The organism is Achromobacter sp. ISS7 (assembly GCF_056523125.1).
In genome coordinates this window covers 1-57,671 of record NZ_JAWRZD010000001.1, presented here as the reverse complement: position 1 = coordinate 57,671, position 57,671 = coordinate 1, and the positions used below count along the sequence as shown (strand labels likewise).

The 57,671-nt window shown below is 67.5% G+C and carries 45 protein-coding genes (1 of these 45 running past the window's edge); 12 read left to right on the top strand and 33 right to left on the bottom strand.

Going from position 1 to position 57,671, the window contains the following annotated elements:
• Together AC1HFW_RS00225 and AC1HFW_RS00220 are read right to left on the bottom strand one after the other, a co-directional pair.
• Positions 1 to 2,144, bottom strand: the start of a protein-coding gene (locus AC1HFW_RS00225; protein WP_479281501.1) for a two-partner secretion domain-containing protein. Its footprint begins 2,158 nt before the window's first position; only the first 2,144 of its 4,302 coding nucleotides appear in the window; the start codon lies at positions 2,142 to 2,144; its stop codon lies beyond the left edge, outside the window.
• A gap of 113 nt (positions 2,145 to 2,257) precedes the next feature.
• Positions 2,258 to 3,979 (bottom strand): ShlB/FhaC/HecB family hemolysin secretion/activation protein, encoded by a 1,722-nt coding sequence (locus AC1HFW_RS00220; protein ID WP_479281500.1) that lies wholly within the window; start codon positions 3,977 to 3,979, stop codon positions 2,258 to 2,260.
• Between the two features lie 72 nt (positions 3,980 to 4,051).
• Between AC1HFW_RS00220 and AC1HFW_RS00215 the strand changes: the two genes are divergently transcribed.
• Complete coding sequence (locus AC1HFW_RS00215) at positions 4,052 to 4,219, top strand: hypothetical protein (RefSeq protein ID WP_181952936.1); 168 nt, start codon at positions 4,052 to 4,054, stop codon at positions 4,217 to 4,219.
• Positions 4,220 to 4,654: 435 nt separating this feature from the next.
• Here the strand turns inward: AC1HFW_RS00215 and AC1HFW_RS00210 are convergent, their stop codons facing one another.
• From AC1HFW_RS00210 to AC1HFW_RS00130, 17 genes are all read right to left on the bottom strand, one after another.
• Complete coding sequence (locus tag AC1HFW_RS00210) at positions 4,655 to 6,904, bottom strand: TonB-dependent receptor (RefSeq protein WP_479281499.1); 2,250 nt, start codon at positions 6,902 to 6,904, stop codon at positions 4,655 to 4,657.
• Between the two features lie 197 nt (positions 6,905 to 7,101).
• On the bottom strand, positions 7,102 to 7,431 hold the full coding sequence (locus AC1HFW_RS00205) for a DUF2818 family protein (protein WP_006393413.1): 330 nt from the start codon (positions 7,429 to 7,431) through the stop codon (positions 7,102 to 7,104).
• Positions 7,432 to 7,443: 12 nt separating this feature from the next.
• Positions 7,444 to 8,928, bottom strand: a complete 1,485-nt coding sequence (gene nuoN, locus AC1HFW_RS00200) for an NADH-quinone oxidoreductase subunit NuoN (RefSeq protein ID WP_054429647.1) — start codon at positions 8,926 to 8,928, stop codon at positions 7,444 to 7,446.
• Positions 8,929 to 8,937: 9 nt separating this feature from the next.
• Positions 8,938 to 10,440, bottom strand: a complete 1,503-nt coding sequence (locus AC1HFW_RS00195; RefSeq protein ID WP_479281498.1) for an NADH-quinone oxidoreductase subunit M — start codon at positions 10,438 to 10,440, stop codon at positions 8,938 to 8,940.
• A complete protein-coding gene (nuoL, locus tag AC1HFW_RS00190; RefSeq protein WP_479281497.1) occupies positions 10,437 to 12,479 on the bottom strand; it encodes an NADH-quinone oxidoreductase subunit L in 2,043 nt (680 codons plus the stop codon). The genes AC1HFW_RS00195 and nuoL overlap by 4 nt, the downstream gene beginning before the upstream one ends.
• 17 nt (positions 12,480 to 12,496) lie before the next feature.
• Positions 12,497 to 12,805 carry an NADH-quinone oxidoreductase subunit NuoK gene (nuoK, locus tag AC1HFW_RS00185; RefSeq protein ID WP_006217969.1) on the bottom strand — a complete coding sequence of 103 codons (309 nt, stop codon included), beginning with the start codon at positions 12,803 to 12,805 and terminating at the stop codon, positions 12,497 to 12,499.
• Complete coding sequence (locus tag AC1HFW_RS00180; protein WP_006393409.1) at positions 12,802 to 13,443, bottom strand: NADH-quinone oxidoreductase subunit J; 642 nt, start codon at positions 13,441 to 13,443, stop codon at positions 12,802 to 12,804. Before AC1HFW_RS00180 ends, nuoK begins: the two co-directional genes overlap by 4 nt.
• Before the next feature lie 17 nt (positions 13,444 to 13,460).
• On the bottom strand, positions 13,461 to 13,949 hold the full coding sequence (gene nuoI, locus AC1HFW_RS00175; RefSeq protein WP_006389216.1) for an NADH-quinone oxidoreductase subunit NuoI: 489 nt from the start codon (positions 13,947 to 13,949) through the stop codon (positions 13,461 to 13,463).
• A gap of 21 nt (positions 13,950 to 13,970) precedes the next feature.
• A complete protein-coding gene (gene nuoH / locus AC1HFW_RS00170) occupies positions 13,971 to 15,044 on the bottom strand; it encodes an NADH-quinone oxidoreductase subunit NuoH (protein WP_061072198.1) in 1,074 nt (357 codons plus the stop codon).
• Entirely contained in the window at positions 15,044 to 17,371 is a 2,328-nt protein-coding gene (gene nuoG / locus AC1HFW_RS00165; RefSeq protein WP_061072199.1) for an NADH-quinone oxidoreductase subunit NuoG, read from the bottom strand. The genes nuoH and nuoG overlap by 1 nt, the downstream gene beginning before the upstream one ends.
• Before the next feature lie 15 nt (positions 17,372 to 17,386).
• A complete protein-coding gene (gene nuoF / locus AC1HFW_RS00160; protein WP_054429652.1) occupies positions 17,387 to 18,754 on the bottom strand; it encodes an NADH-quinone oxidoreductase subunit NuoF in 1,368 nt (455 codons plus the stop codon).
• Entirely contained in the window at positions 18,751 to 19,245 is a 495-nt protein-coding gene (nuoE, locus tag AC1HFW_RS00155; RefSeq protein WP_006393404.1) for an NADH-quinone oxidoreductase subunit NuoE, read from the bottom strand. The genes nuoF and nuoE overlap by 4 nt, the downstream gene beginning before the upstream one ends.
• 49 nt (positions 19,246 to 19,294) lie before the next feature.
• Positions 19,295 to 20,551: an NADH-quinone oxidoreductase subunit D gene (locus AC1HFW_RS00150; protein WP_006393403.1), complete on the bottom strand. Its 1,257-nt coding sequence runs from the start codon at positions 20,549 to 20,551 to the stop codon at positions 19,295 to 19,297.
• Between the two features lie 3 nt (positions 20,552 to 20,554).
• Positions 20,555 to 21,181: an NADH-quinone oxidoreductase subunit C gene (locus AC1HFW_RS00145; RefSeq protein WP_006393402.1), complete on the bottom strand. Its 627-nt coding sequence runs from the start codon at positions 21,179 to 21,181 to the stop codon at positions 20,555 to 20,557.
• Between the two features lie 82 nt (positions 21,182 to 21,263).
• Complete coding sequence (locus AC1HFW_RS00140; RefSeq protein ID WP_006217960.1) at positions 21,264 to 21,740, bottom strand: NuoB/complex I 20 kDa subunit family protein; 477 nt, start codon at positions 21,738 to 21,740, stop codon at positions 21,264 to 21,266.
• Between the two features lie 42 nt (positions 21,741 to 21,782).
• Positions 21,783 to 22,142 (bottom strand): NADH-quinone oxidoreductase subunit A, encoded by a 360-nt coding sequence (locus AC1HFW_RS00135; RefSeq protein ID WP_006217959.1) that lies wholly within the window; start codon positions 22,140 to 22,142, stop codon positions 21,783 to 21,785.
• A 396-nt stretch (positions 22,143 to 22,538) separates the two neighbouring features.
• Positions 22,539 to 23,669, bottom strand: coding sequence for a porin (locus AC1HFW_RS00130; RefSeq protein WP_479281496.1), 1,131 nt, complete (start codon positions 23,667 to 23,669; stop codon positions 22,539 to 22,541).
• A gap of 442 nt (positions 23,670 to 24,111) precedes the next feature.
• Here AC1HFW_RS00130 and AC1HFW_RS00125 point away from each other — a divergent pair, with 442 nt between their 5' ends.
• The 3 genes from AC1HFW_RS00125 to AC1HFW_RS00115 are packed head-to-tail and all read left to right on the top strand — an operon-like array spanning position 24,112 to position 25,600.
• On the top strand, positions 24,112 to 24,726 hold the full coding sequence (locus AC1HFW_RS00125) for a TetR/AcrR family transcriptional regulator (protein ID WP_479281495.1): 615 nt from the start codon (positions 24,112 to 24,114) through the stop codon (positions 24,724 to 24,726).
• Complete coding sequence (locus AC1HFW_RS00120) at positions 24,723 to 25,169, top strand: PaaI family thioesterase (RefSeq protein WP_006393399.1); 447 nt, start codon at positions 24,723 to 24,725, stop codon at positions 25,167 to 25,169. The genes AC1HFW_RS00125 and AC1HFW_RS00120 overlap by 4 nt, the downstream gene beginning before the upstream one ends.
• On the top strand, positions 25,166 to 25,600 hold the full coding sequence (locus AC1HFW_RS00115; protein WP_006393398.1) for an NAD(P)-binding domain-containing protein: 435 nt from the start codon (positions 25,166 to 25,168) through the stop codon (positions 25,598 to 25,600). The genes AC1HFW_RS00120 and AC1HFW_RS00115 overlap by 4 nt, the downstream gene beginning before the upstream one ends.
• On the opposite strand, the gene AC1HFW_RS00110 is transcribed toward AC1HFW_RS00115, so the two are convergent.
• The 7 genes from AC1HFW_RS00110 to axyZ form a co-directional block, all read right to left on the bottom strand.
• A complete protein-coding gene (locus AC1HFW_RS00110; RefSeq protein ID WP_479281494.1) occupies positions 25,571 to 26,338 on the bottom strand; it encodes a phosphatase PAP2 family protein in 768 nt (255 codons plus the stop codon). The two genes, AC1HFW_RS00115 and AC1HFW_RS00110, sit on opposite strands and share 30 nt — an antisense overlap.
• A 30-nt stretch (positions 26,339 to 26,368) precedes the next feature.
• Positions 26,369 to 27,163, bottom strand: a complete 795-nt coding sequence (locus AC1HFW_RS00105; protein ID WP_116520220.1) for a metallophosphoesterase family protein — start codon at positions 27,161 to 27,163, stop codon at positions 26,369 to 26,371.
• Positions 27,160 to 28,134 (bottom strand): diacylglycerol/lipid kinase family protein, encoded by a 975-nt coding sequence (locus AC1HFW_RS00100; RefSeq protein WP_479281493.1) that lies wholly within the window; start codon positions 28,132 to 28,134, stop codon positions 27,160 to 27,162. The genes AC1HFW_RS00105 and AC1HFW_RS00100 overlap by 4 nt, the downstream gene beginning before the upstream one ends.
• A gap of 76 nt (positions 28,135 to 28,210) precedes the next feature.
• Positions 28,211 to 30,010, bottom strand: a complete 1,800-nt coding sequence (locus AC1HFW_RS00095) for a gamma-glutamyltransferase family protein (protein WP_006393393.1) — start codon at positions 30,008 to 30,010, stop codon at positions 28,211 to 28,213.
• A 91-nt stretch (positions 30,011 to 30,101) separates the two neighbouring features.
• Positions 30,102 to 31,604: an ABC transporter substrate-binding protein gene (locus AC1HFW_RS00090; RefSeq protein WP_035360058.1), complete on the bottom strand. Its 1,503-nt coding sequence runs from the start codon at positions 31,602 to 31,604 to the stop codon at positions 30,102 to 30,104.
• Positions 31,605 to 31,862: 258 nt separating this feature from the next.
• Positions 31,863 to 32,759, bottom strand: a complete 897-nt coding sequence (locus tag AC1HFW_RS00085; RefSeq protein WP_116520223.1) for a LysR family transcriptional regulator — start codon at positions 32,757 to 32,759, stop codon at positions 31,863 to 31,865.
• Between the two features lie 30 nt (positions 32,760 to 32,789).
• Positions 32,790 to 33,428 carry a multidrug efflux transcriptional repressor AxyZ gene (gene axyZ / locus AC1HFW_RS00080; protein WP_006393390.1) on the bottom strand — a complete coding sequence of 213 codons (639 nt, stop codon included), beginning with the start codon at positions 33,426 to 33,428 and terminating at the stop codon, positions 32,790 to 32,792.
• A 229-nt stretch (positions 33,429 to 33,657) separates the two neighbouring features.
• Between axyZ and axyX the strand changes: the two genes are divergently transcribed.
• The 3 genes from axyX to oprZ are packed head-to-tail and all read left to right on the top strand — an operon-like array spanning position 33,658 to position 39,365.
• On the top strand, positions 33,658 to 34,833 hold the full coding sequence (gene axyX / locus AC1HFW_RS00075) for a multidrug efflux RND transporter periplasmic adaptor subunit AxyX (RefSeq protein WP_238891145.1): 1,176 nt from the start codon (positions 33,658 to 33,660) through the stop codon (positions 34,831 to 34,833).
• A gap of 6 nt (positions 34,834 to 34,839) precedes the next feature.
• Positions 34,840 to 37,977, top strand: a complete 3,138-nt coding sequence (gene axyY / locus AC1HFW_RS00070; RefSeq protein WP_479281492.1) for a multidrug efflux RND transporter permease subunit AxyY — start codon at positions 34,840 to 34,842, stop codon at positions 37,975 to 37,977.
• Positions 37,974 to 39,365: a multidrug efflux RND transporter outer membrane subunit OprZ gene (oprZ, locus tag AC1HFW_RS00065; RefSeq protein WP_479281491.1), complete on the top strand. Its 1,392-nt coding sequence runs from the start codon at positions 37,974 to 37,976 to the stop codon at positions 39,363 to 39,365. The genes axyY and oprZ overlap by 4 nt, the downstream gene beginning before the upstream one ends.
• A gap of 45 nt (positions 39,366 to 39,410) precedes the next feature.
• Here the strand turns inward: oprZ and AC1HFW_RS00060 are convergent, their stop codons facing one another.
• From AC1HFW_RS00060 to AC1HFW_RS00035, 6 genes are all read right to left on the bottom strand, one after another.
• Positions 39,411 to 40,073, bottom strand: coding sequence for a helix-turn-helix transcriptional regulator (locus AC1HFW_RS00060; protein WP_479281490.1), 663 nt, complete (start codon positions 40,071 to 40,073; stop codon positions 39,411 to 39,413).
• 53 nt (positions 40,074 to 40,126) lie between these two features.
• Positions 40,127 to 41,596 (bottom strand): efflux transporter outer membrane subunit, encoded by a 1,470-nt coding sequence (locus AC1HFW_RS00055; RefSeq protein ID WP_479281489.1) that lies wholly within the window; start codon positions 41,594 to 41,596, stop codon positions 40,127 to 40,129.
• A gap of 10 nt (positions 41,597 to 41,606) precedes the next feature.
• Positions 41,607 to 44,726: a MexW/MexI family multidrug efflux RND transporter permease subunit gene (locus AC1HFW_RS00050; protein ID WP_479281488.1), complete on the bottom strand. Its 3,120-nt coding sequence runs from the start codon at positions 44,724 to 44,726 to the stop codon at positions 41,607 to 41,609.
• 16 nt (positions 44,727 to 44,742) lie between these two features.
• A complete protein-coding gene (locus AC1HFW_RS00045) occupies positions 44,743 to 45,873 on the bottom strand; it encodes an efflux RND transporter periplasmic adaptor subunit (protein WP_479281487.1) in 1,131 nt (376 codons plus the stop codon).
• A 248-nt stretch (positions 45,874 to 46,121) separates the two neighbouring features.
• Entirely contained in the window at positions 46,122 to 48,092 is a 1,971-nt protein-coding gene (locus tag AC1HFW_RS00040; RefSeq protein ID WP_479281486.1) for a BCCT family transporter, read from the bottom strand.
• 183 nt (positions 48,093 to 48,275) lie between these two features.
• The gene (locus AC1HFW_RS00035) at positions 48,276 to 48,899 is read right to left on the bottom strand and encodes a TetR/AcrR family transcriptional regulator (protein ID WP_061072211.1); all 624 of its coding nucleotides are present in this window, start codon (positions 48,897 to 48,899) and stop codon (positions 48,276 to 48,278) included.
• Positions 48,900 to 49,065: 166 nt separating this feature from the next.
• Here AC1HFW_RS00035 and AC1HFW_RS00030 point away from each other — a divergent pair, with 166 nt between their 5' ends.
• The 3 genes from AC1HFW_RS00030 to AC1HFW_RS00020 are packed head-to-tail and all read left to right on the top strand — an operon-like array spanning position 49,066 to position 54,982.
• Positions 49,066 to 50,244, top strand: a complete 1,179-nt coding sequence (locus tag AC1HFW_RS00030; RefSeq protein ID WP_420534867.1) for an efflux RND transporter periplasmic adaptor subunit — start codon at positions 49,066 to 49,068, stop codon at positions 50,242 to 50,244.
• Positions 50,241 to 53,414, top strand: coding sequence for an efflux RND transporter permease subunit (locus AC1HFW_RS00025; RefSeq protein ID WP_479281485.1), 3,174 nt, complete (start codon positions 50,241 to 50,243; stop codon positions 53,412 to 53,414). Before AC1HFW_RS00030 ends, AC1HFW_RS00025 begins: the two co-directional genes overlap by 4 nt.
• Before the next feature lie 2 nt (positions 53,415 to 53,416).
• Complete coding sequence (locus tag AC1HFW_RS00020) at positions 53,417 to 54,982, top strand: efflux transporter outer membrane subunit (protein ID WP_479281484.1); 1,566 nt, start codon at positions 53,417 to 53,419, stop codon at positions 54,980 to 54,982.
• A 41-nt stretch (positions 54,983 to 55,023) separates the two neighbouring features.
• On the opposite strand, the gene AC1HFW_RS00015 is transcribed toward AC1HFW_RS00020, so the two are convergent.
• On the bottom strand, positions 55,024 to 55,794 hold the full coding sequence (locus AC1HFW_RS00015) for an IclR family transcriptional regulator (RefSeq protein WP_006393377.1): 771 nt from the start codon (positions 55,792 to 55,794) through the stop codon (positions 55,024 to 55,026).
• A 265-nt stretch (positions 55,795 to 56,059) separates the two neighbouring features.
• On the opposite strand from AC1HFW_RS00015, the gene AC1HFW_RS00010 reads away from it, so the two are divergent.
• Complete coding sequence (locus tag AC1HFW_RS00010) at positions 56,060 to 57,073, top strand: Bug family tripartite tricarboxylate transporter substrate binding protein (RefSeq protein ID WP_479281483.1); 1,014 nt, start codon at positions 56,060 to 56,062, stop codon at positions 57,071 to 57,073.
• Positions 57,073 to 57,671 (top strand): polysaccharide deacetylase family protein (locus AC1HFW_RS00005; protein ID WP_479281482.1); only part of this gene is annotated, 599 nt, incomplete at its 3' end. The genes AC1HFW_RS00010 and AC1HFW_RS00005, both read left to right, overlap by 1 nt.

Genomic DNA, 57,671 nt, shown 5'->3' with positions numbered 1-57,671 from the left:
AGGTTGACCCCACTCTTGCCCTGGATGGCGATCGTCCCGTAGTCGTCCTTGTCGGCCTTGCCGGCCCCCGAGGGCATGAAGGAAAACCGAATGTCTCCCGACGGTGCGATGATCTCGAGCGATCGCCCGGCCGAGAGGTTCGAAATCAGGGTGAACCCCGCCTTGAGCGACAAAGGCCCGTTCACCTTCAGGTCACCCGCGGCAACCAGGCTATAGAAACTTCCACTCGTCCCCCCCAGCGTGTCCAGGATGATATTGCCCGCGGTGATCGAGCCATTGTTGGAGAAAACCAGGGACGTCTTGCCGCTGGCGACGTTCGCCGGGCCAGCATGGAAATCACCGCCGTTCAGGTTGAAGTGAACATAATTTCCGATAGTGACAGTTCCGTCCTGTCCGCCATTTCCCGTCAGCAGGTTGACGTTGAGTTTGCCCGCGGTTGAGACCATGGCCAGGTCGGGGTTTGCCGGATCGGTCCATGTTCGATCTTCGAACGAGATGCCCTTGTCCGCCTTCAGCGTGAGGGTTGCATCGCCGCCCGCGGTCTTCTTTATTTTCGCGTCCAGCTTGACCGTGATGGCGCCGGGTTGGTCGCCTGCACCATGCGTATCCACCGTGACGCTGGTCCCGGCGCTCAATCGTTCGGAGATCTTTGCCGCGCTGACCTGCGCACCCGCGGCGGAAGGGCTGAACACCTGGCCCGATGCCGCATCGCCAGTGACGGCCGTACCCACGTTCGCGGCGCCACTGACGATCGCCACATCCAGCGGATCCAGCAGCCAGTTGCCCCCCAGCCCAGCCGGCGCGGAGGCGTCCACATCGCCAAAGGCCTGGAGATTCCCGCGGGACGACGTTTCCACCTGCCCGCCGTTACCGGCGCCAGCGCCGCCGCGCGCCAGGATGTTCCCCTGGAAGTTGGTGTAGTCCTCCGACCACAGCACGGCGGTGCCGCCATTGCCGCTTTGCGTCGCGGAGACGTCGATGGTGGCGGCCTTGTCCATCACCACCTTCGAGGCGTTGCGGATCTTGCCATCCTTGCCTTGCCAGCCTCCGCCGATATACACCTGGCCGCCACCGGTCTTGCCGGTGGCGGAGGTCTTGCCGGCTGCCGCGAGGTGGATGTTGCGGCCTTCCAGCGTGACCTTGCCGCCCTGCCCCGCCGCGCTGTCGGCCAGCAAGCGGCCGGACTGGCTCACCACGCCGCTGTCGCCGCCGTCCAGCACGATCTCGCCGCCGCGGCTTTCCAGTCCTTGCGCCTCGACGGTGCCGCTGTTGTTCACCACCGTGTTCAGCAGCATGTCGCGGCCGCGGGCGGTCAGGAACACCTGGCCGTCGGGCGCCGCGATCAGGCCGGTGTTTTCCACCAGCGCATTGACGACGCTACCACTGACCGACACCGACACCAGGCCGCTGTTGTCCAGTTGCAGGGAGACCTTGTCCGCCGCCGCCAGCACCGTCTTGCCCGCGGGTGTGGCGATGGTGCCGCTGTTCTTGACCTGGCCGCCGGCCAGCACGATGTAGCCGCCCGGCGCGGCCACCAGGTTGCCCTGGTTGACGACCTGGGCGTCGGCGCTGCCGCCGCTCAGGTCGTAGCGGCCCGCCATGAAGTCGGTGGTGCTGAGATTCTTGGTGGAGGCCAGCAGGCCCGCCACGTTCACCTGCGCATCCTTGCCGAACAGGACACCGTTGGGGTTCAGGATGATGACCTTGCCGTTGGCCTGCAGGCTTCCGAGGATCTGCGAGCCGCTGGCCCCTATCACCCGGTTCAGCGCCACTGCGTTGCTGTCGGGCTGGACGAAGCGCACGGTGTTTTGCGCGCCGACGTCGAAACTCTGCCAATGGGTGACCAGGTTCTGCGTCTGCTGCTGGATGGTCATCTGGTTGCCGGACGTGCTGATGCCACCCTGGCCCGCGACGATCTGGCCGCCGACGGGCAGGTCGGGATTGGCCAGCGCCAATCCGGGCAGTGTGACCAAGGCGAGTGCGGCCAAGAGCGGACGCAGCGACAGCACGCTCGCGCCGCCGGAGCCCGCGCGCGAAGCCGAGCGGCCCGTGCTTTTCTGCTTGCCAGCCCCGGTGGTCAGCTCGCTCACGGCGACCAGCTGGTTGCGGCGCCGGTCAAATTTCAATCGATAGATCTTGTTCATGATTCATGCTCTTTGGAGATGCGGACACGCAAGCACGGCAGCCCGGGTGGGCGCCATGCGCCTGGCGTCGTGCTCAGGTATCCGCATGGACGAAATGGGTCACTGCCGGGAAGTCAGAAGGTCTTCACCGCCGACAGCCAGAAGCGGTCATGGTCGTTGTGCACGGCGTTCGGCTCCGCCACGCCCGTGCGATGCGCCCAGGTCATGGTCAGCGCGTAGTCGCCCGGCGACGACAGCGTCAGGTACATCCCCGCCCCCGCCAGGTTCAGGTGGTTGTCGCCGGCCAGACGGCTGCCCTGGCTGGACGTGTTGTTGCGGTACTGCTCGCCCCAGCCCTGGTCATAGAAAGCCGCCACCGTGACCTGCGGCGCGTTGCCCGCCCAGGCCGGCGCGGTGATGCCCTGGCGCAGGCGCAGTTCGGCCGTGGCCACGGCCCCCTGGTCCACGGTGCCGTCACCGATGTCGTAAGCGCGCACGGCGGACGGGCCGCCCATCAGGAATTTCTGCGATGCATCCAGGTTGTGGTTCGCCACCTGGCCATTCAGGCCGACGTAGAGGGAGAACGGCCCCCACATCTGTTGATCGTGATTGACCTGGAAATTGAAGCGGGAGAACTGGCCGCCGGAGTTGGCCGCGGCCCCGAGTTCGCGCGACATGTCGCTGCGCAGGCTCACGTTGCCCAGCGTGCCGGTGACGCCGAACCCCGTCAGCCCGCCGGGCAAGTCCAGCACGGAGCCGGTCACGGACAGCGCGCCCAGGCTGACCTGCTTGCGGCCGAGGGTGACGCCGGACGGCGTCAACCCGGCGAACAGATCGGGGTACTCGTCCTTCAGGAATTGCTGCCCGGCATCCAGCCGCACATCGACGCGCGCGCGGGCCGTGCGTATCCAGGGCTGCGTCACGTACAGGCCGACGCTGTCCGAATGCCCCTTGAACGCCAGGCCGCTCAGGTTGTAGCGGTAGTTCAGATGGCTGTAGTTCAGGCCAAGCCGCGTGCCGCGGCCGCCGCCGGGCAGCAGGCTGTAGTCGATGGCGCCATTGAACAGATTGCTTTTTTCATACGCGTCCAGCACATCCACGCGCAACTGGTCGCCCAGGCCGAGCAGATTGTTGGCGTAGCCGCCCATCATGACCCGGCCGCGGCCGGTGGTGCGGTCGCCTTGATTGTCCAGACCCACGTAGCCCCCGTACCGCTTGCCCGGGGTCACGGTGATTTCCGGCGTGGTGGTGCCGGGCTTGGTGCCGGTGGCCATGGAAACCTGCGCCGTCACCCCCGGGATTTCGTTCAGCAGCAGCGCTTCGCGGTCGAGCGTCGCGCGCGTCACCAGTTCGCCTTCGGGGGTGGTGGCGCGGATCAGTTGCTCCACGATGGAAGAACGCAGCGAAGAGGTGTTCTTCACTTGCGCGCGGTCGTAATGGCCGGGAATCACCTGAATGGTCAGCTCGCCGTCCTTGACGGTCTGCGCGGGCAACACCGCGCGCGCCAGCAACAGGCCGTGCTGCCGATAGAGGTCCGTCACTTTCTGCGTCATGGCCGACAGGCCCGCGAAAGTCTGCGGGTGGTCGAGATCGGCCGCCACGACGCGCTGCAGCGCGGCCTCGTCAACGCCCTTGAGGACCGGCAAGCCGGTGAAGACGACTCGCTTGACGACCACCGTGGCACTCGAGTTCGGCGCGACACGACCCCGGGCCTGTTCCGGCGGCAACACCAGCGCCGGCGCGGCCGGCGCTGGCGGCCGCCCCGTTTCCTGCTGACGGATCTGGTTGCCGAGCGCCCCCGCGCCGGGCGGCATGCTTTGCGCCGCGGCGCCCGCGCTGGCGAGCAAGAGCATCATCGGCGCCAGCGTGAACATCGCGCGACATGGACGTGTCTTGTGTTTTTTGAGGCGAGCGAAGCCCACCCGCGCATGCAGATTGTGCATAGAAAATACCACCGGGTTAACTATTTAAAAAAGGACGGCTACCGCATCCGGGTAACTGAACACAAAGAACAAAGCGCTTCCAACGGCAGCACGATCATTGCCACGACCGGTGCCTTGCGCGGGCTGAACGCCGTCTTCCCTTTGCGGCGATGAACGTTGCGGGATGGCGCCAACGTTGCATCGCGTGATTGAGCAGGGGTTGATGATAAGTACGGGCACCACGGTCCGGACGCCCTGCAAACGAGTCAGCTTATGTGTGCACCACAAATCTCCGGTTTAGAAAATTGAGCGCTTCCACACGGGTTTGCGTTGCCTGGAAGCAGCTTTAATTCTGAAGCGGAATAGCGATAAAGTTCGGCGCGAACCCGGCATACAGGACCAACTAACGCGCGGGCAATCGGGCTTGAGGAAATTCCGCGACAACACCGCTGCCATCGATCAGCCGCGACAGACCGGCCCGACGCGCGAGGCGCCTGGAGATGCATCCGATGCAGGCGGGATCAGGGATTGCGCGGGATGGGTTTCGCGCCGCGCAGGCATGCGCGATGCCGCCGCGGGTGGCGGCGGTCATCGCGGGAGGCTGCGGGATCAGTAGCGCACTTTCACCGACAACAACGCCGCCCGTCCCGTGCCGAGCGCGGCGTGGTTCTTCGGTCGGGCGCGGGTGTAGTACGTCGTGTCGAACACGTTCAGCACGTTCAGCTGCAGCGATAGGTTCGGGCTGAACTTGTACTTGGCCATCGCATCGAAGCGCCAATACGACGGCACCCAGCGCGCCTTCGGCGCGCCGCTGGCATCGACGCCTGCATCCGCGTTGCCATAGACCTTGTCGACATAGTAGGCGCCGCCGCCCAGCGTCAGCTCGGGCAGCACCTTGTAGGTGGACCACAGGCTGAACGCGTTGCGCGGCGTGTTCGGCAGGTCCTGGCCCTCGGCGCCGATGTCCTTGCGGCCGCCGCGGATCAGCTTGCTGTCCAGGAAGGTATAGCCGCCATAGACGTTCCAGGCGGGCGTGATGGCGCCCGAGAAGCCCAGTTCGATGCCGCGCACGCGAGTCTGGCCCGCCTGCTCGTATTCGTTCGGCAGCACTTCGATGTTGGTGTTCTTGCGCTTGTCCTGGAACACCGCGCCCGTCAGCGTCAGGCGTTCATCGAACACCTGCCACTTGACGCCCGCCTCGACCGTGCGGCTCTTCTCCGGTCCGGCCGCTTCGTCCTGGCTCTTTCTCAGGATGTCGGATGCCGTGGCGCCCGACACCGCCGACGGCGTGGACGAGGTGCCAAAGGAGGCGTAGATCGTGCCTTGAGGCACCGGCTTGTAGGCCAGGCCCAGTTGATAGTTCAGCAGATTGTCGGTGCGGCTGTAGCTTTTCTGTTTCTTGTCGTGGCCTCTGGTGCGGTAGTCGTCCCAGCGCAGGCCGACGCTGGCCTGCCATTGCTCGCTGAACTTGAGGGTGTCAAAGCCGTACAGCGCCAGGGTGTCGGTGGCGTAGGGCGCCGACCAATCGGGGGCAGTGCGGCAGGGGTAAGCCACGTTCGGATCGGGATCGAACAGCGAGGTCTGCTCCAGACCGGCCGGGCATTTGGTGATGCCATCCGAGGCCAGCACCTGGGTGTTGGTGTAGGACATGGTTTGCCTGGCGCTGCTGTATTCGAACCCCAGGTCGAACCCGTGCTTGACCTCGCCTGTCAGGAATTCACCGCTCAGGTCGGTCTGGTTGGCGAATGTCTTGGTGGTGTAGTACCTGCCGTAGCCCGGCCTTCTCACGACCCCCGCGAGCAGGTCCGCGCGCTCGAACTGGGGCTGAGTGGCGATGTAGTCGGCAATTTCGTGGCCATACCGCACCACGCTGCGCAGCTTGAGCTTGTCGGAGAAATCATGCTGGAAATCAACGGTGCCCACGTTATCACTCGTGTCCATGTGATCGCGTCCAGCCAGACCGTAGAAGTTCTTGCGGCTGATACCGAGAGTCTCCGTGACCGGCAGACCCACTGTCGGGTCGTAGGGGATGGAGTAGTCCGGCATGCTGTCGTTCTGGTAGTGGTAGTAGCTCAGCGTGATGCGGGTCGGCGTGCCCATGCCCAGCGTCAGCGACGGCGCCACGCCCCAACGCGAGAAATTCACCGCCTTGTCGCGGCCCGGCACGTCGCCCTTGGTGCCCATGACATTCAGGCGGAAGGCCGACTTCTCGCCCAATCGCCAATTGCTGTCCAGGGTGCCGCGGTAGTTGCTGTCGGTGCCGATCTGGCCCGTGGCCTCGATGGCGTCCTTGGCCTTGGGCGCCTTGCTGACCAGGTTGATGCTGCCGCCCGCGCCGCCACGGCCGGCATAGACTGAATCGGGGCCCTTGATGATCTCGACCTGCTCCAGGTTGAAGGTGTCGCGCGCCTGCATGCTGACGTCGCGCACACCATCCAGGAACAGGCTGCTGGCGGCGTTCTGGCCGCGGATGACGGGCAGGTCGCCGCCAGCGCGGCCGCCTTCGCCGGCGGCGAAGGTGATGCCAGGCGAGTTTTGCAGCACATCCTGCAGCGAGGTCGCGGACTGGTCGGACATGACCTGCCTGGGCACCACCTGCACCGAGCGCGGCGTGTCCAGCAGCGGCGCGGTCATCTTGGACGATTGGACGCTGTCCGGTTGATAGGGCGAGGCCTCGCCTTCCACCTGCACCGGCGCCAACTCGGGGACGTGGCTGCTACCCGATTGCGCCATCGCATAGGGGCTGACGAACAGCGCCGGCACCGCCACCGCGGCGGCCAGCGACCCGGCCAATGAATTCAGGGCGTACGAATCTTCTCGTTTCACGATCAAGCTCTCCAGAATGTGAATGACAACCATTCCTGTTTATGGAAGGTTGCGATTCTGGACGCGAAACCTGATCGCCTTCAGCCAGGCGGGGGAAATCGGACCCGGTAACTCGCGGATGCCGTCGCTTGATGGCAATTGGCCACAAAAACGGCAATCGACGACAACGCGGGCGCCAAAGCAAAACGCCCCTTGCGGGGCGTTTCACGGGTACTGCGGGTATGGCGGGATCAGGTCCGCAGCCGCGGGTGCCGCTTGAACAGATAGCGGTACACGAAGCCGGGATAGGCCAGCACCAGGTACAGGCTCAGCGTGATGGCGTAGAACTCCCAGGTCTGCGCGAAGCGGTTACCCAGCACGGACTCGAACGTGAAGCCCAGGGCGCCCACGATCAGGTAGAACACCAGCACTTCGACCAGGCGCATCCAGAACGGCTTGACGGCGTCCGCCCCGCCCCGCTTCCACGGCAGCACCGCGAACACGCGCTCCGTCAGGAAGGGCAGGTTCGCGCTGACCAGGGCCAGCGCGATCAGGAGCCATACCGCCAGGGTCTGGTTCATGGCCCGTTCCGCTTACAGGCTGAGCGAGCTGCGGATGGCCTGCACGCACAGGGCCATCAGGCCGCCCGGCAGCAGGCCCAGCACCAGGATCAGCAGGCCGTTGACCGACAGCACGCCGCGTTGGCCGCAGGTGGCCGACATCGGGGCGGCATCGGCCGCCGGTTCGTCGAAGTACACCACCTTGACGACGCGCAGGTAGTAGAACGCGCCGATCAGCGAGAACAGCACGGCGATCACGGCCAGCGTGACGTGGCCGGCGCTGACCAGCGCCTGCAGCACGGCCAGCTTGGCGTAGAAGCCCACCAGCGGCGGAATGCCGGCCAGCGAGAACATCAGCAGCAGCACGATGGCGGCGTGCCACGGGCTGCGGCGGTTCAGGCCCTTCAGGTCGTCGATGTGCTCGCACTCGAAACCCTGGCGCGACAGCAGCAGCACGATGCCGAAGCTGGCCAGCGTGGTCAGCACGTAGGTCAGCATGTAGAACAGCGACGCGCCGTAGGCGGACGAGGCCAGTTCCGGCTTGCCGACCACCGAGCCCGACATCAGGCCCAGCAGCACGAAGCCCATGTGCGAGATGGTCGAGTAGGCCAGCATGCGCTTGAAGTTGGTCTGCGCGATGGCGGTCAGGTTGCCGATGGCCAGCGACAGCACCGCCAGGATCATCAGCATCGGCTGCCAGTCGGCCGCCAGGCCATGCAGGCCGTCGACCAAGAGGCGCAGCGTGATGGCGAAGGCCGCCAGCTTGGGCGCGCCGCCCAGGATCAGCGTGACCGCGGTCGGCGAACCCTGGTAGACGTCCGGCACCCACATGTGGAACGGCACGGCGCCGAGCTTGAACGCCAGGCCCGAGACCAGGAACACGATGCCGAACACCAGGGCCAGCTTCTCGGCCTTGCCGGCGGCGATGACCTTGGAGACTTCAGCCAGGTCGAGGTGACCGGTGGCGCCGTAGACCATCGACATGCCGTACAGCAGGAAGCCCGAGGCCAGCGCGCCCAGCACGAAGTACTTCATGGCGGCTTCGGTGGCGACGACGTTGTCGCGACGCAGCGCGATCAGCGCGTACAGCGCCAGCGACATCAGTTCCAGGCCCAGGTAGATCGAGATCAGGTTGCCCGACGAGATCATCACCATCTGGCCCAGCAGGGCGAACAGCGTCAGCACGTACAGTTCGCCGCCGCGCATCATGTCGCGCAGCTGGGCGTAGACGCGGCCGTAGACCAGCGTGACCGCCACCGCGATATACGAGGCGATCTTGAGCAGGTGCGACAGCTCGTCGGTGACGTACAGGCCATTGAAGGTCGAACCCGTGACGCCGTTCTTCCACTGCAGCACCGACACCACGGTCAGCACGCCCAGCGCAAGCATGGTCAGCAGGAACGTCGGCTTGCGCTCGGGGTGATTGCTGACCGCGTCGACGAGCAGGATAGCCAGGCCGAAAACCAGCAGGAGGATTTCCGGTGTCGCCAGGGCGAAATCGATTTGGGATTGCATCATTGTCTTGTCTTACAGTTTCGAGACGGCAACGTGTTGCAGCAGGGCCTCGACCGACACGTGCATCACGTCGGTGAAGGGCTTGGGATAGATCCCCATGTACAACACGGCGATCGCCATCACGCCAAGAATCACGAATTCGCGGCGGTTGATATCGGTCAGTTCACGGACGTGGTCGTTGGCGACGTCGCCCAGGACCACGCGCTTGACCATCCACAGCGAATACGAAGCGCCCAGGATCAGCGCGGTGGCCGCCAGCAGGCCGATCCAGAAGTTGTGCTCGACCGCGCCCATGATCACCATGAACTCGCCGACGAAACCGCTGGTGGCCGGCAGGCCGCTGTTGGCCATCGAGAACAGGATGAAGAACGTGGCGAAGCGCGGCATCACGTTGACCACGCCGCCGTAGTCGGCGATGCGGCGCGAGTGCATGCGGTCATAGAGCACGCCGATACACATGAACATGGCGCCCGATACGAAGCCGTGGGAGATCATCTGCACGATGGCGCCTTCGACGCCGGCCGTGTTGAAGATGAAGAAACCCAGGGTGACGAAGCCCATGTGGGCGACCGACGAATAGGCCACCAGCTTCTTCATGTCGTCCTGCACGATCGCGACCAGGCCGATGTAGATCACGGCGATCAGCGACAGCGTGATCATCATGCCGGCCAGGCTGTGCGAGGCATCGGGCGCGATCGGCAGCGAGAAGCGCAGGAAACCATAGGCGCCCAGCTTCAGCATGATCGCGGCCAGCACGATGGAGCCGCCCGTGGGCGCCTCGACGTGGGCGTCCGGCAGCCAGGTGTGCACCGGCCACATCGGCACCTTGACGGCGAACGCCGCCAGCAGCGCCACGAAGATCAGGATCTGCGGGGTGTAGCCCAGCTTGGTCTGCTGCCAGGTCAGGATGTCGAACGAACCACCCGAGGCGTGCCACAGGTAGACGAACGCGACCAGCATCAGCAGCGAGCCCATCAGGGTGTAGAGGAAGAACTTGAAGGCCGCGTACACCCGGTTCGGTCCGCCCCAGACGCCGATGATGATGTACATCGGGATCAGCGTGGCTTCGAAGAACACGTAGAACAGCATGCCGTCCAGCGCGCAGAACACGCCGACCATCAGACCCGACAGGATCAGGAAGGCGGCCATGTACTGGGACACGCGGCTGGTGATGACTTCCCAGCCGGCCAGCACCACGATGATGGTGATGAACGCGGTCAGGAGCACGAACCACAGCGAAATGCCGTCGACGCCCAGGTGGTAGTTGACGTTGAAGGCTTCGATCCAGGAGGTCTTCTCGACGAACTGCATGGCAGCCGTCTTGGAGTCGAATCCGGTGTACAGCGGGATCGTGACGAGGAAGCCGGCGATCGAGCCGACCAGCGACAGGCCGCGCGTCAGACCGGGACGGTCGTCACGGCCCACCGCCAGCACCAGCAGGCCGAATACGATCGGGACAAAGATCGCAAGCGTGAGCCAGGGGAAAGTGTTGGATGCCATCTCGCTTGCCATCATTGGGGAATCAGCACAAAGAAAGTCACCAGCGCCATGATGCCGATGATCATCGCGAACGCGTAGTGATAGATGAAGCCGGACTGCAGGTGGCGGCTGATCGCCGACACCCAGCCCACCACGCGGGCGCTGCCGTTGATCAGGAAGCCGTCGATGATGCCGCGGTCGCCGGTCTGCCACAGGCCACGGCCCAGGCAGCGCAGGCCGCGGGCGATGATCTGCTCGTTGACCCAGTCGACGTAGTACTTGTTCTCAAGCACCTTGTTGACGCCCGACAGGCTCGACTTGATCGCGGCCGGGACCTTCGGGTTGATCAAGTAGCAGTACCAGGCGATGACCGCGCCGGCCACGACCAGCCAGAACGGCAGGGTCTGGAAGGCGTGCAGGCCGAAGGCGACCCAGCCGTGCCATTCTTCGTGCAGTTCGTGCATGGCGGGATGCTGCGGCAGCACCGTGATCACGCCGTTGAAGAACTTGCCGAACAGCATCGGATCCACCGCCCAGGCGCCGATCAGCACCGACGGGATGGCCAGCAGGATCAGCGGCAGGGTCACGACCCAGGGCGACTCGTGCGGCTTGCCGCCGTGGTGGCCGTGGCCATGGTCGTCGTGGCCGTGGTCGTCATGGCCATGCGCGTCGTGGCCGTGGCCATGACCGTGGTCGCTGGTGTCGAAGCGTTCCTTGCCGTGGAAGACCAGGAAGTACACGCGGAACGAGTACAGCGAGGTCACGAACACGCCGATCAGCGTGGCGTAGTAGGCGAAGCTGGCGCCCCAGACGTGGGCGGCGCCGGCGGCCTCGATGATGTGTTCCTTCGAGTAGAAACCCGAGAAGAACGGCGTGCCGACCAGGGCCAGCGTGCCCAGCAGGAAGGTGATCCAGGTGATGGGCATGTACTTGCGCAGGCCGCCCATGTTGCGGATGTCCTGGTCGTGGTGCATGCCGATGATGACCGAGCCCGCGCCCAGGAACAGCAGCGCCTTGAAGAACGCGTGCGTCATCAGGTGGAAGATCGCCACCGAGTAGGCCGAGGCGCCCAGCGCGACGGTCATGTAGCCCAGCTGCGACAGCGTCGAATACGCCACCACGCGCTTGATGTCGTTCTGGATGATGCCCAGGATGCCCAGGAACAGCGCGCCGATGGCGCCGATCACGATGATGAACGACAGCGCGGTGTCCGACAGTTCGAACAGCGGCGAGAAGCGCGCGACCATGAAGATGCCGGCCGTCACCATGGTGGCGGCGTGGATCAGCGCGGAGATCGGGGTCGGGCCTTCCATCGAGTCGGGCAGCCAGGCGTGCAGGGGAACCTGCGCCGACTTGCCCATGGCGCCGATGAACAGGCAGATGCAGGCCACGGTCAGCAGCATCCAGTCCGAACCGGGCAGCGTCAGCTTGGACAGCTGGTCGGCCTGGGCGAACACTTCACCGTAGTGCATGGTGCCGGCGTAGGCGAACAGCAGGCCGATACCCAGCACGAAGCCGAAGTCGCCGACGCGGTTGATCAGGAACGCCTTCATGTTGGCGAAGATCGCGGTCGGGCGGGTGTACCAGAAACCGATCAGCAGGTACGACACCAGGCCCACGGCTTCCCAGCCGAAGAACAGCTGCACCATGTTGTTCGACATCACCAGCATCAGCATGGAGAACGTGAACAGCGAGATGTACGAGAAGAAGCGCTGGTAGCCGGGATCGTCGGCCATGTAGCCGATGGTGTAGATGTGCACCATCAGCGACACCGAGGTCACCACGACCATCATCATGGCCGACAGCGGATCGATCAGGAAGCCGATTTCCAGCTTGGTCTGGCCGATGAGGCTCCAGGTGTAGACCGCGCCGTCGAAGCGCAGGCCGTTGAGCACGTCGCCCAGCACCACCACCGAACCGATGGCGGAGATGAGCACGCCCAGGATGGTGATGACGTGCGAGGCGCGGCGGCCGATGGGACGGCCCAGGAAGCCGGTGCCGAAAAGGCCCGCGAGAATTGCTCCGGCCAGCGGCGCCAGCGCGATGAGCAGGTAGAGATTGGGTGAGCTAGACATTTTCTTCCAATACCCCGTCAGCCCTTCAGGCGATCGAGTTCGTCAACGTTGATCGTGTTCAGGTTGCGGAACAGCAGCACCAAAATGGCCAGGCCGATCGCCGCTTCGGCGGCGGCCACGGTCAGGATGAAGAACACGAACACCTGGCCGGCGGTGTCGCCGAACCAGCTGGAGAACGCCACGAAGTTCATGTTGACGGCCAGGAGCACCAGCTCGATGGACATCAGCAGAATGATCAGGTTGCGGCGGTTCAGGAAGATGCCGAAGATCCCGATGGCGAACAGGATCGCCCCCAGGATCAGGTAATGGGCCAGCGTCAGCGTCATTGTTTTTCTCCTTGGGCCGCGGCGGTGCCGTTCTGGGCCTGGGCACGCTCGCTCTGGGCGGGCATGCTCACCATGCGGAAGCGGTCCTTCGCGCGCACGCGGACGGCGGCGACCGGGTCGTTGTACTTGACGTCGCGGCGGCGGCGCAGGGTCAGCGCGATGGCGGCGACCATGCCGACCAGCAGCAGCGCGGCGCCGACTTCGATGGCGTAGATGTAGTGCGTGTACATCGCTTCACCGAGCGCGCGGGCGTTGTTGTAGTCGCCAGCGACCGGGGCTTGCGGGCCCGAGCCGTACCAGGTCGAACCCAGCACGAAGGCCATTTCCAGCACCATCACCAGGCCGATCACCAGGCCCAGCGGCAGGTAGGTCTTCATGCCCTGGCGCAGCGCATCCATGCGGATGTCCAGCATCATGACGACGAACAGGAAGAGCACCATCACGGCGCCCACGTACACCAGCACCAGCAGCAGCGCGAGGAACTCGGCGCCCAGCAGCATCCACAGCATGGCCGCGTTGGCGAACGCCAGGATCAGGTGCAGGACGGCGGTGACCGGGCTGCGCGCGGTGATCACGCGGAACGCCGCGATCACCAGCACGGCGGCCAGTATGTAAAACAGGACAGTGGTAAAAGTCATGGATCAGGACCCTGGGCTCAACGGTAGGGAGCGTCTTCGGCCCGGCGGCGGGCGATTTCGGCTTCGTAGCGGTCGCCCACGGCGAGCAGCATGTCTTTGGTGAAATACAGGTCGCCGCGCTTTTCACCGTGGTATTCGTGGATATGCGTTTCCACGATCGAGTCCACGGGGCAGCTTTCCTCACAGAAGCCGCAGAAAATGCACTTGGTCAGGTCGATGTCGTAGCGCGTGGTGCGGCGGGTGCCGTCGTCACGCTGGTCCGACTCGATGGTGATGGCCAGTGCGGGGCACACGGCTTCACACAGTTTGCACGCGATGCAGCGCTCTTCCCCGTTGGGGTAGCGGCGCAGCGCGTGCAGGCCGCGGAAACGCGCCGAGGTCGGCGTCTTTTCCTGCGGGTAGCGCAAGGTGACCTTGCGCTTGAAGAAATACTTGCCCGTCAGGCGCATGCCCTTGAGCAGTTCGGCCAGCATCAAGCTGCCGAAGAAATCTTTGATCGCTTCCATATCCTGCCTCTGCCTGGCGGCTTAGCGCCAAATGTTCCAGGGCGTCTGCATCCAGATCGCCACAACGACCAGCCAAACACCGGTCAGCGGGATGAAGATCTTCCAACCCAAACGCATGATCTGGTCGTAGCGGTAACGCGGGAACGACGCACGGAACCACACGAACAACGAAACCACGAAGAACGTCTTGAGACCGAGCCAGATCCAACCCGGGATCCAGGTCAGCGGCGCGATGTCGATCGGCGATGCCCAGCCGCCCAGGAACATGATCGAAGCCATGCACGACAGCAGGATCATGTTGGCGTATTCGCCCAGGAAGAACAGCGCGAAGGCCATGCCCGAGTATTCGACCATGTGGCCGGCCACGATTTCCGATTCGCCTTCCACCACGTCGAACGGGTGGCGGTTGGTTTCGGCCACGGCCGAGATCACGTAGATCACGAACAGCGGCAAGAGCGGCAGCCAGTTCCAGGACAGGAACGTCAGGCCCTTGTCGGCGAACCAGCCGCGGTTCTGCACATGCACGATCTCGGACATGTTCAGGCTGCCGGACACCAGCAGCACCGTCACCAGCACGAAACCGATGGCCAGTTCATACGACAGCATCTGGGCCGAGGCGCGCAGCGCGCCCAGGAACGCGTACTTCGAGTTCGAGGCCCAGCCGGCGACGATCACGCCGTACACGCCGATCGACGTGATGGCCATGATGTACAGCAGGCCGGCGTTGACGTTGGCCAGGACCACGTCGGGGCCGAACGGCACCACCGCCCAGGCGGCCAGGGCCGGCATCAGCGTGACCACGGGGGCCACGATGAACAGCACCTTGTTGGCCTGGCTGGGAACCACGACTTCCTTGGTCAGCAGCTTGAACACGTCGGCGAACGGCTGCAGCAGCCCCTTGAAACCGACGCGGTTCGGGCCCATGCGCACGTGCATGGCGCCGATCATCTTGCGCTCCCAGTATGTCAGGTAGGCAACGCACAGGATGATGGGCACGGCGATGACCACGATCTTGATGATCGTCCAGAGAACCATCCAGACCGTCGGGCCCAGCAATGCCGTGCCGTGGCTTTCAAGAACATTGAGCCATTCCATCAGGCACGCTCCACGCTGAGTTGACCAAATGCGCCACCCAGGGCTGCGGTATTTTCAAAGGCTGCGGCGATGCGCACGGCGCGATCGGCCACGGCGTCGTCCTGCACGGTTTCGAGCTCGACAGCGCCCTGCCCGCCCGTCACGCGCACCTTGACGCCGGCGGTCAGGCCGAGGCTGGTCAGCGTGTTGCCGTTCATGCGCGCGGCGGGCTGCTTCGAGGCCGGCGCGGCCTGCAGCGGCTCCGAGCGGCGCACCATGGCGTCGGTACGGTAGATCGGCACGTCGGCGACGCGTTCCAGGCCGGCCAGGGCCTGGCCCAGGCCCAGCGGCGCCTTGATGTCGTTGGACAGGCGGCCTTCGACGCCACCGGCCAGCGCGGTGTCGCGCACGGACTCGGAGGTTTCGTCATCGAAGCCGGCCAGGTGCAGGACGTTGCCCAGCACGCGCAGGACCTTCCAGGCCGGACGGGTCTGGCCGAACGGCGCGACCGTGCCCTTGAAGCTCTGGGCCAGGCCCTGGGCGTTGACGAACGTGCCCGAGGTTTCGGTGAACGGCGCGACCGGCAGCATGACGTCGGCCCATTCGGCGGCGGCCGAGCGGTAAGGCGTCAGGGCCACGGCGAATTGCGCGCCGCGCAGCGCGGCGATCGCCTGCTGGCCGTTGTCGGCATCCAGCAGCGGCTCGGCGTGCAGCACCACGTAGGCCTTGAGCGGCTCGGCCAGCATGGCGGCGGCGTTCTTGCCGCCCTTGCCCGGGATGGCGCCGGCCAGGTAACCGCCGACGGTGTTGCCGCCGGAGGTCAGGAAGCCGAACTTGCCACCGGCCAGGTCGGCCACGGCGCGGCCGTTGGCGGCCAGGGTCGAGGCCTGGGCGCTGGCCACGGCCAGGTTGCCCATCAGCACGGCGGTGTTGGCGCCCGACGCCAGGCTGGCGGCGATGATCTTGGCGTTCTCGCCCGGGGTGACCGAAGCGAATTCGGCCGGCACCGCGGCTTGCTTGGCTTGCGCCAGGGCCACGGCCACTTCGGCCAGGGCGCGCGGCAGCTCGGACGGGGCCACGGTCAGGCGGCCGGCGACCGGCATCAGGGGATCATCGGCGGCGCTGTCGACCATCAGGATCTGCGTGCCGCGCTTGGCGGCCTGGCGCAGGCGCTGGGCCATCAGCGGGTGATCCTTGCGCAGGAACGAGCCGACCACCAGGACGCGGTCCAGGTTGTCGAGTTCGGCAATGGGCATGCCCAGCCACGGCGCGCCGGTCAGCGCGGCGTCGAACGCCGGGTCGGTCTGGCGCAGGCGGAAGTCGATGTTCTCGGAACCCAGCGCGCGGACCAGGCGGCCCAGCAGCGCGTATTCCTCGGTGGTGGCGTATTCGGACGCCAGGGCGCCGATCTGGCCGGCGCCGAAGCTGTCACGCACGCGCGACAGGCCTTGGGCCACGGCGGCCAGGGCGTCGGCCCAGGAGGCTTCCTGCCACTTGCCGTCGGCGCCCTTGATCATCGGGGCGGACAGGCGGTCTTCGCTGTTCAGGCCTTCGTACGAGAAGCGGTCGCGGTCGCTGATCCAGCATTCGTTGACGGCTTCGTCTTCGAACGGAACCACGCGCATGACGCGGTCGCCCTTGACCTGGACCACCAGGTTGGCGCCCAGGCTGTCGTGCGGGCTGACCGAACGGCGACGGGCCAGTTCCCAGGTGCGGGCGCTGTAGCGGAAGGGCTTGGAGGTCAGCGCGCCCACCGGACAGATGTCGATCATGTTGCCCGAGAGCTCGGACTCGATCGAGCGGCCCACGAACGACGTGATTTCGGAGTGTTCGCCACGGCCCAGCATGCCCAGTTCCATGACGCCGGCGATTTCCTGGCCGAAGCGCACGCAGCGGGTGCAGTGGATGCAGCGGCTCATTTCCTCGGCGGAAACCAGCGGGCCCAGGTCCTTGTGGAACACCACGCGCTTTTCTTCCTGGTAACGCGAGGAAGAGCCGCCGTAGCCCACGGCCAGGTCCTGCAGCTGGCATTCGCCGCCCTGATCGCAGATCGGGCAGTCGAGCGGGTGATTGATGAGCAAGAATTCCATCACCGACTTCTGAGCGGCGCGAGCCTTCTCGGAGCAGGTGTGCACGACCATGCCGTTCGTCACGGGGGTGGCGCAGGCGGGCAGCGCCTTGGGCGCCTTTTCCACTTCGACCAGGCACATGCGGCAGTTGGCCGCGATGGAGAGTTTCTTGTGGTAGCAGAAATGCGGCACGTAAAGCCCGACTTTCTGGGCCGCATGCATCACCATGCTGCCCTCGGGCACTTCTACCGTATTGCCGTCGACGGTTAGTTCAACCATTGCTGTTCCTGAGACCTACAGATATTGCGGAACCACACACGACTTGTGCTCGATGTGGTGCGCGAATTCGTCGCGAAAATGCTTGAGGAAGCCACGCACGGGCATGGCGGCGGCGTCACCCAGGGCGCAGATGGTGCGGCCCATGATGTTGCCGGCCACGTTGTCCAGCATGTCCAGATCTTCCGGACGGCCGTGGCCGTTTTCGATGCGGTGCACCATGCGGTACAGCCAGCCGGTGCCTTCGCGGCACGGCGTGCACTGGCCGCAGCTTTCCTCGAAATAGAAATACGACAGGCGCAGCAGCGACTTGACCATGCAGCGCGTCTCGTCCATCACGATCACGGCGCCCGAACCCAGCATGGAACCCGCCTTGGCGATGGCGTCGTAGTCCATCGTGGTTTCCATCATGATGTCGGCCGGCAGCACCGGGGCGCTCGAGCCGCCGGGGATCACGGCCTTGAGCTTCTTGCCGCCGCGCATGCCGCCCGCCAGTTCCAGCAGGGTCGAGAACGGGGTGCCCAGCGGGATCTCGTAGTTGCCGGGACGCTCGACGTCGCCGGTGATCGAGAACAGCTTGGTGCCGCCGTTGTTGGGCTTGCCGACTTCGAGGTAGGCCTGGCCGCTGTTGCGGATGATCCAGGGCACCGCCGCGAAGGTTTCGGTGTTGTTGATGGTGGTGGGCTTGCCGTACAGGCCGAAGCTGGCCGGGAACGGCGGCTTGAAGCGCGGCTGGCCCTTCTTGCCTTCCAGCGATTCCAGCAGCGCGGTTTCCTCGCCACAGATGTAGGCGCCGTAGCCGTGGAACGCGTGCAGCTGGAAGTTGTATTCCGAACCCAGGATCTTGTCGCCCAGGAAGCCGGCGGCGCGCGCCTCTTCCAGGGCCTCTTCGAAGCGCTCGTAGACTTCGAAGATTTCACCGTGGATATAGTTGTAGCCGACGCTGATGCCCATCGCGTAGGCGGCGATGGCCATGCCTTCGATCACGATGTGCGGGTTGAAGCGCAGGATGTCGCGATCCTTGAACGTGCCCGGCTCGCCTTCGTCCGAGTTGCAGACGAGGTACTTCTGGCCGGGGAAGGCGCGCGGCATGAAGCTCCACTTCAGGCCGGTCGGGAAGCCCGCGCCGCCACGGCCGCGCAGGCCCGACGCCTTGACTTCGGCGATCACGTCTTCCGGCTTCATGCCGGTGGTGAGGATCTTGCGCAGGGCTTCGTAGCCGCCGCGCTTGACGTAGTCGGCCAGGCGCCAGTTGGCGCCGTCGACGTCGGCCATGATCTGCGGCTTGATGTGGCGGCCGTGCAGGCACATCGAATTGGACAGGTCGTTCAGCGGGTTGGGCTCCAGGCCCTGCGCGAACTGCTTGTAGATGTCCGGCGCGTTCATGCCGACTCTCCTTGCGCCTTGAGGGTCGCGACCAGCGCGTCCAGCTTCTCTTCGGTCATGCGCACGCACATATGCTTGTTGTTCACGATCAGCACGGGGGAATCGCCGCAGGCGCCCATGCACTCGCCCTCGACCAGGGTGAACTGGCCGTCAGCGGTGGTCTCGCGATAGTCCACGCCCAGCTTGCGCTTGAGGTAGTCGCCGGCACGTTCGCCGTCGCGCAAGGCACAGGGCAGGTTGGTGCAGACCGCGATCTTGGTCTTGCCGACGGGCTTGACGTCGAACATGTTGTAGAAGGTGGCGACTTCCTGCACCGCGATGGGCGGAACGCCGATGTAGTTGGCCACATCTTCGATGATGTCGGTAGCCAACCAGCCCTTCTCTTCTTGCGCGATCGCAAGAGAGGCCATGATGGCGGACTGCCGCTGGTCGGCCGGGAACTTGGCGAGTTCTCGGTCGATTTTCTGGTAGGCCTGTTCGGAAAGCAGCATAGTTTGAATCCGGGTTATGCGGGCGTGCTCGTGACTGTCTCTGGGCGGATCAGCGATCGATCTCGCCGAAAACGATGTCCTGCGTACCAATGATGGTGACGGCGTCGGCGATCATGTGACCGCGCGACATTTCGTCCAGCGATTGCAGGTGGACGAAGCCGGGCGCCCGAATCTTCAGGCGGTACGGCTTGTTGGCGCCGTCCGACACCAGATAGATGCCGAACTCGCCCTTCGGGTGTTCCACCGAGGCGAACGCTTCGCCCGGAGGCACGTGGAAACCTTCGGTGAAGAGCTTGAAGTGGTGGATCAGCTCTTCCATGTTGGTCTTCATGGCGGTGCGCTTGGGCGGGGCGATCTTGTGGTTCTCGATCATGACCGGGCCCGGGTTGTTGCGCAGCCATTCCACGCACTGGCGGATGATGCGGTTGCTCTCTCGCATTTCGGCGATACGGACCAGGTAGCGGTCGTAGCAGTCGCCGTTGACGCCGACGGGGATGTCGAAATCGAGCAGGTCGTAGACTTCGTAGGGCTGCATCTTGCGCAGGTCCCAGGCCACGCCCGAGCCACGCAGCATCGGGCCGGTGAAGCCCAGCGCCTTGGCGCGGTCGGGATCGACAACGCCGATGCCGACCAGACGCTGCTTCCAGATGCGGTTGTCGGTGAGCAGGGTTTCGTACTCGTCGACGCAGGCGGGGAAGCGGTTGGTGAAGTCTTCGATGAAATCCAGCAGCGAGCCCGAACGCGCGTCGTTCATGACGCGCATTTCCTTCTCGCCGCGGTATTTGCTGGTGTCGCCGTACTGCGGCATGGTGTCCGGCAGGTCGCGGTAGACGCCGCCCGGACGGTAGTAGGCCGCGTGCATGCGTGCGCCCGAGACCGCTTCGTAGCAGTCCATCAGGTCTTCGCGTTCGCGGAAGGCGTACAGGAACACCGCCATGGCGCCCACGTCCAGCGCGTGCGAACCCAGCGACATCAGGTGGTTCAGGAGACGCGTGATTTCATCGAACATCACGCGGATGTACTGCGCGCGCAGCGGGGCTTCGACGCCCAGCAGCTTCTCGATGGCCATGACGTAGGCGTGCTCGTTGCACATCATGGACACGTAGTCCAGGCGGTCCATGTAGGGCAGCGCCTGGATGTAGGTCTTGTGCTCGGCCAGCTTTTCAGTGGCGCGGTGCAGCAGGCCGATGTGCGGGTCGGCGCGCTGGATGACTTCGCCGTCCAGCTCGAGCACCAGGCGCAGCACGCCGTGGGCGGCCGGGTGCTGCGGGCCGAAGTTGAGCGTGTAGTTCTTGATTTCTGCCATGATTCAACGTCCCAAGCCGTAGGTGTCTTCGCGCACCACGCGCGGCGTGATCTCGCGCGGGTCGATCGTGACGGGCTGGTAAATGACGCGCTTCTGTTCCGGGTCGTAGCGCATTTCGACGGTGCCCGACAGCGGGAAGTCCTTGCGGAACGGGTGGCCGATGAAGCCGTAGTCGGTCAGGATGCGGCGCAGGTCCGGGTGGCCTTCGAAGACGATGCCGTACAGGTCGAACGCCTCGCGCTCGAACCAGCCCACGGCCGGCCAGCATTCCATCAGCGATGCGACCATCGGAAACTCGTCGTCCGGCGCCCAGGTGCGCACGCGCAGGCGCCAGTTGTGTTCGACCGACAGCAGGTGCGCGACCACGGCGAAGCGCGCGCGGTGCACCTTGGCGTTGGTTTCCTCGGGCAGCTGGCGCGTGCCGTTGCCCCAGGTCAGGTAATCGACGCCACAGAGGTCGATACAGATTTCGAAGCGCAGGCCGGCTTCGGTGCGCAGCTTGTTGCAGACGGAGAACCACTGCTCCGCGGGCACTTCGAGCGTCAGCTCGCCCAGCGCCTCGGTCAGCGCGATATCCGCGCCGAGGGTGGTCTGCAAATTGTTTTTCAGGGTTTCGAGCCTGGTCATCATCTTGTACGCTTAGGTGAACCGATACGCTGTTTCGCGGGGTCCTGCGGCGGCGTTTACGGCGGCCGCGGACCGGAGCGCAAACTCAGCGCGCAATCGTGTTGGTCAGACGGATCTTGTTCTGCATCTGCAGCAAGCCGTAGACCAGCGCCTCGGCCGTGGGCGGGCAGCCCGGCACGTAGACGTCTACCGGTACGATGCGATCGCAGCCGCGCACCACGGAATACGAGTAGTGGTAGTAACCGCCACCATTGGCACAGGAGCCCATGGAGACCACCCAACGCGGCTCGGGCATCTGGTCGTAGACCTTGCGCAGCGCCGGCGCCATCTTGTTGCACAGCGTGCCGGCGACGATCATCAGATCGGACTGGCGCGGGCTGGGGCGGAAGATGATGCCGAACTGGTCCAGGTCGTAGCGGGCCGCGCCCGCGTGCATCATCTCGACCGCGCAACAGGCCAGGCCGAAGGTCATGGGCCACATGGAGCCGGTTTTCGCCCAGTTAAGGAACTTGTCGGCGCTGGTTGTGATGAACCCTTGCTTGAGAATGCCGTCTATAGCCATATTCGTCTCTGATAGCGTGCGGTGATGAAATAACCCGGCGGGTTATTCCCAGTCCAGCGCGCCCTTTTTCCATTCGTAGATGAAGCCGACGGTCAACACGGCGAGGAAAACCATGACCGTCCAGAAGCCGACGAGCCCGACCGTACCTTGGGCGATGGCCCACGGGAACAGGAACGCGATTTCCAGGTCGAAAAGAATGAACAGAATCGCCACCAGGTAGTAGCGCACGTCAAACTTCATGCGCGCGTCTTCGAACGCTTCGAAGCCGCACTCATAAGGGGATAGCTTCTCGGCGTAGGGACGCCGCGGGCCAAGGAGGGAGCCGGCCGTCAGAAGCGCGAACCCGATAAGGGTGGCCACTACGATAAACAGCAGGACGGGGAAATACTGTTGCAGGTTCATTCAGGCGTCCGTCAAATGCGCAAACCTTAGGATTGTAGCATTCGCGCGGTTACTTCCGGCTGAACTCTGTAGCGTGAACAGCGGGTGAAAGACTGCATTTCTCCAGTGGAACAATCGCAGTTTTCAAGGCGGAGGCGCAAGCTTACCGCCACATGCGCCGATATGCCGCGCCGGGACGGCAAAACGCCCGCACAGCGGTCGCGGATACGTCGAAAAAAGCGCGCGATCACGCACGACCGCCCGACCCATCGCGACACAAGAAAACGCGGTCCACTCAAATAAAAAAGCAGACACTTCCGAAATAAAAAAAGCCACCCCGAAAGGTGGCTTCATATGAGCGGGCCGAAGCCCGCTCATGCACTGCGTATCCAGGCAGGACTTGCGCCCTGCTTTGGATTAGAAGCGGTGGCGGATGCCCACGCCGACGGCGGTCGACTTCAGACCGTCGATGAAGGCGTAGTTCTTGGCGTACGAACCGTAGGCGTACAGGTTGGTACGCTTGGACAGGTCGTAGGTGTAGCCCAGGCTGTAAACGTTCATCGTGGCGTCGTCGCCAGTCAGGATGTCGTTCGAAGCCGAAACGCGCTGCCACGAACCGAACAGGCTCGAAGCGCCGCCGATCGGAGCCGACAGACCCAGCAGGTACGAGTTGGCCTTGAAGCCGTCGGCGAAGATGCCGGTCGAACCTTGGCCGCTGCGGCCGAAGTTCAGGTCGCCGTTGCCGGTCGACACGGTTTGGCTTTGGAACCAGCCGTCGGTCGTGCGAGCGTAGGCCAGAGCCAGCTTCACGACTTCGAAGTCGTACGAACCGCCGATGGTGTATTGACGCGGGGTGGCGTCAACTTGGCCTTGGGCCAGCTTGTTCGAAGCATTCAGCTGATCGAACGACAGAGCGACGTTCAGCGGGCCGTTGACGTAACGCAGGCCGGTCGTGATGGCGCGGGTGTTGTCAGCGGTGCGGAAGCCGGTTTGGCCAGCGTTGGTGTCGTTAGCGTTGAACGAGTAGCCAACGCCGAACTGGAAGCCGCTGAACGACGGGGTTTGGTACAGGACCATGTTGTCGTAGCGCAGCGTGTTCAGAGCACCGAAGCCCATGCCGATGTTGGCTTGACCGAAGCCAGCGCCGAACGGATCGATCGAACCGAAGTACTTCGAAGCGATGTTGGTTTGACGGCCGAAGTCGATTTGACCCCAGCTGTCGCTGGCCAGACCGACCGTGGCTTGACGACCGAACAGACGGCCGCCTTGAGCGGAGTTACCGTTGCCCGAGTTGAAGCCCGATTCCAGTTGGAAAACAGCGCGCAGACCATCACCCAGATCTTCCGAACCACGCAGACCCCAGCGCGAACCGTTCTGGACGCCGTTGATCATGCCGATCTTGCTACCGTTCTGAGCATCGGTACCACCGCTGATCTTGTTGTAGCCGATACCCGTGTCGATGATGCCGTACAGGGTGACAGACGTTTCTGCCTGGGCGACACCGGCAAAACCGGCGAGCAGGGCGGCAGCGAGCAGAGTCTTTTTCATTTAAGAAATCTCCGTTGATTTGAGTGACAAGAGCAGCAATCCAGCAAACCAGCCTGCCGCCCCCCTAACTCCGCGAAGGGAAGTTGACGCTATTGCATCAAAAATCAGGGGGGCTGGCTATGGTCGACACCAGAAAAGTGCAGGTTTGCGACAGCCCTGTTGGGATATTGCAACATCAGACCAATCTCACTAGGGCTAACCCTGCATTTTTCAAATGACCACGTATTCATGCGACTTTCAGCCCTGGCCCCAATAAACGACGAATCGCTCTGACCTTTCTTTCAGACTCCTTCCGCATTCCCGGCGAGCCAGTTGAGGGTCAACTCCACGGCCGTCCCAGGGCAGCTTCGCCAGCCGCGGTCCGTCAGCCTCAATAACATTGTTATTTAAATAAACCGCCGATATTATTTCGGAACAATGCAACGTTCCTGACCGCCCGACCATGCCCACGCTCTCCCAGCGCGCCGACCGCAACGAACGCCTGAGCGCCCTGCGCCGCCAGCTGATCCTGGACGCCGCCCAGCGCGTCTTCGAGCGTGACGGCCTGGAAAAGACCACGCTGCGCGCCATCGCCAAGGAAGCCGGCTGCACCACCGGCGCGATCTACCCCTGGTTCGCGGGCAAGGAAGTCTTGTACGGCGCCCTGCTGGACGAGTCGCTGCAGCGCCTGCACACCCACCTGCTCGGCGCGACCTCGGGCGGCAGCCCCGCGGCGGCGGCGCGCCAGGCGATCCAGGCGTTCTTTGGCTATTACGCCGAGCGCCCGACCGATTTCTCGCTGGGGCTGTATCTGTTCCAGGGGCTGGGGCCGCGCGGCCTGGGCCGCGACATGGACGAGCAACTGAATCAGCGCCTGCGGCTGTGTGTCGACGTGCTGGGCCAGGCCCTGGCCCGGACCAAGGCCTGGAGCCCCGACGCGGTGCGGGTCGAGCAGATGAACGTCTTCACCTACCTGATCGGGCTGTTGCTGCTGCTGCATACCCGCCGCCTGAAATCCCTGGGCCAGCAGGCCGATGTCCTGCTGGATCACTATTGCCTCGCGCTGGAACAACGATGACGCCCTCCCCCCTGCCCCGCGACGACGCCGATGCGTCGCTGATCAGCCTGGCCGACTTCCGGCTGCTGCTGGCCGAACAGCATCCGTTTTCCCTGTTACTGGGAATCGAAGTGGAGCGGATCGGCCGCGGCACCGCCCTGGCCGTCCTGCCCGCGCGCGACAGCCACCAGCGGCTCGGCGGCATCGTCGCCGGGCCGATGCTGATGGGGCTGGCCGACCTGGCGATGTACGCCGCGGTGGTCGGCGCGACCGGCCAGGCCCACGCGGTGACCGCCAGCCTGACCATCAATTTCCTGCGCAAGAGCCCGGCCGGCGCGATCCACGCCGACGCCCGGCTGCTGAAGGTGGGCCGCCTGTCCGCCGGCGAGGTCATCCTGACCGCCGCCGGCGCCGCTGAACCGCTGGCGCACATCGTCAGCACCTGGTCGGTGCCCAGATCATGAGCCTGCGCATCAGCATCGTCGGGATGGGCCACACCGGCACCCAGGCGGCCCGGCGGCTGCTGGCGGCCGAACCCGACATCGCCCTGACCGTCTACGACATCGATCCGGACCGCTGCGAGGACTTCCGCGGCAGCGCCACGCTGGCGACCTCGGCGCGCGAGGCGCTGGCGGAGTCCGACACCATCGTGCTGGCCCTGCCGCGCGAGCGCGAGATCGACCGCACGCTGGAACGGTTCAGCGACGGCGAGGTCAGCGCGCCGGTGGCCGGCAAGCTGATCGTGGACCTGGAACCGCCGCCGCCGGAGCGCGCGCGGCGCCTGGACCAGGCCATCGCCAGCGCTGGCGGCCGCTATGCCTGCGCGCCATTGCGGCTGGCGAGCGCCGGCGAGCCGGGCGCGCGGCTATTGAACGCCTTGATCGCGCCGCGCTGAACCCGCCAGCCCTTCCGTGGCCGCCACGCACAGCGCCAGCCAGACGAAGGTGATGGCGAAGCCGGCCGCGACGTCGCTGGCGAAGTGCACCTGCAGCAGCACGCGGCTCAGGCCGATCGCCATCACCAGCCCCGCCGCCAGCGCCACGCCGGGCAGCCGCCAGGCAACCGGCGCCAGGCGCCAGGCCAGATAGCAGGCGCCGCCGTACACCGCCATGGCGGCCGAGGCATGGCCGCTCGGGAAACTCCAGCCCAGCGCGGTGGCGAAACCATGGTCATGCTCGGGCCGCACGCGCTCGAAGCCCAGCTTGAGCAGCCGATTGAGCAGGCCGCCACCGGCGGTGGCCACCGCGTAGAACGCCGCCAGCCGCCACTGCCGCCGCCACAACAGCGCGGCGGTCACCAGGACGGCGAGGACCGTGAGGAACATCCGGTCGCCAAGCGTGGTGAACCACGACAGCAGCCACAGCACGGAATCCCCCAGCGACATGCTGAGGGCGCCCGCCAGGGCGCTGTCGAACTCGACCACCACGCCGGGCCGGCTCACGGCCGCGGCCAGCGCCAGGAACACCGCGGCCGACAACGCCACCGCCCCGGTCCAGCCGGCCATGCGCAAAGCCGGCGCGGCCCGTGCATGGACGCGCGCCAGCGCCACCGCCATGGCCGCGGCGGCGAGCGGCAGGAGCGTGAACAGGAGCAACGCATGGGAGGCCACCCAGGCCGCATCGGCATCGATCATCGCGCCCCCTTCATGATGGCCCCGCCACCGCTAGCCGGCGACCAGGGTCTTGTCGACCGGCGCGAAGGCGTGGGTGGCGGCGGCATAATCCCAGCGCTCGACATGGCAGACCCGCGTGTCGCCGTCCGCTTCGCAGGTGATCACGTTGACCGAATTGGGGATGTTGCCGCGCACCCGCCGCGAGCAGGCGGTGCCGGCCTGCACCGCCCAGCCGGCCGCCACGGCCGGATTGGCGCTGGCGGGCAGGACATAGGGCAGGTGGATGTGGCCGCCCAGGATCAGGTCGACGCCGGCCTGGCCCCAGGCCGACAGCGCCCGTTCGCGGCCGATCAGCAGGTTGAAGCGGTCGGATTCGACCTTGGCGCGCACCGGATGGTGCGCCACCACCACGCGCAGCTGGCCCGGCCTGGCCTGGCGCAGGCGCTGCGCCACCCGCGCGATCTGGGCGTCGGAGATCTCGCCGTCCTTGCGCCGCCGCGGCCGGGTGGTGTTCACGCCGATCGCCAGCAGGCCCGGCGTCTCGTAGATCGGTTCCAGCACGGCGCCCAGGGCGCGCTTGTAGTTGCCGTAGGGATTGAGGGCGCGCGCGAAGAGGTTGAACAGGGGGATGTCATGGTTGCCCGGCACCGCCAGCACCGGCAGCGACAGGCGCTCGATGAACTTGCGGGCGGCGGCGAACTGGCCGCGGCGGGCGCGCTGGGTGATGTCGCCGCTGATCACCACCAGGTCGGGCGCCAGCGCGCGGGCCAGGTCCAGGGCGGCCTCGACCACCGGCTTGCGCTCGGTGCCGAAGTGCGTGTCGGACAATTGCAGAATGCGCGTCATGGGCGCGCTCCGTCCGGCGTATCGGCCGGCACGACCAACGGCAGCGGCGTTTCGGACACCTTGAATTCCAGCGGGGCATCCATCCAGGAAATCTCTCCATCCATGGCGACCTTGACCCGGCGGCGTCCGCGGATGGACACCGCCAGGCGGTCGAAAGCGAAATTGACGACGTGTTCGGCGTCGCCCAGGCGGCTGAACAGCCCGCGCAGCAGCAGGCCGTACAACGCCAGCGTGCCGACCGGCCGGGTCGCCATGGCCACCAGGCGGTTGCGGTCCAGTTCGGTGGGGTCGATGCCGATGTGTTCCAGCTGCAGGCGGTTGTTGCCCACCACCAGCGTCGGCGCGCGCAGGTCGCGCACGCGGCCTTCGTACTCCAGGCGCAGGCTCAACTGGCGTGGCGCGCGCAGCAGGGTCACCAGTCCGGACCAGAGCGCCACCAGGCGGCTGCGGCCGAAGCGCTGCTTGTAGGCTTCGCGGTCTTCCAGCAACTGGGGATACAGGCCGAGGCTGGCGTTCACCAGGAACAGGCGGCCGTTGAGCAGGCCGACCTGCACCGGCCGCAGCTCGCCGCCGAGCAGGCCGCGCAGGGCCGGCTCGGTGTCCTGCGAGATGCCGTAGCGGCGGCCGAAGTAATTGAAGGTGCCTTGCGGCAGGATGCCGAACGGCACGCCCTGCCCCAGCACCTGGCTGGCGACGGCGTTGAGCGTGCCGTCGCCGCCCGCGGCGACCACGATGCCCTCGGCCTGGCGCGCCTGCGCGACGGCGTCGCGCGCGGTCGCCACCAGGCGCGACGGGTCGTCGACCGGCATCAGCTGGTAGCGGCGGCCGGCCTCGTCGAGCACGCGGCGGATGGTGTCCTGCAACGCTTGCGCGTCGCCGCGCCCGGAGCCGGTGTTCAGGACGATGAAGAGCGGTTCGTGTCCCGTCAGGGGACGAGCCCCTGTCGCCGGGCTCTGCTGGATAGGCGTCATGGGCAAAAGATAGCCCATGCCGGCAAATCGTCGCAACCGTGCCGGCGCGCGCGTCGCGTGCGCGCTGGCACGCGGCTCAGCGGCCGACCGCGTAGGCCTGCATCAGGCGCGGCGTGGCGGCCGCGTGCAGCAGGCCGTCGGCGTCGCGCGAGGCGGCGGTCAGGCGGCCGACCGACCACTGCGGCACTTCCTCGATCTGGTGGCCGCGGGCGCGCAGGGCGGCGATGGTCTCGGCGCCGAAGCCGCTTTCCACCGCCAGGTGGCCCGGCTTGCGGTCGCGCGGGTAGAACGACGAGGGGAAGTGCATGGTGTGCGACATCGGCAGGTCGATGGCTTCCTGCAGGTTCAGGCCGTGGTGCACGTGGCGCAGGAAGAACAGCAGCTGCCATTGTTCCTGCTGGTCGCCGCCCGGCGTGCCGAACGCCAGGTACGGCCGGCCCTCGCGCAGCGCCAGCGACGGCGTCAGCGTGGTGCGCGGACGCTTGCCCGGCGCCAGCGTGCCCGGCAGGCCCTCTTCCAGCCAGAACATTTGGGCGCGGGTGTTCAGGCCGAAGCCCAGTTCCGGGATCACCGGCGAGGACTGGAACCAGCCGCCCGACGGCGTGGCCGAGATCATGTTGCCCCAGCGGTCGATGACGTCGACGTGGGTGGTGTCGCCGCGCTTGACCGAGGCGCGCATGTCGGCCATGGTCGGCTCGTTGGTCGCGCTGCCGGGGGCCGAGACCTTGGACAACCGCTGCAGGGTGTCCATCACGCGCGCCACCTGCGCCTCGAAACCGGGGATCTGGCCGGGCCGCAGGTCCTGCGAGGCCTGTTCGCCGATGAGGGCGCGGCGCGCGTCGTTGTACTCGTCGGACAGCAACTGGGCCAGCGGCACGTCGACGAAGGCGGGATCGCCGTAGTAGGCCTCGCGGTCGGCGAAGGCCAGCTTCATGGCCTCGGTGACGCGGTGCACGAACTCGGCGCTGGTCGCGCTGACGCCGGCCAGGTCCATGTCCTTGAGCAGCGCCAGGGTCTGCAGGAACACCGGCCCCTGGCTCCAGGCGCCGGCCTTGGCCACGGTGTAGCCGTGGTAGTCATAGGTGGCCGGCTGGTCGTAGCTGGCCGACCAACCCGCCAGGTCGTCGGCGGTGATCACGCCGCGATGGCGTTCGCCGCTTTCGTCCATGACCTCGTTGCCGCGCGCGAACTTGTCGATGGCCTCGGCCACGAAGCCGCGGTAGAAGGCGTCGCGGGCCGCCTCGATCTGGCGCTCGCGGTCGCCGCCGGCCTGCTCGGCGGCCTGCAGCACGCGGGTCCAGGTGGCGGCCAGCGCCGGGTTGCGGAACAGCTTGCGTGCCTCGGGCACGTTGCCGCCGGGCAGGTAGACCTGCGCCGTGGTGGGCCAGTGGGCCTGGAAGAAGTCCTTCAGGCCGGCGATGGTGTTGGAGATGCGCGGCATCAGCGCGTGGCCGTGCTCGGCGTAATAGATGGCGGGTTCCAGCACGTCGCGCACGCGCATCGTGCCGTGGTCGCGCAGCAATTGCATCCAGGCGTCGAACGCGCCCGGAATGACGGTGGCCAGCAGGCCGTTGCCGGGGATCAGCTTGAGGCCTTCGGCGCGGTAGCGCTCGAGCGTGGCGGCGGCGGGCGTGGTGCCCTGGCCGCACAGCACTTCGACGCGGCCGGTGCGGGCGGAATAGAACACCGCCGGCACTTCGCCGGCGGGGCCGACCAGGTGGGGCTCGACCACCTGCAGCACGAAGGCCGAAGCGACACAGGCGTCGAACGCGTTGCCGCCGCGCTCGAGCAGCGACATGCCGGCCGAGCTGGCCAGCCAATGGGTGGAGGTCACGACACCGAAGGTGCCGAGGATTTCCGGGCGAGTCGTAAACATGATGCGATCCTGTCGCGGACGGCGCGGGGCCGGTGGCCGCAAGAACACGTAAAACGGGACCCGCAAGCGGGTCCCGCGTCTGGCTTGATGCCTACTTCCTGGCGAGGCTGACGCCCTTCAGGCGGATCAGGCCGTCGGGATACGGCACGAAGCCTTCCAGCTTCTTCTGCGTGCCGAAGGTCCACGGCAGGTAGAACAGGTAGACGATGGGACGCTGGTCCTGCATCACCGACAGCACCTTGTCGTACATGGCGCGGCGCTTGGCGGTGTCCGGCTCGGCGCGGGCGTCGTTGAGCAGCTTGTCGGTCTCGGCGTCGCAGAACTTGCCGTCGTTCAGGTTGCCCTTGCAGCTGACGTACTGGTGGATGTTGCCGCTGGGATCGACCCGGCCCGACCAGCCGCTCTGGCCCACCTCGAAATCACCGCGCGCCAGCGACGATTGCAGCGAGGCGAACTCGACCGGACGCAGGGTGATGTCGAAACCGGCTTCGGCGCCCATGGCCTGCACCAGCTCGAACACCTGCTGCATGGTGGTGTTGTTGCCGAAGGTGATCTCGAACTTGACGCGGTCGAAGCCCGCTTCCTTCAGCAAGGCCTGGGCCTTCTTGGGATCGCGGCCGGCGTGCTCGAACGACTTGTTGTAGGCGAAGCTGGCCGGCGGGAACGGCTGGTAGGCCGGCTGGTACTGGCCTTCGCCGATGACCTGGTTGAGCACGTCGCGGTCGATGGCCAGGTCGAGCGCCTGGCGCACGCGCTTGTCCTTGGCCAGCGGGTTGTTGGCGCGCGCGCCATTGCCCAGGTTGACCGAGATCGACTGGAAGCCCAGGCCGGTGACCGGGGCCAGGCGCAGGTTGGCGTCGTCCTTGACCGCCTTGACGTCGCTGGGCGCCACGCGCTCGATGATGTCGAGGTCGCCGGCGCGCAGGTTGTTCAGGCGCACGGTGTTGTCGGGGATCGGCGTGAAGACCACGCGGTCGAAGTGATAGTTGGCGGCGTCCCAATACTTGGGAAATTTCTCGAGCACGATGCGGTCGTTCTGCACCCGCTCCTTGAACTGGTACGGGCCCGAGCACACCGGCTTGCCGCCGGGGTCCTTGTCGAACGAGGCGGGCGAGATCATCATGCCGGCCCGGTCGGACAGCTGCGACAGCAGCGAGGCGTCGGGTTCGGCCAGGTGCAGCACCACGGTGCTGGCGTCCGGCGCTTCGACGCTGGCCACGGTGGCCAGTTCGCTCTTGCGGTTGCTGTCGGGCAGCGTGCGGGCGCGGTCCAGGTTGGCCTTGACCGCGGCGGCGTCGATCGGCGTGCCGTCATGGAACACCGCGTCGGTGCGCAGCTTGAAGGTCAGCGTCTTGTTGTCGGCGCTGGTGCTCCAGGACTGGGCCAACTGCGGCACGAACTTCAGGTCCGGGGTGATGTCGACCAGCTTGTCGCACAGCGAGGCAAACACGATGCGGCCGACGAAGGTGCGGGCGCGGGTCGGATCGAGCACGTCCGGGTCGTCCTGCAGGCCGACCCGCAGGGTCGATTGGGCGTGGGCCAGCCCGCTGGCCAGCATTCCCGCCATGGCCATGGCGAGGCAAAGTTTACGCATGAATGATCTCCGTCGATTCAGGGGGTCGGCTTCCCCGCGCGCCTGGCGGCGCGCCGCCTGGCGATGAGGGAACAGACCCTGAGCCGTGCTGCATCGCCGGGCCCATCCCCCCGTTGCGCACGTTCTTGTTTGGATTCTGCGCCAGGCGCGGCACGATTGTATAGAGCGGCGGCTGTCAGCCAGCCAAACGCGCCCGGGGCGACCGCCTTGCGGACAGGTCGCCCGCGCGCCGTTGCCCGCCGGGTCCGACGCGTGGCCTCAAGGCAGGCGGCAAGGCGCCGAGAAATCGACCGCCGCCTGCACGGATTCCCGCAGCTTGCCGACCAGCGGCCGGGTATCGTCGCGGCGGTACTGGAAGGAATATGGCAACGCCGCCGGCGCCGGATCGCAATCGAGCACCCGCAGGCTGCCCTCGTCCTGCAGCGCCCGCGCCCAGTGGCTGGGCAGCAGCCCCACCCCGGTGCCCTCGATCAGCAGCCCGGCGATGGCGCCCCAGTTGTTGCAGCAGAGCCGCTCGCCGGCCACGTCGCGCCCGGCCAGCCAGTCGTCGACGATGCGGGTGGTGCCCGCGCCCGCAGGCAGGGTCACCAGCGGCAACCGCGCCAGCAGGTCGGGCGACATGCGGGTCGCGCCCGCCAGCGCGGCGGGCGCCGCGGCCCAGGCGAACGCGGCTTCGCCGATCGGCGCGGAAGCGATGTTGGGGCGCGAGGAACGTCCGGCGATGACGGCGAAATCCAGTTCGCCGTCGGCCACCCGCTGCTCCAGCACCTGGCCGATATCCACATAGGGCTCCAGCACCAGGTCGGGATAGGCGGCGCGCACCACGCCGATCAGGCGCGGCAGCCAGGTCAGCGCGGTCAACTCGCCCACGCCGAAACGGCAGCGGCCGCGCAGGCCCGGGGTTTCGGCCAGCGAGGCGCGGATCCCGTCGGCCGCGGCCAGCAGTTCGCGCGCCTGCGGCAGCAGCCGCTGGCCGGCGTCGGTCAGGACGGCCTTGTGGCCGCTGCGGTCGAACAGCGGCCGGCCCAGCGCGTCCTCGAGTTCGACGATGCGCTTGGACAACGACGACACCGACAGGTGCAGCCGTTCGGCCGCCACGGCGAAACTGGCGCAGGTGGCGGCCCAATAGAAGGCTTCGAGTTGCTTGAGGGTCATGCCCGGATTGTAGGATCAGGCGGCCTGCGATCAGGCGGCCTGTGGCAACCGCAGTTGCGGCGACAGGCGCAGCGTGTCGATGGCGGCGCGGAGCATGCGCTCGACGCGCGGCCAGATATCGCCCTTGAGGCGATCGGACCAGCAGATGGTGCCAAACACGCCCTCGACCAGGGAGTGCAGGTAGACATTGGACAGGCGCACGTCCAGCGCGGGCGGCAGGTCCTCGCGGCTGACGGCGGCGCGCAGCAGTTTTTCGGAAGTGCGCAGGGCGTGGCGCTCCCACAGGTCGCGGCGGCGCAGGAGCGGCGCGTTCTCGTCGCTGCGCTCGCATTTCAGGTAGAGGATTTCCAGCACGCGCTGCACCGAGCCTTCCTCGGCGTAGATCTGCACGTACTGGCGCATCGAGGCGTAGAGCGCTTCCAGCGCCTCGCCGTCGGTCGACACGCGGGTCAGCGACACCGCTTCCCCCAGGGCCCGGTCGCACATGGCGATGCAGACATCGATCTTGTTCTTGTAATGGCCGTAGACGGCGCCCCGGGACACGCCCGCGAAGTCGGCGATATCGCTCATGGTGGTGCTGGCCACGCCCTTGGACAGGAACACGTGTTCGGCGGCGTCCAGGATGCGGTCGCGGGTGCGTTGGGATTCTTCTTTCGTCTTGCGGGCCATACAGGGATCTCCTTGCAAAAAGGGTTGGGGGAACGGCATGAAAACGGCGGCCCGTCTTGCGGGGGCCGCCGGCTGCGCACTGTAAAGAAGTATGCAGGCGCCAGCATACTTTTGAACAAAACAATTAATCAAGCATGATGGATTAAATGATAGACTGCCGACCCCACAGGGAAAACCCGCGACTTTCCCTCTCTCGCCCGCAACGGGCGCCTCACAATAATTTTTAAAAATGACGCACCGAGTTCCCTTCAGAACGCTCGCATTCGCATCCGTACTGGTTCTCGTTTCCGCATGCTCGAAGCAGGAAGCCCCCGAAGCCGCCAAGGCCCCCGCCGAAGTCGGCGTCATCGTGGCCAAGGCCACGCCCACCGCCGTCGCCAGCGAGCTGCCCGGCCGGCTGGAGCCCTATCGCGAGGCCGAGGTCCGCGCCCGCGTGGCCGGCATCGTCACCCGCCGCCTGTATGAAGAAGGCCAGGAAGTGACGCGCGGCACGCCGCTGTTCCAGATCGATCCGGCGCCGCTGCAGGCCGCCTACGATTCCGAGGCCGCCGCGCTGGCGCGTGCCCAGGCCAATCTGTCGGCCGCCGCCGACAAGCTGCGCCGCTACGCCGACCTGGTGTCGGACCGCGCCATCAGCGAACGCGACCACGCCGAGAGCGTGGCCCAGGAACGCCAGGCCCGCGCCGAAGTGGCGCTGGCCAAGGCCAACCTGCAAAGCGCCAGGTTGCGGCTGGAATACGCCCGCGTCACCTCGCCGATCGACGGGCGCGCGCGGCGCGCGCTGGTCACCGAGGGCGCGCTGGTGGGCGAAGGCCAGGCCACGCCGCTGACCGTGGTGCAGCAGCTCGACCCGATCTACGTCAACTTCTCGCAACCCGCGGCCGAGGTCATGCAGTTGCAGAAGCAGATCCGCGCCGGCGCGCTGGAGGGCGTTGCGCCCGACAAGATGCGGGTGCGCCTGCTGCTGCCCGACGGCTCCGAGTATGGCCAGGGCGGCACGCTGTCGTTCGCCGACCTGGCGGTCGATCCCGGCACCGACAACGTGACCATGCGCGCGCTGTTCGCCAACCCGGGCCGCGAACTGCTGCCGGGCATGTACGTGCGGGTGCGGCTGGAACAGGCGGTCAACCGCGACACCTTCCTGGTGCCGCGCAACGCCCTGCTGCGCAACGCCGACGGCGCGCACGTGCTGGTGGCCGGCGACGACGGCGAGCTGCGCAGCGTGGCGGTGACCGCGCACCGGCTGCTGGGCCCGAACTGGGTCGTCACCGAGGGCCTGGCGGGCGGCGAACGCGTAGTGGTGGAAAACGCCGCGCAGCTGGCCCCCGGCCAGAAAATCAAACCGGTCGAGCGGGCCGCGCCGAGCGCGCCCGTGGCGACCGCGGGAAATAACGAAAAAAGGTAAACCGCCATGGCGCGTTTCTTTATCGATCGCCCCGTTTTCGCGTGGGTGATCTCGCTGCTCATCGCGCTGGTCGGCCTGTTGTCGATCCGCGCGCTGCCGGTGGCGCAGTATCCGGACATCGCTCCGCCCGTCGTCAACATCGGCGCCAGCTATCCCGGCGCCTCGGCCAAGGTGGTCGAGGAAGCCGTCACCGCCATCATCGAACGCGAGATGAACGGCGCCCCGGGCCTGATGTACACCTCGTCCAGCAGCGATTCGACCGGCTGGGCCAGCATCAACCTGACCTTCAAGCAGGGCACCAACCCGGACATCGCGGCGGTGGAAGTGCAGAACCGCCTGAAGGCGGTCGAGCCGCGCCTGCCCGAATCGGTGCGGCGCGACGGCGTGCGCGTGGAAAAGGCGGCCGACAACATCCAGCTGGTGGTGTCGCTGAAGTCGGACGGCAGCCTGGACGACATGCAACTGGGCGAGCTGGCCGCCTCCAACGTGCTGCAGGCGCTGCGGCGGGTCGAAGGCGTGGGCAAGGTGCAGTCGTTCGGCGCGGAAGCGGCGATGCGCATCTGGCCGGATCCGGCCAAGCTCACCGCCCTGTCGCTGACGCCGGGCGACATCGTCTCGGCGCTGCGCAGCCACAACGCGCGCGTCACCATCGGCGAACTGGGCAACCAGGCCGTGCCCAAGGACGCGCCGCTGAACGCCAGCATCGTGGCGGGCGAATCGCTGCACACGCCGGAACAGTTCGCCAACATCCCGCTGCGGGCGCTGCCGGACGGCGCCACGTTGCGCCTGAAGGACGTGGCGCGGGTGGAGCTGGGCGGCACCGACTACATGTACCTGTCGCGCGTCAACGGCCTGACCGGCACCGGCCTGGGCATCAAGCTGGCGCCCGGCTCGAACGCGGTCGAGACCACCCGCCGCATCCGCGAGACCATGCGCGAGCTGGCGCAATACTTCCCGCCGGGCGTGACCTGGGACATTCCGTACGAGACTTCCACCTTCGTCGAGATCTCGATCAAGAAGGTCCTGATGACGCTGCTGGAGGCGGTGGCGCTGGTGTTCTGCGTGATGTACCTCTTCATGCAGAACCTGCGCGCCACGCTGATCCCGACACTGGTGGTGCCGGTGGCGCTGCTGGGCACGCTGGGGGTGATGCTGGGGCTGGGCTATTCGATCAACGTGCTGACGATGTTCGGCATGGTGCTGGCCATCGGCATCCTGGTGGACGACGCCATCGTGGTGGTCGAGAACGTCGAGCGCATCATGGCCGAGGAAGGCCTGTCGCCGCATGACGCCACGGTCAAGGCCATGGGCCAGATCAGCGGCGCCATCGTCGGCATCACCGTGGTGCTGGTGTCGGTGTTCGTGCCGATGGCGTTCTTCGACGGCGCGGTGGGCAACATCTACCGCCAGTTCGCCGTGACGCTGGCGGTGTCGATCGCCTTCTCGGCCTTCCTGGCGCTGTCGCTGACGCCGGCGCTGTGCGCCAGCCTGCTCAAACCCATCCCGGCCGGCCACCACGAGAAGCGCGGCTTCTTCGGCTGGTTCAATCGCGCCTTCGCGCGCCTGACCACGCGCTATACGGCGCGGGTGGCCGGCGTGCTGGCGCGGCCGGTGCGCTTCGGCCTGGCCTATGCGCTGGTGATCGGCGTAGCGGCGCTGCTGTTCGCGCGCCTGCCGTCATCGTTCCTGCCGGACGAGGACCAGGGCAGCTTCATGGCCATGGTGATCCTGCCGCAGGGCTCGCCGCAGGCCGAGACCATGGCGGTGGTCAAGGACGTCGAGCGCTACATGATGGAGCACGAGCCGGTGCAGTACGTGTATTCGGTCAACGGCTTCAGCCAGTACGGCAGCGGCCCGAACTCCGCCATGTTTTTCGTCACGCTGAAGGATTGGAAGGAACGCAGCGATGCCTCGCAACACGTGGACGCGGTGGTCAAGCGGATCAACAAGGCGTTCGCGGATCGCAAGAACCTGATGGTGTTCGCGCTCAACTCGCCGCCGCTGCCGGACCTGGGCTCGACCTCGGGCTTCGACTTCCGGCTGCAGGATCGCGGCGGCCTCGGCTACGAAGCCCTGACGCAGGCGCGCCAGAAGCTGCTGGCCAAGGCGGCCGAGCATCCCGCGCTGACCGAAGTGGTGTTCGCCGGCCAGGAAGAGGCGCCGCAGCTGCAACTGCGCGTCGACCGCGACAAGGCGCAGGCCATGGGCGTGCCGATCGACGAGATCAACACCGCGCTGGCGGTGATGTACGGCTCGGACTACATCGGCGACTTCATGCTGAACGGCCAGGTTCGGCGCGTGATGGTGCAGGCCGACGGCAAGCGCCGCGTGGACGTGGACGACATCTCGCGCCTGCATGTGCGCAACCTGCAGGGCCAGATGGTGCCGCTGTCAGCGCTCGCCACGCTGACGTGGTCGATGGGGCCGCCGCAGCTGAACCGCTACAACGGCTTCCCGTCGTTCACCATCAACGGCTCGGCGGCGCCGGGCCACAGCAGCGGCGAGGCCATGCGCGCCATGGAGACGCTGGCGGCCGAGCTGCCGCGCGGCATCGGCTTCGACTGGTCGGGCCAATCGTACGAAGAGCGGCTGTCCGGCAACCAGGCGCCGGTGCTGTTCGCGCTGTCGGTGCTGATCGTGTTCCTGGCGCTGGCGGCGCTGTACGAAAGCTGGTCGATTCCGCTGGCGGTGATCCTGGTGGTGCCGCTGGGCGTGATCGGCGCGCTGCTGGGGGTGACCGTGCGCGCCATGCCCAACGACATCTACTTCAAGGTCGGCCTGATCGCCACCATCGGCCTGTCGGCCAAGAACGCGATCCTGATCGTGGAAGTGGCCAAGGACCTGGTGCGCGACGGCCAGGGCATCCTGTCCGCCACGCTGGAGGCGGCGCGGCTGCGGCTGCGGCCGATCGTGATGACCTCGCTGGCCTTCGGCGTGGGCGTGCTGCCGCTGGCGCTGGCCACTGGCGCCGCCTCGGGCGCGCAGGCCGCCATCGGCACCGGCGTGCTGGGCGGGATCATCACGGCGACCGTGCTGGCGGTGTTCCTGGTGCCGCTGTTCTTTCTCATCGTGGGACGCATGGTCGGCATGCGCGCCCGCCCCGCGCGCCCCGAGGGCCGCGAACCGCTGGAGACGACGCCATGAAACCCGTGGCAATGACCCTGCTGGCGCTGGCATTGTCCGGCTGCTCGCTGGCGCCCACCCATGAGCGCCCCGCGGCGCCGGTGCCGGCGCAGTACGACACGCCGGCGCAGCCCGGCCAGGCCGCCGCGCCGCAGGACTGGCGCGCCTATTTCAACGATCCGGCGCTGCAGGCCTGGATCGCGGCCGCGCTGGCCAACAACCGCGACCTGCGCGTGGCGGCGCTGCGCATCGAGGAAGCGCGCGCGCTGTACGGCGTGCAGCAATCCGAACGCCTGCCGGCCATCGACGCCAGCGGCGAATTCAGCCGCGGCCGCGCGACCGAGCCGGGCCAGCCGCGCACGCCGGTGTCCAACCGCTACCGCGCGGCCGTCGGCATCACCGCCTTCGAGCTGGACTTCTTCGGCCGGGTGCGGAGCCTGTCGGACGCTGCGCTGGCGCGCTACCTGGCCAGCGAGGAAGCGCACCGCGCCGCCACGCTGGCGCTGGTGGCGGAAACGGCCACCGCCTACTTCAACCAGCGTTCGCTGGCCGAGCAACTGCGCCTGACCGACGACACGCTGGCGCTGCGCGAGACCACGCTCAAGCTGACCCAGCGCCGCTATGACGCCGGGCTGGAAACCGCCATCGGCCTGCGCACCGCGCAGATGCTGGTGGAAAGCTCGCGCGCCACGCGCGCCGAGCTGACCCGCGAGGCCAGCCTGGCGCGGCACGCGCTGGGCCTGCTGGCCGGCGATTTCGCGCTGCCGCTCGGCGTCGACCCGGCGCCGCTGGAAAGCCAGAGCCTGACGCCGCTGGCGGCGGGGCTGCCGTCCGAACTGCTGACGCGCCGCCCCGACCTGCGCCAGGCAGAGCAGGCGCTGCGCGCGGCCAACGCCGACATCGGCGCGGCGCGCGCGGCGTTCTTCCCGTCGGTGCAGCTGACCACGGACATCGGCACCACCGCCGACCGCTTCTCGGATCTGTTCAGCGGCGGCACCGGCGGCTGGAGCTTCGCGCCGCGCCTGACGCTGCCGATCTTCAACGCCGGCCGCAACCGCGCCAACCTGTCGCTGGCCGAGACCCGCAAGCACATCGCGGTGGCCCAGTACGAAGGCAGCATCCAGGCGGCGTTCCGCGACGTGGCCGACGCGCTGTCGGCGCGCGACGCGCTGCGCGACCAGATCGAGGCCCAGCGCAAGGTGCGCGACGCCGACCGCGAACGCCAGCGGCTGGCCGAGCGGCGTTATGCGCGCGGGGTGGCGAACTACCTGGAGATGCTGGAGGCCCAGCGCAGCCTGTTCGAGTCGGAACAGGAATTCATCCGGCTGCAGCAGCGCCGGCTGGTCAATGCGGTGGATCTGTACAAGGCGCTGGGCGGCTGGGACGACGGCTCATCGCCGGCGTCCTGACGCAAGGGCTGTGCGGGGCGATGCGGGACGCGTAGCCCCGGCAGGTCAGGCGCGCGCGCTGACGCGGTAGGCGCAGCGGCGCGCGCCCAGCAGGATGTGCTCTTCGCGCTCGACCCGCACCTGCGGGCCCAGCACCTGCCGGAACAGTTCCAGCTCGCTGCGGCAAAAGCCCATACAGGCCTGGGCCGCCGCGCAGATGGGACAGTGGTTCTCGATGAACAGGAAGTCGTCGCCGTCGCGGCGCATCTCGGCCATGTAGCCTTCGGCCGAGCGCACCCGCACCAGGCTTTCGAGCCGCCGCGGCAGATCGTCGGCGTCCGCCAGCGCCTGCTGGTAGGTGGCCAGCATGGCGGCTTCGCGCACCGCAATCAGCTTGTCCACGCCGTCGTCGCCGAACACCTGGCGCACGGCGTTGATCATCTGCACCGTCATGTCGGCATGGGTGTCGGGGAAACGGCGCTGCCCGGCGGCGGTCAGGAACCAGATCTGCGTGGGCCGGCCGCGCCCCGCGCTGCGGCTTTCCGAATCGACCAGGCCGTCCGCGTGCAGGCGCGCCATCTGCTGGCGCACCGCCTCGGCCGTGACGTCGAGCGCCTTGGCGATGACCGCGACCGACTGCGGGCCGCGCGTCTTGAGCGTCATGAGCACGCGGTCCGCCGGCTGGTGCGGTTGCCAGGAAATGGGATGGGACAGGCTGTCGTCGGACATGGAAGGTCGGAAAGGCGCTAAGCCCTTATGGTGCCACGAACCGCGTCCATCGGTCAGCCGGCCGGCGCGGACGCGGGCGACTGCGCGCGCGGGGTATCCGTTGCCGAAGGCGCCTCCCAGCCGCCGCCCAGCGCCTTGTAGAGCGCGACCAGGCTAGTGTAGGAAGCCGTTTCGGCCTGCGCCACCGCGTCCTGCGCCCGTAACTGCGTGCGCTGCGCGTCCAGCACCGTCAGGTACGGCGCGCTGCCTTCGCGGTAGCGCAGGCGCGCCAGTTCCGCCGCGCGGCCGCTGTGGGCGGCCGCCTGCGCCAGGTTGCCGAGCCGCTGCTGGGTCTGGCCGTACTGCGTCAGCGCGCCCTCCAGTTCCTCGACCGCCTGCAGCACGGTCTGCTCGTAGCGCGCCACCTCGCCTTGCGACCGCGCCTGCGCCGCGCGCTTGCGCGCCAGCGCGGTCGGCAGGTGGAAAGCCGGCCAGCTGACGCCGGGCGCCACGCTGAAGGCGCGGCTGGAGGCGCTGCCGAAGTCGGCGCCGCGCAGGGCCACGAAACCGAGGAAGCCGCCCAGGTCGATGCGCGGATACAGTTCGGCGGTGGCCACGCCCACGTCGGCATTGGCTGCCGCCATGTTGCGCTCGGCCGCCCGGATATCGGGACGGCGCGACAGCAAGGCGCCGACGTCGCCGATCGGCAGGCGCGCCGCCAGCGGCGGCTGCGGCGTGGCCGCGTCCAGCTCGCCCAGTTCCACCGGCCGCAGGCCGGCCAGCACCGCCAGGCGGTACAGCGCCAGGCGCCGCGCGGTTTCCTGCAGCGGCACGCTGGCCTGCACGGTTTCGAGCTCGGCGCGGGCGCTGGCCAGGTCACCCTCGTCGCCCCGGCCCGCCGACACCATGGCCTGGATCACCCGCAGGCTGTCGCGCTGGCTGTCCAGGTTGGCGCGCGCCACCGCCAGGCGTTGCTCGGCGCCGCGCAGTTCGAAGTAGTTGCGCGCCACTTCGGCCACCACCACGATGCGGGCCTGCGCCAGGTCGGCGGCCTGGGCCTCGCTGCGCGCCGCCGCGCCTTCGGCGGCGCGGCGCAGGCGGCCGAACAGGTCGATCTCCCAGGTGGCGTCAAAGCCGGCGCGATAGCTCTTGGCGAGGTTGCGTTCGCCCGTCACGCCGGGGTTGGCCTGCGACAGGCTGCGCTCGAAACGCCCGCCGAGCGTCACGGTGGGAAACTGGTCGAGTTCCTTCTCGTCCAGCACCGCGCGCGATTCGGCCAGGCGGGCCTGGGCGATGCGGATGTCGTGGTTGCGTTGCAGCGCCAGGGTCACCAGGCGATCCAGCTGCGGGTCCTGCAACTGTTTCCACCAGTCCTGCTGCAGCCGGTCGGTGGAGAACAGGGTCTGTTCAGGGCTGGCCAGCGCCACCGGCGCGGCCCGGGGTTTCTGGTAGTCGGGGCCCACGGCGCAGCCGGCGGTGGCCAGCGCGGCCAGCAGCACCGTGGCGCCGCGGCGCAGGCGTTGGGACAGGTCGGGATGTTTCATGATGGGTTCCTCAATGCGATGCGGCGGGGCGCGGCGCGGCTGGCGGCGGCGCGTCCTCGGCCTGCGCCTGCGCCAGTTCGCGGGCGCGCGGCGTGTCGTTGGCGGCGCGGTGGTCGCGCGCCAGCACGGTGTAGACGGTGGGCAGCACGAACAGCGTGAAGAGCGTGCCGACCAGCATGCCGACCACGATCACCAGGCCCAGGCTGTAGCGGCTGTGGGCGCCGGCGCCGCTGGCGAACAGCAGCGGGATCAGGCCCACCACCATGGCCGCGGTGGTCATCAGGATCGGGCGCAGCCGGATGCGGGCGGCGTGCTCCATGGCGCTGCGCCGGTCCAGGCCGTGGCTGACCTGCATCTCGTTGGCGAACTCCACCATCAGGATGCCGTGCTTGCTGATCAGCCCGATCAGCGTCACCAGCCCGATCTGCGTGTAGATGTTGATGGTCGCCATGCCCAGCGCCAGCGGGATCAGCGCGCCGCAGATCGACAGCGGCACGCTCACCAGGATGATGAACGGGTCGCGCAGGCTTTCGTACTGCGCCGCCAGCACCAGGTAGATGACGATGATGGCGAAGATGAAGGTGATCATCAGCGCCGAGCCTTCCTGGCTGAACTGGCGCGCGTCCGACTGCCAGTCATAGCTGAAGCCGGCCGGCAGCTGCTGCGCCTGGCGCGTCAGGAACTGCACCGCGTCGCCCATGGTCACGCCCGGCATCGGGATGGCCTGGAAAGTGGCGGCGTTGAGCTGGTTGAACTGGGTCAGCTTGTTGGGCTCGACGCCCATCGACACCGACACGATGTTCGACAGCGGCACCTGCGCGCCGCTGGCGCTCTTGACGTAGTACCGCGCCAGCGATTCGGGCGAGATGCGCTGCTCGCGCAGGCTCTGCGGGATCACGTCGTACGAGCGGCCGTCCATGCCGAAGCGGTTGATGTAGTTCTCGCCCACCAGCACCGCCAGCGTGTCGCCCACCGCCTTCATGGTGACGCCCAGGCTGTTGGCCTTGGCGCGGTCCACCTTCAGCTGCACCACCGGGTTGTTGTAGTCCAGGTCGCTGTCGACCACCATGAAGAGGCCGCTGGTTCTGGCCGCCTTTTTCAGGTTCTCCATGGCCTCGTACACCACCGGATAGTCGGCCGCGCTCATGATGACCATCTGCACCGGCAGCCCGCCGGTCGAGCCCGGCAGCGGCGGCAGCTGGAAGGCGAAGATGTTGCTGCCCTCGATCTGGTTGACCATCGACTGCATGTCGGCCTGGATCTGGTTGGCCGAGCGCTTGCGCTCGTGCCAGTCGACGAAGTCGACGCCGCCGATGCTGTTGGACACGCCGTCCGAGCCGTTGATGAGCCAGCGGCCCTTCTGCTCGGGCAGCGTCGCCATGACGTCGTCCCACTTCTTGCCGAACTTCTCGACGTAGTCGATGTTGGCGTGCTGCGGCGACTTGATCGCGGTCAGCACGGTGGATTGGTCCTCGACCGGCGCCAGCTCGCGCTGGGCGGCGTTGTACAGGAACGGCAGGCTGGCCATCACCGCCACCGCCACCAGGCCGGTGACCCAGCGATGGTGCAGCGACACGTCCAGCAGCCGGCCGTAGGCCTCGCCCAGGCGGCTGAAGAAATGCTCGGCGCGACGCGCCATGCGGCCTTCGGACACCTGGCTATTGAGCAGGAACGAACTCATCACCGGCGACAGCGTCAGCGCGATCACGCCAGACACCACCACCGCCCCCGCCAGCGTGAAGGCGAACTCCTTGAACAGCGAACCGGTCAGGCCGCCCATCAGGCCGATCGGCGCGTACACCGCCGCCAGCGTGATGGTCATGGCGATGACCGGGCCGGCCACCTCGCGCGCGCCGATCAGGGCCGCGCGCACCGGCGACTTGCCTTCCTCGATATGGCGGTGCACGTTCTCGACCACCACGATGGCGTCGTCCACCACCAGGCCGATGGCCAGCACCATGGCCAGCAGCGTCAGCAGGTTCACGCTGAAGTCGAACAGCGCCATGATGGCCGCGCCGCCCAGCATCGACAGCGGGATGGTGACCACCGGGATCAGCACCGCGCGCAGCGAGCCCAGGCACAGGAAGATCACCGCCACCACGATGACGATGGCCTCCATCAGCGTATGCACCACGCCGTCGATCGAGGCGCTGATGAAGCGCGCCAGTTCGAACGGCACCTGCACGCTGGTGCCGGGCGGCAGGTTCTGCTTGATGTTGGGCAGCAGCTCGTTCAGGCGCTTGACGATCACCAGCGGGTTGCCCACCGGCGTGGCGTTCAGGCCGAAGTACACCGCCGGCTCGCCGTCCATCAGGCCGCTGGAGTCGGTCGAGGCCGCGCCCAGTTCCACCGTGGCCACGTCGCCCAGGCGCACGATGGCGTCGCCCTCGCGCTTGACCACCATGTCGCGGAACTCGGCCACGTTGACCAGGTCGGTGTTGACCTTGATGTTGGACACCACGTACAGGCCCTTGGCCTGGCCGGGCGCCGCCTGCACGTTGTTCTGGCGCAGGGCGTCGGCCAGTTCGCCGGCCGAGATGCCGCGCGCGGCCAGCCGGTCGGGGTCGAGCCAGACTCGCATCGCCAGCTTCTGGCCGCCATACAGTTCCACGCTGGCCACGCCGTCGATCGACGACAGCTGCGGCTGCACCACGCGCGACAGGTAGTCGGTCAGCGCCGGCAGCGACATGGTCGAGCTGGAGAAACCCACGTAGGCCACGGCCGTCGCCTCGCCGGCGGACTTGACCAGCACCGGGTCGTAGGCGTCCTGCGGCAGGCGGTATTTGACTTCGTTGACCTTGGCCATGACCTCGGTCATGGCCTTGTTGGAATCGGCGTTGAGCTTCATGCGCACCGTGATCACGCTGCGCCCCTGGGTCGAGGACGACGACAGGTAGTCGATGCCTTCGACGGTGGCGACGGATTGTGCGATCGGCTGGGTGACGAAGCCCTGCATCAGGTCGGGCGAGGCGCCCGGGTACTGCGTGGTGATGGTGATGGTGGTGCTTTCGGTCAGCGGATATTGGCGGATCGGCAGGCCGCTCAGGGCGCGCAGCCCGAGCAGCAGCAACAGCGTGCTGACCACCAGCGCCAGCACTGGCCGGCGCACGAACAGATCGGTGAACTTCATGATCGACTCCGCGGGCTCAGCGGGCTTGCGCCACGGATTGCGGCGCGGCGTCCAGCGCCACGGTGTCCTGGGCGCTGATCTCGACGGGCGCGCCGTTGTGCAGGCGCAGTTGGCCCGAGGTCACCACGCGGTCGCCGGGTTTCAAGCCCTTGATCACCACCACCCGGCCGCGCACGCGCTCGGCGGTCTGCACGTAGGCCTGGGTCACGGTCGGCGGCGCCGACGCGTCGCCGGCCTTGGGCGGCGTCACCACGTAGACCGAGTCGCCATAGGCGCTGTAGCTGATGGCCGTCTCCGGCACGGTCAGCACGCCGGGCCGCGGCGGCAGCACCACCTGGCCATGGGCGAACATGCCCGCCGCCAGCGCGCCGTCGGCGTTGGTCAGCGTGGCCTGCACCCGCACGGTGCGCGAACCCGGGTCGACCTGCGGCTCGATGGTGGTGACCGCGCCTTCAAAGACCCGGCCGGCATGGGCATCGACCGTCACGGTCACCGGCTGGCCGGCGCGCAGCGCGCCCAGCGCCTGTTCCGGCAAGGTGATGTTGGCGTAGACGCTGGCCGCGTCGGTCAGCGACACCAGCGGATCGCCGGCGCGGGCGAACTGGCCGAGGTTGACCCGGCGCACGCCCAGCACGCCGTCGAACGGCGCCTTGATGCGCTTCTGCTCGATCAGGGCCTGGATGCGCTTGATCTCGCCGGCGGCCTGGTCGTAGTCGGCCTGGGCCTGGTCCAGCTGTTCGCGGGTCGCGGCCTGCTGCGGCACCAGGCGGCGGGTGCGCTCCAGCAGCGTGCGGGCGTTCCTGGCCTGGGCCTGCAGGCGCGCCAGCTCGCCCTGCTCGGGTGCGTCGTTCAGTTGCACCAGCAGTTGCCCGGCGCGCACCCGCTCGCCGGGCGTAAACAGGATCTGCGCCACCCGGCCATCGACTTCGGCCGGCACCAGCACCTGCCGCGTCGCCTCGAGCGAGGCGATGCCCGACAGCGCCGCCGGGAAATCGGCCTGCAGCACCGGCGCCACCGCCACCTTGGCCGGCGCCATGGCCCAGCCGCCCTTGTGCTGCGCCGCGCCGAATTTCCAATACAGGCCGCCCCCCGCCACTACCGCCAGGACCAGCACCCCGGCGGCCCATGCACCCGATTTCGCCTTCATGATTCTCTCGCTATTTATCAAAGGAATGGCTTTGATAATCCTCGAAAAATCAGACGAAGTCAAAAAACCTAAAGTAATGTTGAGGATTGAGAAAACCTATCGACGGGAAATGGGCGAAAAAAACCGCCGGCGAAGGCCGGCGGTGTGCGGGGAAAGCTCGCGGGGAAATGGATGTGCGCCCGGGGCGCGTGGCGCTGGATGCCTCGCGGCGCCAGGAACGAGCGCCGCGGGACAGGCGGGCGCTATCGCTAGGTACGCACCATGTGCAGGTAGTGGCGGTGGCGCTCGTACTGGTCGAGGATGTCGCCGATGACGGCGTCGCGGCTCCAGCCCATGATGTCGTAGTCCTGCCCGCCTTCGCGCAGGTGGACCTCGGCGCGGAAGTACTTGCGTTCCTCTTCGTCGGCGGCCTCCTCGGGCGTCAGGCTGGGCCGCACGAAGGCCTGCGGCTGCACCGAATAGAAGAAGTCCAGGTGCTCGCCGTGGTTCACCTCCAGCACCACCCCGCCCTCGCCGTCGCCTTCCTTGACGGCAACCGCGTAGCCCTGCTTGCGCAGTTCATCGGCCACGTCTTCCAGCGCCGGCTGGACCACGTCGGAGATGAAGCGCATCACGTGGGCGCGGCGCGGCATCATGACCATGTTGCGCAACCGCCGCTCCCAGGACTGGCCGCCGCGCGCCGGCCGCGACAGCGTCAGCGACTGATAGCGGATGCCGCGCTTGGTCGCATCCAGCCTGAGCGCCTTGAACAGGCCCCACAGCGACAGCAGCAGGATCACGGAGAACGGCAGGGCGCTGGCGATGGTGGCGGTCTGCAACGCGGTCAGGCCGTCGGCCAGCAGCAGCGCAATGGCGACGGCGCCCATCAGCAAGGACCAGAAGATGCGTTGCCACACCGGCGTGCGGTCGCTGCCCCCCGAGGCCAGCAGGTCCACCACCAGCGCGCCGGAGTCGGCCGACGTGACGAAGAACACCGCCACCATGGCGATCGCCACCAGCGACACGACGCTGCTCCATGGCAATTGCTCGAAAAAGGCGAACAAGGCCAGCGAACTGTCGGCCTGCACCGTCTGCGCGAAATCCTTGACCCCGTCGACCAGGATGAGGTGGATGGCGGTGTCGCCGAACACGGTCATCCAGAACAGCGTGAAACCGGCCGGCACCAGCAGCACGCCGCTGACGAATTCGCGGATGGTGCGGCCGCGCGAAATACGGGCGATGAACAGGCCGACGAACGGCGACCAGGCAATCCACCAGCCCCAGTAGAACAGCGTCCAGCCGCCGATCCAGTCGGTCGGCTCGTAGGCGTAGAGGTTGAAGGTCTTGTTGACGATGTCCGACAGGTAGGCGCCGGTATTCTGGACGAAGGTCTGCAGCAGGAACACCGTGGGACCGGCGACCAGCACGAACAGCAGCAGCACCGCGGCCAGGACCAGGTTGGTCTCCGACAGGATGCGAATGCCCTTGTCCAGTCCGCTGGCCACCGACAGGGTCGCCAGGCCGCAGGTGATGATGATCAGGATGATCTGCGTCGGCACGCCCAGCGGCACGCCGAACAGGTGGTTCAGGCCGCTGTTGATCTGCGCCACGCCCAACCCCAGCGACGTCGCCACGCCCAGCACGGTGCCGAGGATCGCGAAGATGTCGACCGCGTGCCCCACCGGCCCGTAGATGCGATTGCCGATCAGCGGATACAGGGCGGACCGCAAGGTCAGCGGCAGGCCATGGCGGTAACTGAAGAACGCCAGGATCAGCGCGACGATGGCGTAGATCGCCCAGGCATGCAGCCCCCAGTGGAAGAAGGTGATCTTCATCGCCTCGCGGGCGGCGACGGCATTGCCGCCCTCGCCCACCGGCGGCGCCATGAAGTGCATGACCGGCTCGGCCACGCCGAAGAACATCAGGCCGATGCCCATGCCGGCCGAGAACAGCATGGCGAACCAGGTGAAATTGCGGTAGTCGGGTTCGCTGTGGTCCGGGCCCAGCTTGATGTCGCCATAGCGGCTGACGGCCAGGAACACCACCGACAGCAGGATGATGGCGACGACCAGGATGTAGAACCAGCTGGCGTTGCCCAGGATCCAGGCCTGGACCGCCTCGAACAGGCTCTGCGCGGCCTTGGGCGTCGCGATCGCGAAGCCCACCAGCAGCAGCGTGAACAATGCCGCCGTGTAGAAGACCGGGCGATTGATGGTGGATGGTCGGGTTTCTGAAGACATGCTGCCGCTCCTTTCGCCCGAGGGATGCTGAGGCTGCGGCGCTGGCCCCCTCAGTCCAGCCGGCGCGCCGCCGTTATTACTATCATGCCGCCGGGCAGGCTGACAAATCCCGCTGCGCGTGGGAGCCCCCAGCCGCGCCGCCGATCGCCTGCATGCGAGGCGGCCGCAGCGCCCCGGCCAGCCCTAGCCGGCGTCGCGTTCGCCGAACACCACGCGGCGGAAGAATCCGGCCAGCACCGATTCGGTGGTCTCGGCGCTGACGTTCTGCGGATCGAAGGCGAAGCTGAACTGCATGCCGTCGGACAGCGCCAGCAGGCCGATGGCCAGTTCGCGCGCCGGCAGCGGCAGGGGCGTGCCGACGCGCTCGGAGAACTGGCGGATGTACTCGGTGGTGGCTTCGCGCAGCTCGCCCATGCAGGCGATGAAGCCGACCCGGAATTCAGGGTCGCGGGCGGCCTGCAGCTTGGCTTCCATCCACAGCAGGAAGCACTCGTTGTCGCGGAAATGCGTGCTGTAGTAGTGCAGCACGCTGTCTTCCATCTGCTGGCGGGTCTCGCCGGCCTCGAAGATGGCGCGCATGTCGCCCATGACGTTTTCGTGGTCGCGCTTGAGCAACTGCAGGAACAGCTCGGACTTGCTGGCGAAATTGGAATAGAAGGCGCCGCGGGAGTAGCCGGCCAGCTCGGCGATGTCCTCGACGCTGGCGGCCACGAAACCCTTGGTCAGGAAGATCGATTGCGCGGCATCGAGCAGACGCTGGCGCGTCTGGTCACGGCTTTGCTCTCGGGTAAGGCGGACTTTTGACATGCGGCGATTCTATCATCTGGAACGATTTCAGATTCATACTTGTATTTGAATACACACCCGCATTAGAATCCATCCCGTATCGGATTGCCAGGGTGTCGCGCCGGCCTGCAAGGGCCTGCCGCCTCGCGTCCCGTTCCCCCTTCTTGCCCGCGTCGCGAGGTGTTTCGTGAATTCTTCAGGTTCTTGCGCGCCCGTCGCCGCGCGCAATCCCGCCGCCCGTGCCGCGGCGCTTTCCCGTCCTGCCCTGCGCCGCCCCTGGCCCGCGCTCGCCCTGGCGCTGACGCTGGCGCTGGCCGGCTGCGGCGGCAAGGAAGCCGAGCCGCCGCCGCCGCGGCCGGTGGTGGCCATGCCCGCCAAGGCCGACGCGGCCCTGCCGGCCTGGACCCTGCCGGGTGAGGTGCAGGCGCGCTACAGCACGCCACTGTCGTTCCGGGTGGGCGGCAAGATCATCGAGCGCAAGGTGCGCCTGGGCGACACGGTCAAGCCCGGCCAGGTGGTCGCCAAGCTCGACCCCGCCGACGCCACCAAGAACGCCGCCGCCGCCCGCGCCCAGCTGTCGGCCGCCCAGCACCAGCTGGACTACGCCAAGCAGCAGCTGGACCGCGACCGCGCCCAGGCCAAGGAAAACCTGATCGCCGCCAACCAGCTCGAGCAGACCCGCAATGCCTACGCCTCGGCGCTGGCGCAGCGCGACCAGGCGGCGCAGCAGGCCGCCCTGTCGGCCGACCAGCTCAACTACACCACCCTGGCCGCCGACCACGCCGGCGTCATCACCGCCGAGCAGGCCGACACCGGCCAGAACGTGGCGGCGGGCCAGGCGGTCTACAACCTGGCCTGGGCCGGCGACGTCGACGCCCTGTGCGACGTGCCCGAAAGCGTGCTGGCGGGCCTGGCCATCGGCCAGCGCGCCACCGTCACACTGGCGCCGCTGCCCGGCAAGACCTTCACCGCCGTGCTGCGCGAGATCGCGCCGGCGGCCGATCCGCAGAGCCGCACCTACCGCGCCAAGCTGACGCTGGAAGCGCCCTCGCCCGAAGTACGGCTGGGCATGACGGCCAACATCAGTTTCGACAACCGCCAGGCCAACGGCGCCACCACCTTCACGGTGCCGGCGACGGCGCTGTTCCATGACGGCACCGAACCCGCCGTCTGGATCGTCAAGCCGCAGGAAGACACGCTGGAACTGCGCCGCGTGCAGGTGCTGCGCTACGACGCCCGCAGCGTCACCCTGACGCAAGGCGTGCAGGCCGGCGAGCGCGTGGTCTGGCAGGGCGTGCACGCCGTGTCGGCCGGCGAGAAGGTCCGCGCGGTGCCGCCGCTGCACCCCGAGGACTTCGCATCATGAGCGCGCCGGTTCCCGAAAACCAGAACGCCGCGCACCGCCACGAGGAAGGCAAGTTCAACCTGTCGGCCTGGGCCCTGCGGCACCAGCCGCTGGTGATCTTCCTGATCACGCTGGTGACGCTGTTCGGCGTGCTGTCGTACTCGCGCCTGGCGCAGTCGGAAGACCCGCCCTTCACCTTCCGCGTGATGGTCATCAAGACCCTGTGGCCCGGCGCCACCTCGCAACAGGTGCAGGAACAGGTCACCGACCGCATCGCCAAGAAGCTGCAGGAAACGCCGTCCACGGACTTCCTGCGCAGCTACTCGCGCCCCGGCGAATCGCTGATCTTCTTCACCATGAAGGATTCGGCGCCGGCCAGCGAGGTCGCCAACGAGTGGTACCAGGTGCGCAAGAAGGTCGGCGACATCGGCGCGACCTTGCCGCAAGGCGTGCAGGGGCCGTTCTTCAATGACGAGTTCGGCGACGTCTACACCAACATCTACACCCTGGCGGGCGACGGCTTCTCGCCGGCGCAGCTGCGCGACTACGCCGACAACCTGCGCACCGTGCTGCTGCGCGTGCCGGGGGTGGCCAAGGTCGACTACTTCGGCGAGCAGCCCGAGCATGTCTACATCGAGATCAGCAACACCCAGCTGACGCGCCTGGGCGTGTCGCCGCAGCAGATCGCCGAGGCCATCAACAGCCAGAACGCGGTGGCCAGCGCCGGCACCCTGACCACGGCCGACGACCGCGTCTTCGTGCGTCCCAGCGGCCAGTTCCAGGACACCCGGGCGCTGGCCGAGACGCTGATCCGCGTCAACGGCAAGTCGATCCGGCTGGGCGACATCGCCACCATCCATCGCGGCTACGACGATCCCCCGGCCGAGCAGATGCGCACGCGCGGCGAGCCGGTGCTGGGCATCGGCATCACCATGCAGCCGGGCCAGGACGTGGTGCACCTGGGCAAGGCGCTGGACGCCAAGTTCGGCGAACTCAAGACGCGCCTGCCGGCCGGCCTGACGCTGACCGAAGTGTCGAGCATGCCCAAGGCGGTGTCGTTCTCGGTGGATGAGTTCCTGCGCTCGGTGGCCGAGGCCGTGGCCATCGTGCTGATCGTGAGCCTGGTGTCGCTGGGCCTGCGCACCGGCATGGTGGTGGTGATCTCGATTCCGGTGGTGCTGGCCGTAACCGCGCTGTTCATGGACATGTTCGGCATCGGCCTGCACAAGGTCTCGCTGGGCACGCTGGTGCTGGCGCTGGGCCTGCTGGTGGACGACGCCATCATCGCGGTCGAGATGATGGCGGTGAAGCTGGAACAGGGCTGGAGCCGCGCGCGCGCCGCCGCCTTCGCCTACACCAGCACCGCTTTTCCGATGCTGACCGGCACGCTGGTGACGGTGGCCGGCTTCCTGCCGATCGCGCTGGCCAAGTCCAGCACCGGCGAATACACCCGCTCGATCTTCCAGGTGTCGGCGATCGCGCTGATCACCTCGTGGTTCGCCGCGGTGGTGCTGATCCCGCTGCTGGGCTATCGCATGCTGCCCGAGCGCAAGCGCGAGGCGCACCTGCCCGACGACCACGAGCACGACATCTACAACACCCGCTTCTACCAGCGGCTGCGCGGCTGGGTGGCGTGGTGCGTGGACCGCCGCTGGCGCGTGTTGCTGGCGACCGTAACGCTGTTCGTGGTGTCGATGGTCGGCTTCGGCCTGGTGCCGCAGCAGTTCTTCCCCAGCTCGGACCGCACCGAACTGCTGGTGGACGTGCGGCTGCAGGAAGGCGCCTCGTTCGCCGCCACGCTGCGCCAGGTCGAGCGGCTGGAAAAGGTGCTGGACGGCCGGCCCGAGATCGCCCATTCGGTGAGCTTCGTCGGCACCGGCGCGCCGCGCTTCTACCTGCCGCTGGACCAGCAGCTGGCCACGCCCAACTTCGCCCAGATCGTCATCACCGCCAACTCGGTGGAAGACCGCGAGAAGCTGGCGCACTGGCTCGAGCCGGTGTTGCACGAGCAGTTCCCGGCGATCCGCAGCCGCCTGTCGCGGCTGGAGAACGGCCCGCCGGTGGGCTTCCAGGTGCAGTTCCGCGTCAGCGGCGACAAGATCCCCGAGGTGCGCCAGGTGGCCGAGAAGGTGGCCGCCGAGGTGCGCGCCGACAGCCGCTCGGTCAACGTGCAGTTCGACTGGGACGAACCGTCCGAACGCTCGGTGCGCTTTGACATCGACCAGCAGAAGGCGCGCGAAGTGGGCGTGAGCTCGAACGACATCTCCAGCTTCCTGGCGATGACGCTGTCGGGCTACACCGTGACGCAGTACCGCGAACGCGACAAGCTGATAAACGTCAGCCTGCGCGCCCCCGACAGCGAACGGGTCGATCCGGGCCGCCTGGCCACGCTCGCCATGCCCACGCCCAACGGCCCGGTGCCGCTGGGCAGCCTGGGCCACGTGCGCTACGGCCTGGAATACGGCGTCATCTGGGAACGCGATCGCCAGCCCACCATCACCGTGCAGGCCGACGTCAAGGCCGGCGCGCAGGGCATCGACGTCACCCATGCGATCGACCGGAAGCTGGACGCGCTGCGCGCCGAACTGCCGGTGGGCTACCGCATCGAGGTCGGCGGCCCGGTCGAGGAAAGCGCCAAGGGCCAGTCGTCCATCAATGCGCAGATGCCCATCATGGTCGTGGCGGTGCTGACGCTGCTGATGGTGCAGCTGCAGAGCTTCGCCCGCGTGCTGATGGTGGTGCTGACGGCGCCGCTCGGCCTGATCGGCGTGGTGGCCGCGCTGCTGCTGTTCGGCAAGCCGTTCGGCTTCGTCGCCATGCTGGGCGTGATCGCGATGTTCGGCATCATCATGCGCAACTCGGTGATCCTGGTCGACCAGATCGAGCAGGACATCAGCGCCGGGCACAAGCGCGTCGACGCCATCGTCGGCGCCACGGTGCGACGCTTCCGTCCCATCACCCTGACGGCCGCGGCCGCGGTGCTGGCGCTGATCCCGCTGCTGCGCAGCAACTTCTTCGGCCCCATGGCCACCGCCCTCATGGGCGGCATCACCAGCGCCACGGTGCTGACGCTGTTCTTTCTGCCCGCGCTGTACGCCGCCTGGTTCCGCGTGCGCCACGACGAGCGCGAAGAGCCCGAAGGCGTGCCGCCCGGCGCCCACGCCGGCGACAACGTAGAACGAGGAGCCTGACGATGCCTATCCGTCTCCCGACCCCGGCCTGGCGCCTGGCCACCCTGCCGCTGCTGCTGGCGCTGGGCGCCTGCGCCTTCGCCCCCGACAGCAAGCCGCCGGCGATGGCGCAACCCGCGCAGTACGGCGTCGAGCCGCTGCCCGCCGCCGGCGCCCCCGCGCAGGGCGTGGCGCAACGCTATGCGCGTGACGCCCGCCCGGTGCCCGAATGGTGGAAGCGCTTCGGCTCGGATGCGCTTGACGCCATGGTGGAGGAAGGCCTGGCCAACAGCCCCGACCTGGCCGCGGCCGAACGCAACCTGGCCGGCGCCCGCGAGCAATTGCGCGGGCAGGTCAATTCATCGCTGCTGCCGTCGATCGACGCCGGCGCCGACGTCACGCGCAAGCGCGCGCTGACCATGCCCAACCTGCCGGAGCCGACCGCGCTCTACAACGTGTTCACCGGCCAGGTGCAGGCCAAGTACGACCTGGACCTGTTCGGCGCGGCGCGCTTCGAGAACGTGTCGCGCGCGGCCCATGTGGAGCAGCAGGCGTTCCAGCTGGAATCGGCGCGCCGTTCTTTGGCCGGCAACATCGTCACCGGCGCCATCACCTCGGCCTCGCTGGCCGAGCGCGTGGCGCTGACCGAGAAGCAGGTGGTGCTGGCGCGCCAGGTGGCGCGCGACACGCAGCGCCGCTATGAACTGGGCTCGGCCTCGCAGAACGACGCGCTGCAGGCCGACCAGGACGCCGCCACGCTGGAGGCCTCGCTGCCGGGCCTGCGCGCGCAGTGGCAGACCACCCGCCACGCGCTGGCGGTGCTGATGGGCCGCAGCCCCGACCAGGCGCCGCCCGACCTGGCCTTCGCCATGCTGGCCGTGCCCGCGGAAGTGCCGGTGCTGGTGCCATCCGAACTGCTGGCGGCGCGGCCCGACATCCATATCGCCGAGGCCGTGCTGCGCGCGGCGGCGGCCGACGTCGGCGTGGCCACGGCGCAGCTGTTCCCCAGCCTGTCGCTGTCCGCCTCGATGGGCAAGGGCGGCTTCAGCTGGCCGACGGCGCTGTCGGGCGCGGGTTCGATTTGGGCGGTGGGCGCGTCGCTGACGCAGCCGATCTTCCATGGCGGCGCGCTGCTGGCCGAGCGCAGCGCCGCCAAGGAGCGCTATGAAGCGGCGGTGCTGCAATACAAGCAGACCGTGCTGACCGCGTTCCGCGACGTGGCCGACACGCTGGCGCAACTGGACGCGGACGGGCAGGCGCTGGCGTCGGCCGAGGCCTCGCGCCGGTCCGCCGAGCAGTCGCACCGCAACACCGCCAACCGCGTGCGCCTGGGCGCGCTGGCGCCGTACACCGCGTACGCCAGCGAACAGCATTACGTCGCGGCGCGGGTGCGGGAAGTGGAATACGCCAATGCCCGCCTGACCGAAACGGCGGCGCTGTTCCAGGCGATGGGTTCGCCGGTGCGCGCGCCGCAGGCGTCGGCGCAGCCGGCCGCGAGTGGCGACGCTGCCGAATCGCAAGCGCCTCGGCAGCAGCAGCAGCAGCAGCAGCAGCAGCAGCAGCAGCAGCAGCAGCAGCAGCAGCAGTAACCCGCGCCGCTCGATCCGAGCGGCCCACAGGCCCCCGACGCCTACGGCGCGGGGGCCTGTTCCTTGATGCGGGACGCGAGCGCCATGGACTCGATGCGCCGCGCCGCCGCCTGCAGCAGCGCCGTGGTCTTGTCCTGCGCGATGGTGTTGAGCCGGGTCGCCAGGAAGGTCACGGTCAGCGCGCCGAAGATGCGCCGGTCTTCCTGGAACACCGGCACCGCGATGCCGGCGCGTTCCGGCGAGATCTCCCCCACCCCCAGATAGGCGCCGCGCACCCGGATCTCGTCCAGGCGGCGGATGAAGTCGGCCTGCGTCGGCCCCAGGCCCGCGGCCTCGATCTCGGCGGCATGTCCGTCGTACAGCTTGCGCTGGTCCTTGCGCGGCAGGAACGCGATGATGGTCTTGGCGGTGGCGCCGCGGAACAACGGGTGGGCGCGGCCGCGGCCGTGCGGGATGCCGAGCGCGTCGGGCCCGCGTTCATGGTGGATGTTGAGGATCCGCAGGCCGTGGATGACGCTGAGCAGCACGTCGCCGCCGACCTGGTCCACCACCTCGCGCATGATCGGCCGGGCCACGCCCAGCACCGGATCGCCGTCGATGATGAGATGGTCCAGCTCGATGATGCGCGGCCCCAGCTTGTAGCCGCCGCCCGTCATGCGCAGCAGGTAACCCAGGTCCGACAGGTCGCGGATGTAGCGGTAGCCGGTCGGCGCCGAATAGGACAGCTTGGAGATGATCTCTTCCGCCGTCAGCACCGGCGTGGCCAGGCTGAAGAGGTCGAGGATCGCGAGGGCGCGCTTCAGGGTGGACATGGAATCGGCGGGCAGTGGGCGAGGCGGAACCGGCGCAGCGTATCACAGCGATCCCGGCGCGCCCCGGCGCCATAACCGGCCGCTATCGCCTTCTGCCCAGCGCTTTGTTTCTCGCTATCAACTTCGGTATTTTTATCATTTATAGATAAAAACTAATTGGTGAAGATTGTTTTTTATCGAATAATGATACTGAAGCAGCAGACCAGCGGACAGCGAAAAGTCCGCGGCCCGCCTCGCCCGGCATGCACATCCAAGGGGAAATCGCATGAAGCAGTCCAGCAGCAGGCCCGGCGGCATCAGCCGCCGGCAATTCATGGCGGCGTCGGCCGCCTCGTTGGCGGGCGCCGCGCTCGCCCGCCCTGGCCTGGCCCGCGCGGCCGGCTATCCGTCGGAACGCCCGATCCAGTTCATCGTGCCGTTCCCGGCGGGCGGCGGCACCGACCTGGTGGCGCGGCCGCTGGCCCAGGGCATCGGCGAAGCGCTCAAGCAGAGCGTGGTGGTGATCAACAAGGGCGGCGCGGCCGGCATCATCGGCACCCAGCAGGCGGCGCGTTCGGCGCCCGACGGCTACACCGTCGCGCTCGGCTCCACCGGCACCCACACCGTGAACCAGAGCCTGTACGAGAACATCGCGTACGACCCCATCAAGGACTTCGAGCCGGTCTCGATGGTCTGCTACTACAACAACGTGCTGGTGGTGCACCCGTCGTTTCCGGCCAAGACCCTGCAGGAGTTCGTCGCCCTCATCAAGGCCAACCCCGGCAAGTACTTCTACGGCATCACGCAGAACGGCAGCTCGGCGCACCTGGCGATGGAACTGCTGAAAGCCACCGCCGGCCTCGACCTGCCCGGCGTGCCCTACAAGGGCGCGGCGGCGGCGGTCAACGACTTCCTGGGCGGCCAGTTCCCGGTGCTGATGGACGTGGTGATCAACCAGCAGCAGTTCATCCAGGGCGGCAAGTCGCGGCCGCTGGCGGTGACGTCCAGCGCGCGCTCGCCCGCCCTGCCCGACGTGCCCACGGTGGCCGAGTCCGGCTATCCGGGCTACCAGGCGATCGGCTGGAACGGCGTGTTCGTGCCCGCCGGCACGCCGCCCGCCATCGTCCAGACGCTCAACGGCGCGGTGCAAAGCGCGCTCAAGCAGCCCGCCCTGGCGCAACTGACGCAGAACGGGCTGGAGCTGCACGGCGGCACGCCCGACGAGCTGCGCCGTTTCGTCGCGACCGAAAGCGAGAAATGGCGCGCCCTGATCAAGAACGCCAACATCAAGGCCACCTGATGCAAGCCATTCCCTATGGCGTCCCGCTGGACGCCGCCGCCAACCCCTGGCTGGCGCTCGACCATGAACTGCGCGGCCAGGGCCGGCGCGCGCCCTCGGCCCCGCCAGTGCGGGCCGTGGTGTGCGTGACCGTGCACGTCGACGGCCCCGCCGTCGAGGTCGGCCGCAAGCAGTTTCCCGGCGCCGGCATCCATACCGCCGGCCGCTACGCCATCCGCCGCGGCGTACCGCGCCACCTGGAGATCCTGTCCCGCCACGCCCTGCCCGCGACCTTCTTCGCCTGCGGCTACGACGTCGAGCGCTACCCGGACACCTTCCGCGCCATCCTGGCCGCCGGCCACGAGATCGCCGCCCACGGCTACCTGCATGAGGCCTGGGACCTGGGCGAGGACGAACCCGCGCTGCTGGAAAAGACCCATACCTTGATCCAGCAGCGGCTGGGCGTGACGCCGGCGGGCTGGTGTTCGCCGTCGGGGCGCAAGAGCCACCGCACCCTGCCCACGCTGCGCCGGCTCGGCTACTGCTATGACGCCAGCGAAAAGGACCGCGACCGCCCCTACCTGCCGGCCGGCGGCGACGATGGCTTCGTCATGCTGCC

Excerpts from the sequence above, each read along its gene's own strand:
- AC1HFW_RS00220 (WP_479281500.1), bottom strand. The coding sequence starts at position 3,979 with ATGATGCTCTTGCTCGCCAGCGCGGGCGCCGCGGCGCAAAGCATGCCG.
- AC1HFW_RS00215 (WP_181952936.1), top strand. The coding sequence starts at position 4,052 with ATGCAGATTGTGCATAGAAAATACCACCGGGTTAACTATTTAAAAAAG.
- AC1HFW_RS00210 (WP_479281499.1), bottom strand. The coding sequence starts at position 6,904 with ATGGTTGTCATTCACATTCTGGAGAGCTTGATCGTGAAACGAGAAGAT.
- AC1HFW_RS00205 (WP_006393413.1), bottom strand. The coding sequence starts at position 7,431 with ATGAACCAGACCCTGGCGGTATGGCTCCTGATCGCGCTGGCCCTGGTC.
- nuoN (WP_054429647.1), bottom strand. The coding sequence starts at position 8,928 with ATGATGCAATCCCAAATCGATTTCGCCCTGGCGACACCGGAAATCCTC.
- AC1HFW_RS00195 (WP_479281498.1), bottom strand. The coding sequence starts at position 10,440 with ATGATGGCAAGCGAGATGGCATCCAACACTTTCCCCTGGCTCACGCTT.
- nuoL (WP_479281497.1), bottom strand. The coding sequence starts at position 12,479 with ATGTCTAGCTCACCCAATCTCTACCTGCTCATCGCGCTGGCGCCGCTG.
- nuoK (WP_006217969.1), bottom strand. The coding sequence starts at position 12,805 with ATGACGCTGACGCTGGCCCATTACCTGATCCTGGGGGCGATCCTGTTC.
- AC1HFW_RS00180 (WP_006393409.1), bottom strand. The coding sequence starts at position 13,443 with ATGACTTTTACCACTGTCCTGTTTTACATACTGGCCGCCGTGCTGGTG.
- nuoI (WP_006389216.1), bottom strand. The coding sequence starts at position 13,949 with ATGGAAGCGATCAAAGATTTCTTCGGCAGCTTGATGCTGGCCGAACTG.
- nuoH (WP_061072198.1), bottom strand. The coding sequence starts at position 15,044 with ATGGAATGGCTCAATGTTCTTGAAAGCCACGGCACGGCATTGCTGGGC.
- nuoG (WP_061072199.1), bottom strand. The coding sequence starts at position 17,371 with ATGGTTGAACTAACCGTCGACGGCAATACGGTAGAAGTGCCCGAGGGC.
- nuoF (WP_054429652.1), bottom strand. The coding sequence starts at position 18,754 with ATGAACGCGCCGGACATCTACAAGCAGTTCGCGCAGGGCCTGGAGCCC.
- nuoE (WP_006393404.1), bottom strand. The coding sequence starts at position 19,245 with ATGCTGCTTTCCGAACAGGCCTACCAGAAAATCGACCGAGAACTCGCC.
- AC1HFW_RS00150 (WP_006393403.1), bottom strand. The coding sequence starts at position 20,551 with ATGGCAGAAATCAAGAACTACACGCTCAACTTCGGCCCGCAGCACCCG.
- AC1HFW_RS00145 (WP_006393402.1), bottom strand. The coding sequence starts at position 21,181 with ATGATGACCAGGCTCGAAACCCTGAAAAACAATTTGCAGACCACCCTC.
- AC1HFW_RS00140 (WP_006217960.1), bottom strand. The coding sequence starts at position 21,740 with ATGGCTATAGACGGCATTCTCAAGCAAGGGTTCATCACAACCAGCGCC.
- AC1HFW_RS00135 (WP_006217959.1), bottom strand. The coding sequence starts at position 22,142 with ATGAACCTGCAACAGTATTTCCCCGTCCTGCTGTTTATCGTAGTGGCC.
- AC1HFW_RS00130 (WP_479281496.1), bottom strand. The coding sequence starts at position 23,669 with ATGAAAAAGACTCTGCTCGCTGCCGCCCTGCTCGCCGGTTTTGCCGGT.
- AC1HFW_RS00125 (WP_479281495.1), top strand. The coding sequence starts at position 24,112 with ATGCCCACGCTCTCCCAGCGCGCCGACCGCAACGAACGCCTGAGCGCC.
- AC1HFW_RS00120 (WP_006393399.1), top strand. The coding sequence starts at position 24,723 with ATGACGCCCTCCCCCCTGCCCCGCGACGACGCCGATGCGTCGCTGATC.
- AC1HFW_RS00115 (WP_006393398.1), top strand. The coding sequence starts at position 25,166 with ATGAGCCTGCGCATCAGCATCGTCGGGATGGGCCACACCGGCACCCAG.
- AC1HFW_RS00110 (WP_479281494.1), bottom strand. The coding sequence starts at position 26,338 with ATGATCGATGCCGATGCGGCCTGGGTGGCCTCCCATGCGTTGCTCCTG.
- AC1HFW_RS00105 (WP_116520220.1), bottom strand. The coding sequence starts at position 27,163 with ATGACGCGCATTCTGCAATTGTCCGACACGCACTTCGGCACCGAGCGC.
- AC1HFW_RS00100 (WP_479281493.1), bottom strand. The coding sequence starts at position 28,134 with ATGACGCCTATCCAGCAGAGCCCGGCGACAGGGGCTCGTCCCCTGACG.
- AC1HFW_RS00095 (WP_006393393.1), bottom strand. The coding sequence starts at position 30,010 with ATGTTTACGACTCGCCCGGAAATCCTCGGCACCTTCGGTGTCGTGACC.
- AC1HFW_RS00090 (WP_035360058.1), bottom strand. The coding sequence starts at position 31,604 with ATGCGTAAACTTTGCCTCGCCATGGCCATGGCGGGAATGCTGGCCAGC.
- AC1HFW_RS00085 (WP_116520223.1), bottom strand. The coding sequence starts at position 32,759 with ATGACCCTCAAGCAACTCGAAGCCTTCTATTGGGCCGCCACCTGCGCC.
- axyZ (WP_006393390.1), bottom strand. The coding sequence starts at position 33,428 with ATGGCCCGCAAGACGAAAGAAGAATCCCAACGCACCCGCGACCGCATC.
- axyX (WP_238891145.1), top strand. The coding sequence starts at position 33,658 with ATGACGCACCGAGTTCCCTTCAGAACGCTCGCATTCGCATCCGTACTG.
- axyY (WP_479281492.1), top strand. The coding sequence starts at position 34,840 with ATGGCGCGTTTCTTTATCGATCGCCCCGTTTTCGCGTGGGTGATCTCG.
- oprZ (WP_479281491.1), top strand. The coding sequence starts at position 37,974 with ATGAAACCCGTGGCAATGACCCTGCTGGCGCTGGCATTGTCCGGCTGC.
- AC1HFW_RS00060 (WP_479281490.1), bottom strand. The coding sequence starts at position 40,073 with ATGTCCGACGACAGCCTGTCCCATCCCATTTCCTGGCAACCGCACCAG.
- AC1HFW_RS00055 (WP_479281489.1), bottom strand. The coding sequence starts at position 41,596 with ATGAAACATCCCGACCTGTCCCAACGCCTGCGCCGCGGCGCCACGGTG.
- AC1HFW_RS00050 (WP_479281488.1), bottom strand. The coding sequence starts at position 44,726 with ATGAAGTTCACCGATCTGTTCGTGCGCCGGCCAGTGCTGGCGCTGGTG.
- AC1HFW_RS00045 (WP_479281487.1), bottom strand. The coding sequence starts at position 45,873 with ATGAAGGCGAAATCGGGTGCATGGGCCGCCGGGGTGCTGGTCCTGGCG.
- AC1HFW_RS00040 (WP_479281486.1), bottom strand. The coding sequence starts at position 48,092 with ATGTCTTCAGAAACCCGACCATCCACCATCAATCGCCCGGTCTTCTAC.
- AC1HFW_RS00035 (WP_061072211.1), bottom strand. The coding sequence starts at position 48,899 with ATGTCAAAAGTCCGCCTTACCCGAGAGCAAAGCCGTGACCAGACGCGC.
- AC1HFW_RS00025 (WP_479281485.1), top strand. The coding sequence starts at position 50,241 with ATGAGCGCGCCGGTTCCCGAAAACCAGAACGCCGCGCACCGCCACGAG.
- AC1HFW_RS00020 (WP_479281484.1), top strand. The coding sequence starts at position 53,417 with ATGCCTATCCGTCTCCCGACCCCGGCCTGGCGCCTGGCCACCCTGCCG.
- AC1HFW_RS00015 (WP_006393377.1), bottom strand. The coding sequence starts at position 55,794 with ATGTCCACCCTGAAGCGCGCCCTCGCGATCCTCGACCTCTTCAGCCTG.
- AC1HFW_RS00010 (WP_479281483.1), top strand. The coding sequence starts at position 56,060 with ATGAAGCAGTCCAGCAGCAGGCCCGGCGGCATCAGCCGCCGGCAATTC.